General features: G+C 43.0%; 56 protein-coding genes, 1 pseudogene and 1 riboswitch (1 of these 58 only partly in view). Of the genes and pseudogenes, 30 read left to right on the top strand and 27 right to left on the bottom strand.

What is annotated here, in order from left to right:
- The 3 genes from VQ643_RS08790 to VQ643_RS08800 form a co-directional block, all read right to left on the bottom strand.
- Positions 1 to 529 (bottom strand): zinc-ribbon domain-containing protein (locus VQ643_RS08790; RefSeq protein WP_414199314.1); only part of this gene is annotated, 529 nt, incomplete at its 3' end.
- A gap of 34 nt (positions 530 to 563) precedes the next feature.
- Positions 564 to 1,439, bottom strand: a complete 876-nt coding sequence (gene prmA, locus VQ643_RS08795) for a 50S ribosomal protein L11 methyltransferase (RefSeq protein ID WP_414199315.1) — start codon at positions 1,437 to 1,439, stop codon at positions 564 to 566.
- A gap of 24 nt (positions 1,440 to 1,463) precedes the next feature.
- Positions 1,464 to 2,627 (bottom strand): 1-acyl-sn-glycerol-3-phosphate acyltransferase, encoded by a 1,164-nt coding sequence (locus VQ643_RS08800; protein ID WP_414199316.1) that lies wholly within the window; start codon positions 2,625 to 2,627, stop codon positions 1,464 to 1,466.
- A gap of 174 nt (positions 2,628 to 2,801) precedes the next feature.
- Here VQ643_RS08800 and VQ643_RS08805 point away from each other — a divergent pair, with 174 nt between their 5' ends.
- Positions 2,802 to 3,413 carry an SOS response-associated peptidase gene (locus VQ643_RS08805; RefSeq protein ID WP_414199318.1) on the top strand — a complete coding sequence of 204 codons (612 nt, stop codon included), beginning with the start codon at positions 2,802 to 2,804 and terminating at the stop codon, positions 3,411 to 3,413.
- Here VQ643_RS08805 and VQ643_RS08810 read toward each other — a convergent pair whose 3' ends face one another.
- The 10 genes from VQ643_RS08810 to VQ643_RS08855 all read right to left on the bottom strand — a co-directional run bounded on the left by VQ643_RS08810 (position 3,414) and on the right by VQ643_RS08855 (position 10,385).
- The gene (locus VQ643_RS08810; protein ID WP_414199319.1) at positions 3,414 to 3,686 is read right to left on the bottom strand and encodes an HPr family phosphocarrier protein; all 273 of its coding nucleotides are present in this window, start codon (positions 3,684 to 3,686) and stop codon (positions 3,414 to 3,416) included.
- 6 nt (positions 3,687 to 3,692) lie between these two features.
- Entirely contained in the window at positions 3,693 to 4,562 is an 870-nt protein-coding gene (rapZ, locus tag VQ643_RS08815) for an RNase adapter RapZ (protein ID WP_414199321.1), read from the bottom strand.
- Positions 4,563 to 4,574: 12 nt separating this feature from the next.
- Positions 4,575 to 5,057 carry a PTS IIA-like nitrogen regulatory protein PtsN gene (gene ptsN / locus VQ643_RS08820; protein ID WP_414199323.1) on the bottom strand — a complete coding sequence of 161 codons (483 nt, stop codon included), beginning with the start codon at positions 5,055 to 5,057 and terminating at the stop codon, positions 4,575 to 4,577.
- Between the two features lie 9 nt (positions 5,058 to 5,066).
- Entirely contained in the window at positions 5,067 to 5,375 is a 309-nt protein-coding gene (gene hpf / locus VQ643_RS08825; protein WP_414199324.1) for a ribosome hibernation-promoting factor, HPF/YfiA family, read from the bottom strand.
- 76 nt (positions 5,376 to 5,451) lie between these two features.
- On the bottom strand, positions 5,452 to 6,885 hold the full coding sequence (locus VQ643_RS08830; protein ID WP_414199326.1) for an RNA polymerase factor sigma-54: 1,434 nt from the start codon (positions 6,883 to 6,885) through the stop codon (positions 5,452 to 5,454).
- A gap of 142 nt (positions 6,886 to 7,027) precedes the next feature.
- Positions 7,028 to 7,753, bottom strand: coding sequence for an LPS export ABC transporter ATP-binding protein (gene lptB, locus VQ643_RS08835; protein WP_414199328.1), 726 nt, complete (start codon positions 7,751 to 7,753; stop codon positions 7,028 to 7,030).
- A gap of 5 nt (positions 7,754 to 7,758) precedes the next feature.
- Entirely contained in the window at positions 7,759 to 8,286 is a 528-nt protein-coding gene (gene lptA / locus VQ643_RS08840; protein ID WP_414199330.1) for a lipopolysaccharide transport periplasmic protein LptA, read from the bottom strand.
- Positions 8,273 to 8,860, bottom strand: a complete 588-nt coding sequence (gene lptC, locus VQ643_RS08845; protein ID WP_414199332.1) for an LPS export ABC transporter periplasmic protein LptC — start codon at positions 8,858 to 8,860, stop codon at positions 8,273 to 8,275. The genes lptA and lptC overlap by 14 nt, the downstream gene beginning before the upstream one ends.
- Before the next feature lie 14 nt (positions 8,861 to 8,874).
- The gene (locus VQ643_RS08850) at positions 8,875 to 9,411 is read right to left on the bottom strand and encodes a KdsC family phosphatase (RefSeq protein ID WP_414199333.1); all 537 of its coding nucleotides are present in this window, start codon (positions 9,409 to 9,411) and stop codon (positions 8,875 to 8,877) included.
- Positions 9,411 to 10,385 (bottom strand): KpsF/GutQ family sugar-phosphate isomerase, encoded by a 975-nt coding sequence (locus VQ643_RS08855; RefSeq protein ID WP_414199335.1) that lies wholly within the window; start codon positions 10,383 to 10,385, stop codon positions 9,411 to 9,413. The genes VQ643_RS08850 and VQ643_RS08855 overlap by 1 nt, the downstream gene beginning before the upstream one ends.
- Positions 10,386 to 10,543: 158 nt before the next feature.
- Between VQ643_RS08855 and VQ643_RS08860 the strand changes: the two genes are divergently transcribed.
- The 10 genes from VQ643_RS08860 to hisC all read left to right on the top strand — a co-directional run bounded on the left by VQ643_RS08860 (position 10,544) and on the right by hisC (position 18,251).
- Positions 10,544 to 11,353 (top strand): ATP-binding cassette domain-containing protein, encoded by an 810-nt coding sequence (locus VQ643_RS08860; RefSeq protein WP_414199337.1) that lies wholly within the window; start codon positions 10,544 to 10,546, stop codon positions 11,351 to 11,353.
- Positions 11,350 to 12,144 carry a lipid asymmetry maintenance ABC transporter permease subunit MlaE gene (gene mlaE, locus VQ643_RS08865; RefSeq protein WP_414199339.1) on the top strand — a complete coding sequence of 265 codons (795 nt, stop codon included), beginning with the start codon at positions 11,350 to 11,352 and terminating at the stop codon, positions 12,142 to 12,144. Before VQ643_RS08860 ends, mlaE begins: the two co-directional genes overlap by 4 nt.
- Positions 12,144 to 12,608 (top strand): outer membrane lipid asymmetry maintenance protein MlaD, encoded by a 465-nt coding sequence (mlaD, locus tag VQ643_RS08870; RefSeq protein ID WP_414199341.1) that lies wholly within the window; start codon positions 12,144 to 12,146, stop codon positions 12,606 to 12,608. The genes mlaE and mlaD overlap by 1 nt, the downstream gene beginning before the upstream one ends.
- Positions 12,609 to 12,610: 2 nt before the next feature.
- Positions 12,611 to 13,246: a phospholipid-binding protein MlaC gene (locus VQ643_RS08875; protein ID WP_414199342.1), complete on the top strand. Its 636-nt coding sequence runs from the start codon at positions 12,611 to 12,613 to the stop codon at positions 13,244 to 13,246.
- Positions 13,243 to 13,560 carry a lipid asymmetry maintenance protein MlaB gene (locus VQ643_RS08880; RefSeq protein WP_414199344.1) on the top strand — a complete coding sequence of 106 codons (318 nt, stop codon included), beginning with the start codon at positions 13,243 to 13,245 and terminating at the stop codon, positions 13,558 to 13,560. The genes VQ643_RS08875 and VQ643_RS08880 overlap by 4 nt, the downstream gene beginning before the upstream one ends.
- 30 nt (positions 13,561 to 13,590) lie before the next feature.
- Complete coding sequence (locus tag VQ643_RS08885; RefSeq protein ID WP_414199345.1) at positions 13,591 to 13,830, top strand: BolA family protein; 240 nt, start codon at positions 13,591 to 13,593, stop codon at positions 13,828 to 13,830.
- A gap of 16 nt (positions 13,831 to 13,846) precedes the next feature.
- Positions 13,847 to 15,112, top strand: a complete 1,266-nt coding sequence (gene murA, locus VQ643_RS08890) for a UDP-N-acetylglucosamine 1-carboxyvinyltransferase (protein WP_414199346.1) — start codon at positions 13,847 to 13,849, stop codon at positions 15,110 to 15,112.
- 4 nt (positions 15,113 to 15,116) lie between these two features.
- Positions 15,117 to 15,746: an ATP phosphoribosyltransferase gene (gene hisG / locus VQ643_RS08895; RefSeq protein ID WP_414199348.1), complete on the top strand. Its 630-nt coding sequence runs from the start codon at positions 15,117 to 15,119 to the stop codon at positions 15,744 to 15,746.
- Positions 15,747 to 15,878: 132 nt separating this feature from the next.
- Entirely contained in the window at positions 15,879 to 17,189 is a 1,311-nt protein-coding gene (hisD, locus tag VQ643_RS08900; protein ID WP_414199350.1) for a histidinol dehydrogenase, read from the top strand.
- Positions 17,190 to 17,195: 6 nt separating this feature from the next.
- Positions 17,196 to 18,251 (top strand): histidinol-phosphate transaminase, encoded by a 1,056-nt coding sequence (hisC, locus tag VQ643_RS08905; RefSeq protein WP_414199352.1) that lies wholly within the window; start codon positions 17,196 to 17,198, stop codon positions 18,249 to 18,251.
- Between the two features lie 47 nt (positions 18,252 to 18,298).
- On the opposite strand, the gene VQ643_RS08910 is transcribed toward hisC, so the two are convergent.
- The 5 genes from VQ643_RS08910 to VQ643_RS08930 form a co-directional block, all read right to left on the bottom strand.
- Positions 18,299 to 18,880, bottom strand: a complete 582-nt coding sequence (locus VQ643_RS08910) for a TMEM165/GDT1 family protein (protein WP_414199354.1) — start codon at positions 18,878 to 18,880, stop codon at positions 18,299 to 18,301.
- An 11-nt stretch (positions 18,881 to 18,891) separates the two neighbouring features.
- Positions 18,892 to 19,066, bottom strand: a riboswitch (yybP-ykoY riboswitch).
- 105 nt (positions 19,067 to 19,171) lie between these two features.
- Complete coding sequence (locus VQ643_RS08915) at positions 19,172 to 20,389, bottom strand: alkane 1-monooxygenase (protein WP_414199355.1); 1,218 nt, start codon at positions 20,387 to 20,389, stop codon at positions 19,172 to 19,174.
- Between the two features lie 178 nt (positions 20,390 to 20,567).
- The gene (gene cysN, locus VQ643_RS08920; protein ID WP_414199357.1) at positions 20,568 to 22,457 is read right to left on the bottom strand and encodes a sulfate adenylyltransferase subunit CysN; all 1,890 of its coding nucleotides are present in this window, start codon (positions 22,455 to 22,457) and stop codon (positions 20,568 to 20,570) included.
- A gap of 10 nt (positions 22,458 to 22,467) precedes the next feature.
- Positions 22,468 to 23,385: a sulfate adenylyltransferase subunit CysD gene (cysD, locus tag VQ643_RS08925; protein ID WP_414199358.1), complete on the bottom strand. Its 918-nt coding sequence runs from the start codon at positions 23,383 to 23,385 to the stop codon at positions 22,468 to 22,470.
- A 163-nt stretch (positions 23,386 to 23,548) separates the two neighbouring features.
- Complete coding sequence (locus VQ643_RS08930) at positions 23,549 to 24,307, bottom strand: Nif3-like dinuclear metal center hexameric protein (protein ID WP_414199359.1); 759 nt, start codon at positions 24,305 to 24,307, stop codon at positions 23,549 to 23,551.
- 171 nt (positions 24,308 to 24,478) lie between these two features.
- Here VQ643_RS08930 and VQ643_RS08935 point away from each other — a divergent pair, with 171 nt between their 5' ends.
- Positions 24,479 to 24,967 (top strand): hypothetical protein, encoded by a 489-nt coding sequence (locus VQ643_RS08935; protein ID WP_414199360.1) that lies wholly within the window; start codon positions 24,479 to 24,481, stop codon positions 24,965 to 24,967.
- Positions 24,968 to 25,071: 104 nt separating this feature from the next.
- Positions 25,072 to 26,214 carry a S1C family serine protease gene (locus tag VQ643_RS08940; protein WP_414199362.1) on the top strand — a complete coding sequence of 381 codons (1,143 nt, stop codon included), beginning with the start codon at positions 25,072 to 25,074 and terminating at the stop codon, positions 26,212 to 26,214.
- A gap of 34 nt (positions 26,215 to 26,248) precedes the next feature.
- On the opposite strand, the gene VQ643_RS08945 is transcribed toward VQ643_RS08940, so the two are convergent.
- On the bottom strand, positions 26,249 to 26,695 hold the full coding sequence (locus VQ643_RS08945) for a YhcB family protein (RefSeq protein WP_414199363.1): 447 nt from the start codon (positions 26,693 to 26,695) through the stop codon (positions 26,249 to 26,251).
- Between the two features lie 120 nt (positions 26,696 to 26,815).
- On the opposite strand from VQ643_RS08945, the gene VQ643_RS08950 reads away from it, so the two are divergent.
- Both VQ643_RS08950 and VQ643_RS08955 read left to right on the top strand, forming a co-directional pair.
- Positions 26,816 to 27,439 (top strand): alpha/beta hydrolase, encoded by a 624-nt coding sequence (locus VQ643_RS08950; protein WP_414199364.1) that lies wholly within the window; start codon positions 26,816 to 26,818, stop codon positions 27,437 to 27,439.
- A gap of 25 nt (positions 27,440 to 27,464) precedes the next feature.
- A complete protein-coding gene (locus VQ643_RS08955) occupies positions 27,465 to 28,805 on the top strand; it encodes a tryptophan--tRNA ligase (RefSeq protein WP_414199366.1) in 1,341 nt (446 codons plus the stop codon).
- 120 nt (positions 28,806 to 28,925) lie between these two features.
- Here VQ643_RS08955 and dksA read toward each other — a convergent pair whose 3' ends face one another.
- The 3 genes from dksA to VQ643_RS08970 form a co-directional block, all read right to left on the bottom strand.
- The gene (dksA, locus tag VQ643_RS08960) at positions 28,926 to 29,369 is read right to left on the bottom strand and encodes an RNA polymerase-binding protein DksA (RefSeq protein ID WP_414199368.1); all 444 of its coding nucleotides are present in this window, start codon (positions 29,367 to 29,369) and stop codon (positions 28,926 to 28,928) included.
- Between the two features lie 163 nt (positions 29,370 to 29,532).
- Complete coding sequence (gene miaB, locus VQ643_RS08965; protein ID WP_414199370.1) at positions 29,533 to 30,861, bottom strand: tRNA (N6-isopentenyl adenosine(37)-C2)-methylthiotransferase MiaB; 1,329 nt, start codon at positions 30,859 to 30,861, stop codon at positions 29,533 to 29,535.
- A gap of 78 nt (positions 30,862 to 30,939) precedes the next feature.
- On the bottom strand, positions 30,940 to 31,602 hold the full coding sequence (locus tag VQ643_RS08970) for a class I SAM-dependent methyltransferase (protein WP_414199371.1): 663 nt from the start codon (positions 31,600 to 31,602) through the stop codon (positions 30,940 to 30,942).
- A gap of 108 nt (positions 31,603 to 31,710) precedes the next feature.
- Here VQ643_RS08970 and nrdR point away from each other — a divergent pair, with 108 nt between their 5' ends.
- From nrdR to VQ643_RS09010, 8 genes are all read left to right on the top strand, one after another.
- Entirely contained in the window at positions 31,711 to 32,178 is a 468-nt protein-coding gene (nrdR, locus tag VQ643_RS08975) for a transcriptional regulator NrdR (RefSeq protein ID WP_414199373.1), read from the top strand.
- Complete coding sequence (gene ribD, locus VQ643_RS08980; RefSeq protein ID WP_414199375.1) at positions 32,135 to 33,262, top strand: bifunctional diaminohydroxyphosphoribosylaminopyrimidine deaminase/5-amino-6-(5-phosphoribosylamino)uracil reductase RibD; 1,128 nt, start codon at positions 32,135 to 32,137, stop codon at positions 33,260 to 33,262. The genes nrdR and ribD overlap by 44 nt, the downstream gene beginning before the upstream one ends.
- Positions 33,259 to 33,807: a bifunctional adenosylcobinamide kinase/adenosylcobinamide-phosphate guanylyltransferase gene (cobU, locus tag VQ643_RS08985; protein WP_414199377.1), complete on the top strand. Its 549-nt coding sequence runs from the start codon at positions 33,259 to 33,261 to the stop codon at positions 33,805 to 33,807. Before ribD ends, cobU begins: the two co-directional genes overlap by 4 nt.
- Positions 33,783 to 34,835, top strand: coding sequence for a nicotinate-nucleotide--dimethylbenzimidazole phosphoribosyltransferase (gene cobT / locus VQ643_RS08990; protein ID WP_414199379.1), 1,053 nt, complete (start codon positions 33,783 to 33,785; stop codon positions 34,833 to 34,835). Before cobU ends, cobT begins: the two co-directional genes overlap by 25 nt.
- Complete coding sequence (locus tag VQ643_RS08995; protein WP_414199381.1) at positions 34,826 to 35,392, top strand: histidine phosphatase family protein; 567 nt, start codon at positions 34,826 to 34,828, stop codon at positions 35,390 to 35,392. Before cobT ends, VQ643_RS08995 begins: the two co-directional genes overlap by 10 nt.
- The gene (locus VQ643_RS09000) at positions 35,385 to 36,119 is read left to right on the top strand and encodes an adenosylcobinamide-GDP ribazoletransferase (RefSeq protein WP_414199383.1); all 735 of its coding nucleotides are present in this window, start codon (positions 35,385 to 35,387) and stop codon (positions 36,117 to 36,119) included. The genes VQ643_RS08995 and VQ643_RS09000 overlap by 8 nt, the downstream gene beginning before the upstream one ends.
- Positions 36,120 to 36,125: 6 nt before the next feature.
- Complete coding sequence (locus VQ643_RS09005) at positions 36,126 to 37,127, top strand: hypothetical protein (protein WP_414199384.1); 1,002 nt, start codon at positions 36,126 to 36,128, stop codon at positions 37,125 to 37,127.
- A gap of 78 nt (positions 37,128 to 37,205) precedes the next feature.
- Positions 37,206 to 37,397 (top strand): hypothetical protein, encoded by a 192-nt coding sequence (locus VQ643_RS09010; protein ID WP_414199385.1) that lies wholly within the window; start codon positions 37,206 to 37,208, stop codon positions 37,395 to 37,397.
- Between the two features lie 62 nt (positions 37,398 to 37,459).
- On the opposite strand, the gene VQ643_RS09015 is transcribed toward VQ643_RS09010, so the two are convergent.
- Together VQ643_RS09015 and VQ643_RS09020 are read right to left on the bottom strand one after the other, a co-directional pair.
- On the bottom strand, positions 37,460 to 38,383 hold the full coding sequence (locus VQ643_RS09015) for a c-type cytochrome (RefSeq protein WP_414199386.1): 924 nt from the start codon (positions 38,381 to 38,383) through the stop codon (positions 37,460 to 37,462).
- A gap of 10 nt (positions 38,384 to 38,393) precedes the next feature.
- A complete protein-coding gene (locus VQ643_RS09020) occupies positions 38,394 to 39,029 on the bottom strand; it encodes a c-type cytochrome (RefSeq protein ID WP_414199388.1) in 636 nt (211 codons plus the stop codon).
- 343 nt (positions 39,030 to 39,372) lie between these two features.
- Here VQ643_RS09020 and VQ643_RS09025 point away from each other — a divergent pair, with 343 nt between their 5' ends.
- From VQ643_RS09025 to VQ643_RS09055, 7 genes and pseudogenes are all read left to right on the top strand, one after another.
- Complete coding sequence (locus tag VQ643_RS09025; protein ID WP_414199390.1) at positions 39,373 to 39,996, top strand: YjfI family protein; 624 nt, start codon at positions 39,373 to 39,375, stop codon at positions 39,994 to 39,996.
- 16 nt (positions 39,997 to 40,012) lie between these two features.
- Positions 40,013 to 40,711 carry a PspA/IM30 family protein gene (locus VQ643_RS09030; RefSeq protein WP_414199391.1) on the top strand — a complete coding sequence of 233 codons (699 nt, stop codon included), beginning with the start codon at positions 40,013 to 40,015 and terminating at the stop codon, positions 40,709 to 40,711.
- A gap of 66 nt (positions 40,712 to 40,777) precedes the next feature.
- Positions 40,778 to 41,434 (top strand): hypothetical protein, encoded by a 657-nt coding sequence (locus tag VQ643_RS09035; RefSeq protein WP_414199393.1) that lies wholly within the window; start codon positions 40,778 to 40,780, stop codon positions 41,432 to 41,434.
- A gap of 179 nt (positions 41,435 to 41,613) precedes the next feature.
- Positions 41,614 to 43,659: a hypothetical protein gene (locus VQ643_RS09040; RefSeq protein ID WP_414199395.1), complete on the top strand. Its 2,046-nt coding sequence runs from the start codon at positions 41,614 to 41,616 to the stop codon at positions 43,657 to 43,659.
- Positions 43,660 to 43,678: 19 nt separating this feature from the next.
- Positions 43,679 to 48,610, top strand: a pseudogene (locus tag VQ643_RS09045) (DNA repair ATPase); the annotation flags it as partial.
- Between the two features lie 447 nt (positions 48,611 to 49,057).
- Complete coding sequence (locus tag VQ643_RS09050) at positions 49,058 to 50,398, top strand: cytochrome c (protein WP_414199397.1); 1,341 nt, start codon at positions 49,058 to 49,060, stop codon at positions 50,396 to 50,398.
- Positions 50,398 to 51,294, top strand: a complete 897-nt coding sequence (locus tag VQ643_RS09055) for a c-type cytochrome (protein WP_414199398.1) — start codon at positions 50,398 to 50,400, stop codon at positions 51,292 to 51,294. The genes VQ643_RS09050 and VQ643_RS09055 overlap by 1 nt, the downstream gene beginning before the upstream one ends.
- Positions 51,295 to 51,349: 55 nt before the next feature.
- Here the strand turns inward: VQ643_RS09055 and plsB are convergent, their stop codons facing one another.
- From plsB to rapA, 3 genes are all read right to left on the bottom strand, one after another.
- The gene (gene plsB, locus VQ643_RS09060; RefSeq protein WP_414199400.1) at positions 51,350 to 53,830 is read right to left on the bottom strand and encodes a glycerol-3-phosphate 1-O-acyltransferase PlsB; all 2,481 of its coding nucleotides are present in this window, start codon (positions 53,828 to 53,830) and stop codon (positions 51,350 to 51,352) included.
- Between the two features lie 125 nt (positions 53,831 to 53,955).
- Complete coding sequence (gene tsaA, locus VQ643_RS09065; RefSeq protein WP_414199411.1) at positions 53,956 to 54,654, bottom strand: tRNA (N6-threonylcarbamoyladenosine(37)-N6)-methyltransferase TrmO; 699 nt, start codon at positions 54,652 to 54,654, stop codon at positions 53,956 to 53,958.
- Positions 54,655 to 54,670: 16 nt separating this feature from the next.
- Positions 54,671 to 56,517, bottom strand: the 3' portion of a protein-coding gene (gene rapA / locus VQ643_RS09070) for an RNA polymerase-associated protein RapA (protein ID WP_414199402.1). It continues 982 nt past the right edge of the window; only the last 1,847 of its 2,829 coding nucleotides appear in the window; the start codon falls outside the window, past its right edge; the stop codon is at positions 54,671 to 54,673.

The following is a 56,517-nucleotide window of genomic DNA, read 5'->3' on the forward strand; positions in this document are numbered from 1 at the left end:
CGGCAGGCTCGGCAGGCTCGGCAGGCTCGGCAGGCTCGGCAGGCTCGGCAGGCTCGGCAGGCTCGGCAGGCTCGGCAGGCTCGGCAGGCTCGGCAGGCTCGGCAGGCTCGGCAGGCTCGGCAGGCTCGGCAGGCTCGGCAAACTTACTAGGCTCGCCTATAGTGTTAGAGAAAAACTCTTTGAATTGCGCCTCAAGCTGGTTGAGATCTTGCGTATCTAACAGTGCGTTTACAGAGGCGCTTTCCTGTTGCTTAAGTAGCTTTTGTTTGTCGTTTGTAACACTATGATGAGTGGCGCTAATAGTATCGGTATCTCTCGGAGTGCTGGCTTGTGCGGTATGTTCAAAGGAACTCAATGCATCATGCAATACAGGAATAATAAGAGGTTCAGTTATTAAATGCTGCTTGGCATTAAATACCTGAGAACAAGAGCCACAGCGTACCTTGCCTTGAGCAACTTCTAGATGCTCAGGTTTTAAGCGGAAGCGAGTTTGGCAAAAAGGGCACTGGGTAATTAAATTATTGCTCATAGTTATTCACTGCTAATAGCACGGCGTTAGGCGTTTAGCGACGCACACCACTAATGCGCACCCAGCCTTCTTTTTCAGTGGTAAGATCAAGCGCAAAATCCTTTTCATAGGCTTGACGCACATCTTCTGCCTGTTCGGCTAATATGCCAGATAAAGCTAGACGCGTCCCTAGTTTTGTATGCGAGGTGATAACAGGTGCAAGTTCTACTAAAGGGCCTGCAAGAATATTGGCGACTACAACATCAAAGGATTGTTGGGGCATATCTTTAGGTAGATATAAATCAAACTGAGTATCTGGAATTTGATTGCGCTGTGCGTTATCACGTGAAGCTTCTAGGGCTTGTGGATCAATATCTGTGCCCACAGCATGCTGAGCACCTAGCAATAATCCTGCTATGGCTAGAATGCCTGAGCCACAGCCAAAATCAAGTAATTGGCTATGATCGAGGTTTTGCTGATCTAGCCATTCTAAGCATAGTGCTGTTGTAGGGTGTGTACCTGTGCCGAAGGCTAGGCCTGGGTCGAGTAATAGGTTGACAGCTTGAGGCTCAGGTGCTTGATGCCAGCTAGGTACTATCCAGAGACGTTTGCCAAACTGCATTGGATGGAAGTTATCCATCCAACTACGTTCCCAGTCTTGATCTTCAATAGTCTCAAACGCTGTTTCAGGTAACTGGTTATTGCGCAGTTGCAATTGAGCAAGCACTTGTTCTTGTGTAACGTCGCTTTCAAATAAAGCTAACAAATGTGTCTGTGTCCATAGCGGTGTTGTGCCTAAATCTGGTTCATAGATAGGCTGATCTTGGGCGTCCATAAAGGTAACAGAAACTGCGCCCATCTCTAGCAGTTGATCTTCCCAGTGGTTTGCCTGTTCAGGTGTAATAGCAAGTCGAACTTGTAGCCAAGCCATGTTTAAACCTTTATTCATCGTAAGTTAGCAGGGCTGTGGCACTGCTTGTTGTAATAAGTAGTAGTTTTGTACCGGATTGGCGTATTGCTCAATTAAGTACGGCAAATGCTCAGCTGGGCATTGTGCGCTACGTTTAGCTAGATAGGCGGTAGCTTGAGCTAGCTCTTCTGCAGAAAAGGCAGGAGGTGTTACCTTTAGTTGTTGATCACGCTTACCCCATTGCTGCCATGCAAGGTAATGAATAGGGCGTAATTGGTAATTACCAATAATTTGAATATCAATTGCTTTAGCTAGTGCTTTAGGGTTGTCACTAGCCTCTTTAATTATTGGGCAAAAGTGGATGTGCACACGACCTTTGTAACCAGTAATACCTTTGGCAATACTGGCGTCATCTTCACCGCTGGCTTTATTGTAGGCGCCTGTGCTGTCTAGCATATAAAGCTCACGCGCTTTGGCTAGATCGCAAGGATCATATTCATAACTAATAGATACTGGCATCAAGTTGAGAGACTGGATAACTGACGCAAAATCTTCATCTTTGCGGCTCATATGAAACATTTTCAAAATAGCGCTATCTGTCTCATCATTGCCATCTTTAGCCCGGCCTTCTGCTTGGGCAATCCAAATAGAGGCGTTGTCTTGAGTGATAGACTGATTAATGTAGTCAGATAGCTGTAAAAAAGCAGCGAGTTTTTCGCGGCGCCCTTCAACGGAGCGTTTGACAATAAAGCTTTTATTCAAGCGCATGAGATCGCTAACAAAGGGGCGCTGTAATAGATTATCGCCAATCGCAATGCGTGGAGTAGCTTGTTTTGCCCTATACATAGCATAGGTTACCAAGGCAGGATCCATCACAATATCACGATGGTTAGCCATTAGTAAGTGTGCTTGTTGGTCTTGTAAATGCTCTAAGCCACTGATAGTAAAACTATCACAGGTTGAATCAATACTCTTGGCTACATAGCTTTCAACCAGTAGCTGTACATCGTCAACGGTTTTTAAGTTGCGTGTTTTAGCTTTTAAGCGCCAAGCGACGAGGCGGCGTAATAAGGGGCCTAAATAACGATGAAGGCGTGGAAAGCTAAAGCTAGAAATAGTATTTAGAAAGGCTTGATCCGATTGCAAGCGCTGAAGAATGCTTGAAACTTCATTGTCATTAAAAGGGCGAATATCGCTGAATGGATCCATTTTCTACTCATTAACTGATGATGGAGCGTTGGGCATCATAGATGTAAAGTGGGCTACTATACACTATTAGTAAAATGGGTTTAATTATTACATGCTCTATCAGCGTTAAACTAGGCGATAAGCACGTATTTAGTTGAATGAATAGGTCAAATTTTTCGGTAAGGTTGTTAATTTATGGCGGGACGCATTGCTTTATTTGAGTGGCCGCAAACATTAAGTGTTATTTCAGGTTTTCCACAAAACATGCAGGCACATTGGAATTTAGTGCCTAATAAGTCTGTTCTAATGTTACGTCAAGAAAGCGATCTTCAAGCTGATTTAGCCTTATGGGGGCTAACACCACAATGGATGACTGACTTTTCAAGAGCAGCGCCCCATGCGCGCCTTGAAACAATAGAACAGCAACCTATGTTTAAACAAGCGTATGCCCAACGGCGTTGCGCCATTGTTGCCAATGGTTTTTTTGAATGGCGTGGCAAAGAGCGTAAGCAGGCGTATTGGTTATTCCAAGCTCAGCAGCCGCTTATTTTTTTGGCTGGTATTTGGGAATCCTTTGACATTGCAGGCAAGCAGTATTTGAGCGTGGCAATGCTGACTTATCAAGCGGCTCAATTACGTCGTCCCCTTTTATTGAATAAGAAGATGATGCGTCGTTGGCTAAATAAAGATGAATCTTTGGTAGGGCTGGCTGATGATCTGGTAGTGCAGCCTCAGCTTTTTGAGCGCAAGGTGAGTCGTTGGGTGAGTGATCCAGACTTTGATGGGCCGGAGTGTTTGATGCCTTAACTATTGTTCTTCATCAAAATAACGATTCACTAAATCGATCAGAGCTGCTTGTGCTTGTTCTTCTTGTTCGCCATCGGTAATCAGCACTAGGCTTGTACCTTTACTAGCAGCAAGCATCATGACAGACATAATATTTTTCCCATCAGATAGCTGTTCTGCGCTGCGTCCTACTTTTATACTGCAAGGAAAGGCAGAGGCAGTGCTAACAAATTTAGCGGCCGCACGTGCATGTAAACCTAGTTTATTAATGATATGAAGTTCGCAGCGTTGCATAGGCAGTTATTGACCTTCTAGTTTTAAATCGCGGTGACGTACTTGAACGTTATTAAGTTCAGCACTGAGCGCTTCACTTAAACGCTGAGCCAGATAAACTGAGCGATGACGTCCGCCTGTGCAGCCAATGGCTATGGTGACATAAGCACGATTGCTAGCGGCAATACGTGGCAGCCATTTGCTTAGGTAAGTGTAGATATCTTGATACATTTCTTCGGCATCGTGCTGGCCACTTAAATAGTCTTTGATGGCTTGATCTAATCCAGAAAGTGGACGCAGATCTGGCTTCCAATAAGGATTAGGTAGGCAGCGTACATCAAAAACTAAATCTGCATCAATAGGAATTCCGCGCTTAAAACCAAAGGACTCAACTAGAAATGCGGTAGTGGGTTCGGGGCGCTCTAATAGCTGGAGTTTAATAGTATCTCTTAGCTGGTAGAGGTTTAACTCACTGGTATCAATGCTGACATCAGCTAAGGATGCAATGGGCTCTAAAACTGTATTTTCATCTTCAATGGCCTCTGCTAGAGAACGTGTATCGTTCGTTAGCGGATGCCGTCGGCGGGTCTCTGAAAAACGCTTGAGTAAGGTTTTGTCATCAGCATCAAGATAGAGAATTTGACAATCAATATTGCGCTCGCGGACTGTTTGCAGCAAAGCTGGAAATTGTGCTAGCTGATTAGGCATATTACGAGCATCAATAGATACCGCAACCAGCGGATGCAACAGCTCTGCTGAGAGCAAGGTGCGCTCAGCAAGCTGGGGCAGCAATAAAGCGGGAAGATTATCTATACAATAAAAATCGTTATCTTCAAGTACATCAAGCGCTGTGCTCTTGCCTGAACCAGAACGTCCACTAACGATAATTAATCGCATGTGATCCTCAAGTTAGTCTGCATTGTGTAGCTGTGGTGCAGGTTGTGCATTAATAACAGCTTTATAGAGGGCTTCGCTGTTAGTGGCTTGGCGTAATTGCTCTAAAGTAGTTGGTTTTTCTAAAATAGTAGCAATTTGCCTTAACAGCTCTAAATGCTCGTCTGTAGCTTCTTCTGGTACTAAAAGTACAAAAAGTAAGTCTACGGGCTCTCCATCAATTGAATCGAAGTCAATGGGTGTTTCTAGATGAAGTACTGCACTAATAGGTGAAGTACAGCCTGGCATGCGGCAATGAGGAATAGCTATTCCGTTACCAAAGCCAGTAGAGCCTAAGCGTTCGCGGGCAATTAAGTTTTCAAACAAGGCATCCTCATCGATATCGCTTTGATCGTTAGCGACAAGGTGTGCAATTTGTTCTAAAACGCGTTTTTTACTGCCACCCAGCGCGTTGACTAGGCAACGGCTGGGGGTCAGGATTTGTTCTATTGAAATCATTGTTTAGTATCAGCGGTCGAGAACGCCTTTTTGTCGATCTAACAATTTCTCTTTATGTTTAATCAACTGGCGATCGAGTTTATCAACTAATAAGTCTATTGCAGCATACATATCTTCATGTTCAGCATTGCCTACAATATCTCCACCAGCAATAAGCAAGGTTGCATCTACTTTTTGCTTAAGCTTTTCTACACTGAGAATCACATTAGCACTGGTGATCTTATCGTAATGCCGCTCTAGTTTAGCAAATTTCTCGCTAACATAGTCACGTAAGGCATCAGTAACTTCTAATTGGTGTCCGGTAATGTTGACTTGCATACTGCTCTCCTTAATCAACCCAATCAAAATACAAGCGATTTGCTGTATTTCTAGGCTAGTTTACCCATAGTTACACTTATAAACGTTGCTTACGCTCACTAGACGATAAGATTCCTAAGGATTCTCTATACTTAGCAATGGTGCGTCTAGCCACTTGAATACCTTGTTCCTCTAGTAAATCAACAATTTTGCTATCACTCAAGGGTTTTTTGGGATCTTCTTTTTCAACCAGCTTACGAATTAGAGCACGAATAGCAGTTGATGAAAATTCACCACCTTCGGCTGTATTAACGTGACTAGAAAAGAAATACTTTAGTTCAAAAATCCCTCGAGGAGTATGCATATACTTTTGGGTAGTAGCGCGTGAAATGGTAGATTCGTGCATGCCAAGTTGTTCGGCAACTTCTGCTAACACAAGAGGTTTCATCGCCTCTGGGCCTTCTTCAAAGAAGCCTTTTTGCACGTTTAAAATAGTTGTGGCTACTTTGAGTAGTGTTTCACTTCGACTTTGTAAGCTCTTAATAAACCATTTTGCCTCTTGCAGCTGATTGCGCATATAGAGGTTGTCATCGCTTTGATCTGCTCTTTGGATAAAGCTTTGGTAATAACTATTTATGTTGAGTTTAGGCATTACTTCAGGGTTAAGTTCTACCAGCCAGCGGCTCTTTTCTTTACGCACAATAATATCTGGAATGATATAGGTTGCTTCTTCTCCACCGATAGAGGCACCAGGTTTTGGATCAAGCGTTTTAATTAATCGCGTAATAGCACTTAACTCATCCATATTAATTTTTAGACGGCGTAAAACTAAACTAAAGTCTTTTCCGCCTAGTTGATCTAAAAACTGTGTGCAGAGTTTTTTAGCCTGTGCTAGATAAGCAGTGTCTTCAGGTAATTGGTTTAATTGTAGTAATAGGCATTCACTGAGATTGCGGGCTGCTACGCCAGTTGGCTCAAAGTGTTGTATGCGATGTAATACAACCTGCACTTCATCTAGCTCAATACCTAGCTCAGGCGCAAAGCTGGCGCAAATATCTTCTAAAGGTTCGCGTAAGTAGCCGTCCGCGTCTAATGCGTCTATTAAGGTGGTAGCAATAAGGCGGTCGATATCGGTCATGGGCGCTAAATTAAGCTGCCAAAGTAGATGATCGTAAAGATCAGGAATGGCGGCTGTAGTTGCACCATAATCCCAGTCTTCGCTAGCTACAGGTAAATTGCTGGCGCTGGTTTGGTAGATATCTTCCCAAGCAGTGTCTATCGGTAGATTTTCAGGAATTTGCTCAGACCATGGGTTTTCATCTTGACGGTCAAGCTCTGCTTTATTGGTGTTATCTTTTATTTCAATACTATTGCTGGCATCTTCTAGCTCTAGCATTGGGTTTGACTCTAATGCTTGCTGAATTTCAGTTTGTAAGTCCAAGCTTGAAAGTTGAAGCAAACGAATAGCCTGCTGCAACTGAGGCGTCATGCTCAGTTGTTGGCCCAATTTGAGGACAAGCGAGGCTTTCATAGATAAATCAAAACTCCAAATAAAATAGCTGTGAACACTGTAGCAAATTTTATGCCTGAATTTTTGATCTTTGGCTAGTGTTGAGCGCTAAACTTTAGCACAAGAAGAAAAGTAGGCAGCTAAAGCCGCCTACAGAATATGACTAGAGACGGAATTCGTGCCCTAAGTAGACTTCTTTAACGGTTTCGTTGTTTAAAACAGTTTCAGAATCACCTTCTGCAATAATCTTACCGCTGTTAACAATATAGGCTTTTTCACAGATATCTAGTGTTTCGCGCACATTGTGATCAGTAATTAAAACGCCAATATTTTTACTTTTTAGATGATAAATAATCTGTTTAATATCACTAACAGAAATAGGATCGACACCGGCAAAAGGTTCATCAAGCAAGATAAATTTAGGGTTGGTAGCTAAGGCGCGTGCAATTTCAACACGACGGCGTTCACCACCGGATAGACTCATACCTAGGCTGTCGCGGATATGGGTAATGTTAAACTCTTTGAGTAAGCTTTCCATTTCTGCCATACGCTGCTCTTTTGAAAGTTCAGGGCGTATTTCTAGAATACTTAAAATATTTTCGCTAACCGTCATTTTGCGAAAAATAGAAGCTTCTTGAGGAAGATAGCCAACTCCAGACTTGGCTCGGCCATGCATAGGCAAAAACGTGATGTCTTGATCATCAATGCTGACGGTGCCATTATCTGAGCGTACTAAGCCTACTATCATATAAAAGCAGGTGGTTTTCCCAGCGCCATTTGGCCCAAGTAAACCTACAATCTGGCCACTTTCAATACGTATGCTGACATCATGAACTACAGTGCGCTTTTTATAGCTTTTGGCAAGGTGCTTGGCTGAAAGTACGCTCATAAGTATTAGTTACCTGATTCTTTCTTAGGCTGAATAATCATATCAATGCGTTTATTACCAGTGCCGGTATTGCCACCTAAGCTGCCTGCGTTAATGATTTGGCGTTTGGTGTCATAAACAATTTTCTCACCTTCAAAGGTATTACCTTGTTGGATGATTTTCCCATTACCAGTAATAACGACTCGGTCTTGGCTAACTAGATATTGAATTTGTTGCCCATAAGACTTAACCACTTCTTTGTCGACATCAGGTTTTTGCTCAAAGTAGGCAGGGCCACCATTAGAAGTAAAGGTGCGAATGCTGCCATCTGGGTTTTGTGTAATAGTGACAGTATTACCTTTTACAATCATGGTGCCTTGAGTCATGATTACATTGCCCTTGTAGACAGCAACGCGTTCTTTTTCATCAAGTTGACCTGTATCGGCCTGGATACGAATAGGTTGTTCACGGTCACTAGGCAGAGCTGTAGCTGTTAAGCTGCTCAATGTTAGGCTTAGTGCTAACAGCGTTTTATAATAATTAGCGAACTTCATGCTCACCTCGAACATTTGACAACAAGTTAACTTTGCCGTCATTAATAAATGCTTCCATTCCGATTGCAGTGGTTGTATCTAGGTTGGTTTCCATGCGCACGGATTCTTTAGTTTTTGCGATATTTTCATCAGGTATATAGGTGAGGCGCTGAGTTGTTAGTACGCTGTTCCGTTGTAGCTCGTCCATACGGCTAATTCGTACATTGTCAATTAACTCTACCTCTTTACCCGCTGGGCTTACTTCGCCCTTGTCACTAATAATATGCCAAGGTATATCACTCGTTTTGCGATACAAGGACATATTGGGTCTATCGACGTAAGAAATATCAGTTTCAAGTATATGATCTAGTTTTTTGGCTAGTAGTACATAACGTAAATGACCTTCTTCATTAAACTGAATGCTTTCTGAGTTTGTTACAAAAAAATCAATAGTTTGTGTAGCCATATTTTGATCAGAATTAGTTTTGCTATCACTTGACCAGTCAATGTAACCCAGTGCCGCTAATAACAGGGCAAACGGCAAAAAGAAAATAGTGTAGCGAATATAGTTGGGTAATGTGGAAAAATTGAGCATCTGTCCCATCGCTATTACAAATAAGAATTAAGTACGTTTTCCAATGATCCTTGAGCCGCCATAATAATTTGGCAAAACTCGCGTGCAGCACCTTCACCGCCTTTAGCTTGAGTGACATAGTCAGCATGGGCTTTAATGAAAGGCTCTGCATTAGCTACAGCAGCACCAAAGGCTACACGACGAATAACGGCCAAATCGGGTAAATCATCGCCTAGATAGGCAACATTTTCGTAAGAAAGTTTAAGTGTGCTTAACAATTCATCTAAGGCTGTAAGCTTATCTTCACGGCCTTGATAAAGATGTGAAATGCCTAGATTTTTTGCCCGTAACTCAACTACTGCAGAGCGTCTGCCTGTAATAATAGCAGTATCTACTCCAGAGCGTTGTAGCATCTTAATGCCTTGGCCGTCTAAAGTGTTAAAAGATTTAAATTCACTGCCATCGGCTAGAAAATACAGACGACCATCTGTTAATACGCCATCTACATCAAACACCGCTAAGCGTATGTTCTGTATCCGTTGTTTTAGTTCGGCTGCAAGTATTGGCGACATTAGATTACCCCTGCTCGTAAAAGGTCATGCATAGTGATGGCACCAATAGTTTGTTGCTTAGCATCCAATACAGGTAGCTGGCTAATTTTAAAATCTTCCATAATTTTTAGCGCCTGGGCGGCAAGCATATCAGGTTGAACAAATTTTCCACCTTTGGTCATTAGCTCATCTATTGTGGCTTGGCGAACATCAATTCCTTTGTCTAGCGCACGGCGTAAGTCGCCATCTGTAAAAATTCCAGCAAGTTGGTTTTGTTCGTCCACGATAAGTGTCATGCCTAAGCCTTTTTTAGTCATTTCGAGCAAGGCAGCTTTTAACTCCATACCTGGTTGTACACAAGGCAACTCATCGCCTTGATGCATAATATCTTTTACACGCAGTAAAAGACGGCGTCCAAGCGCACCACCTGGGTGAGAAAATGCAAAGTCTTCAGCTGTAAAGCCACGGGCTTCCAATAGTGCAATAGCTAAAGCATCGCCTAAAACCAAGGTTACAGTGGTTGATGAGGTGGGTGCCAAGTTGAGAGGGCAGGCCTCTTTTTCAACGCTGGTGTCTAAATTAACCTGAGCGCTTTGTGCCATGACAGATTGTGCATTGCCAGTCATGGTAATGAAGGGGATCCCCATGCGTTGGATAAGCGGAATTAAAGTAACCACTTCATTGGTTGTGCCTGAATTTGAAATGGCAAGTACGACATCATTTTGAGTGATCATGCCCATATCGCCATGGCTTGCTTCAGCAGGGTGAACAAAAAAGGCAGGGCTGCCTGTGCTGGCGAGTGTAGCCGCAATTTTGCGCCCAATATGTCCAGATTTGCCCATGCCTACAACAACAATGCGACCTTTGCAGGCAAGCAGTAGTTGGCAGGCCTTTTCAAAGTCTGCATTAATGCGTTGCTTGAGGTGTTCAATAGCTTGCATCTCTAGAGAAATGGTGCGTTTAGCAGAATCTATTAAACTGATTGAATGGGTCATGGGTCTACACTGCGGAAAAAAAATCAATTATACGCAATTTATTTCAAACGCTCACCTATCATCTAGAGCAAAGCTTGGGAAGGTGACATAAACAGTGTATATTTGGCAGTTTGCAGGCGCTTTAAATCAGTAAAAATACTGGCGAAGGAGTGATTTAGATGGCTAAAGGCGAGTTTGCCGTCGAGTTAAAGGGCGTCACCTTTAGTCGAGGCTCGCGTAAAATTTATGACAATGTCGATTTGCAAATACCGCGTGGTAGTGTTGTAGGCATTATGGGGCCATCAGGCTGTGGTAAAACCACGCTGCTGCGCCTAATCGCAGCCCAATTAATGCCTGAAAAAGGTCAAGTTATAGTTAATGATAAAAATCTTCCTAGCCTTTCTCGCAGCGCTTTATTTGAAATGCGTAAACAGTTTGGTGTGCTATTTCAAAGTGGTGCTTTATTTACCGACTTAAATGTCTTTGAAAATGTTGCATTTCCTCTACGAGTTCACACAAAACTGCCCGATGAAATTATTTGTGACATTGTTTTAATGAAGTTACAGGCAGTAGGGTTAAGAGGGGCTATAGAGTTAATGCCAGATGAACTGTCTGGTGGAATGAAACGACGTGTAGCTTTGGCACGTGCCATTGCATTAGACCCAGAAATTCTTCTTTATGACGAACCTTTTGTAGGTCAGGACCCTATTGCCAAAGGCGTGCTAGTACGCTTGATTCGTTTGTTGAATGATGCTTTAGGTATTACAAGTATTGTGGTTTCACATGATATCGCAGAGACAGCTAGTATTGCGGACTACATTTATGTTGTTGGAGATGCTCAAGTACTAGGTTATGGCACACCTGATGAGTTAATGAATTCAACAGACCCAAGGGTGTTACAGTTTATGCAAGGCTCACCAGATGGACCTGTTCCTTTTCATTTTAAAGCGCCTAACTACCAAGAACAGCTGTTAGGAAAAAGAAAATGATTAGCCTAATTGTTGAAAAACTAAGTTTGTTAGGGCGCTCTGGGTTAGCTGTTATTCGAGCAATGGGGCGCTCAGTGATTTTTTTAATGCACGCTATTTTAGGGCGTGCAAGTGCGGGTAAAGGCTTGCACTTATTGGTTAAGCAGCTTTACTCGGTAGGTGTATTATCTCTGCCAATTATTGTGGTGTCTGGCTTGTTTATTGGCATGGTTCTAGCTTTGCAAGGTTACAGTATTTTGGTGGGCTTTGGCTCAGAGCAAGCTGTAGGGCAGATGGTCTCTTTAACCTTGCTTCGTGAGTTAGGCCCTGTAGTGACAGCACTATTGTTTGCAGGGCGTGCTGGTTCGGCGCTGACGGCAGAAATTGGCAATATGAAATCAACAGAGCAACTATCTAGTTTAGAAATGATAGGAGTTGACCCTTTAAAGTATATTGTTGCGCCTAGGTTATGGGCAGGCTTCATTTCTATGCCATTGTTGGCAGCTATCTTTACTGTAGTTGGCATCTGGGGCGGGGCTATGGTGGCTGTAGATTGGCTCGGTGTATATGACGGCTCATATTGGGGCAATATGCAAAATAGCGTTAGCTTTGATAAAGATGTAGTTAATGGCGTTATTAAAAGTATTGTTTTTGCTTTAGTTGTTACTTGGATTGCGGTATTTCAAGGCTATGATTGTGAGCCTACTTCTGAAGGTATTAGCCGCGCTACTACCCGTACAGTGGTGTATGCATCTTTAGCTGTATTAGGTTTGGATTTTATTTTGACGGCTTTAATGTTTGGAGATTTCTAATGCGTGAGCGCACGTTAGAGTTAGTAGTCGGTTTGTTTTTGTTAGCCGGTATCTTCGCTTTAGTTTTATTAGCATTACGTGTAAGCGGGCTAAGCGTTGGCGGCGGGCAAGAAACCTATCGAGTTTATGCCTACTTTGATAATGTGGCGGGTTTAACTACCCGAGCCAAGGTGAGTATGGCGGGAGTTAATGTGGGTAAGGTTACCGCTATTGAGTTGGATGAGTTTGTAAGCAAGGTGACTATTGAGCTAGATAAAAAAGTCAATTACATCCCCGCAGACAGTACTGCCTCTATTATGACTGCCGGTTTATTAGGTGAGAAATACATCAGCATTAGTCAAGGTGGTGATGCAGAAGTATTAGAAAATGAAAGCATAGTGTATGACACCCAATCCTCTTTAATACTAGAAGAGTTGATTGGGAAATTTTTATTAAATACTGTAAATAGTGATAAAAAGGATTAATTATGTTGCGTTTTATACGTAATTTAGGTTTAGCTGTAATGATGGTGTTACCTGTATGGGCACAGGCTAACACAGTAGAAACACCTTACACTGTAGTTAAAAATACAACAGATGCTTTACTGGCAGACTTAAAAGTCAATAAAGAAAACTACAAACAAAATCCGCAATTGTTTTATCAGGCAATGAATAATATTTTAGCGCCTGTAGTAGATGTTGAAGGTATTTCGCGTAGTGTGATGACTGTGCGCTTTGCTAACCAGGCAAGCCCAGAACAAATGGCACGCTTTCAAGAAAATTTTAAACAAGGATTAATGCAGTTCTATGGCAATGCACTGTTAGAATATAACAACCAGTCTATTCGTATTTTACCAGAAGCACGTCAGCGTAATCCTAAACGTGCCGAAGTGCAGATGGAAGTAACTGATACTAATGGCACAGTTTACCCTATGTCCTATACCATGGAGCTTAAAAATGGCCATTGGCAAGTACGCAATGTGATCATTAATGGTATTAATATTGGTAAGCTGTTTCGTGATCAGTTCGCAGAAGCTATGCAGAAAAACCGTAATAATTTAGACCTAGTTATTAATGACTGGGCAAATATTGTTGGCAAAGCTAAAGAAGGTAATAGCAAGTGAGCCAAGCACAGGTTGCTTTAGAGCAAACGGGTATTCTGCACCTGAGTGGGGTATTGGATTACAGTACGGGTAACGCCTTGTGTGAACAAGGCAAAAAACTGATTGCTAGCTGCAGCCATAGCAACATTGTTATAGACTGCGCACAAGTAAGTAAGTCAAGTAGTGTTGGTGTTGCTTTGGTCTTGGCTTTCATACGTGCTACTTTAGCCAGCAGTAAAAACTATCAAGTGCGAAATTTACCTAATGATATGCAGCAAATTGCACAGGTATGTGGTTTAGAATCCGTATTAATCAGTCAGCACCAGGCTGAATGATAGACACCTTTTGATGTTGAGAGTTTTGGCATGTATTTTGAAGAATTAAAGCAAGCTATTGAATCGGCTTTTACAGATGCTCATGTGGAACGTGATGGCGACTCCTGTAGTTTTACTTTATTAATCTGTAGTGATGAACTGGCAGCGCAAAGCCCAGTCAAACGTCAACAGGCTATTTATCGTGAAATTAATCCATGGATTGCCGATGGACGTGTGCACGCGGTAAGTATGAAATTCTTTAATAAAGCAGCTTGGGCTGCTCGCGCGTAAGAGTAATGAGATCTAGATGGATAAACTGATTATTACAGGTGGTAATCGCCTTGATGGCGAAATCCGTATTTCGGGCGCCAAAAACGCAGCACTACCTATTCTAGCGGCAACTTTATTAGCAGATAGCCCAATTACAATTTGTAATTTACCGCATCTTCATGACATTACAACCATGATTGAGTTGTTTGGTCGTATGGGGGTTCAGCCTGTAATTGATGAAAAACTCAGTGTTGAAATTGACTCCAGTACTATTTCTAGCTTAGTTGCGCCTTACGAGCTGGTAAAAACTATGCGTGCGTCAATTTTAGTGTTAGGCCCTATGGTCGCGCGCTTTGGCGAAGCAGAAGTTGCTCTACCCGGTGGTTGTGCTATTGGTTCTCGCCCTGTGGATTTACATATTCGTGGTTTAGAAGCATTAGGTGCACATATTGAAGTAGAAAATGGCTACATAAAAGCCAAAGCACCAGAGGGTGGTTTGCGTGGCGGTCAGTTCTTCTTTGATATTGTTAGTGTTACAGGCACTGAAAATATTATGATGGCTGCTGCCTTAGCCAAAGGCCGTTCAGTATTGAAAAATGCTGCACGCGAGCCAGAAATTGTGGATTTAGCGAACTGCTTAATTCAAATGGGAGCCAAAATTGAAGGTGCTGGTACAGATACCATTATTATTGATGGTGTTGATCGTTTGCAAGGTACAACCTATACCGTGATGCCAGACCGTATTGAAACCGGCACCTATTTAGTTGCAGCAGCAGCCACTGGCGGTCGTGTTAAACTAAAAGATACCGACCCTACCATTTTAGAAGCCGTATTATCTAAATTACAGGAAGCCGGTGCTGATATACAAACAGGTGATGACTGGATTGAACTGAATATGCATGGTAAACGCCCTAAAGCGGTCAACCTGCGTACAGCGCCTTACCCAGCTTTTCCTACGGATATGCAAGCACAGTTTATTGCTATGAATGCTGTAGCAGAAGGGCAAGGTACTGTGATTGAAACAATTTTTGAAAACCGTTTTATGCATGTGTTAGAGATGCAGAGAATGGGCGCTAAAATTCAAATTGAAGGCAATACAGCTATTAGTTCTGGTGTAGCGCTTTTAAAAGCAGCACCTGTAATGGCAACTGATTTACGTGCTTCTGCAAGTTTAGTAATTGCCGCTTTAATGGCCGAAGGTGATACACTGATTGATCGTATTTACCATATCGACCGTGGTTATGAATGCATCGAGGAAAAAATGCAGTTACTTGGTGCAAAAATCCGTCGTATACCAGGTTAGTTGAATGTTAACAATTGCCTTATCAAAAGGGCGTATTTTGGATGATACCCTGCCGCTATTGGAGCAGGCAGGGATTATTCCGACTGAAAACCCAGAAAAAAGCCGTAAACTCATTATCCCTACTACGCGCGATGATGTACGTTTGCTTATTGTGCGTGCCACTGATGTGCCTACTTACGTAGAGCATGGTGCGGCTGACTTAGGCGTGGCTGGCAAAGATGTATTGCTTGAGCATGGCAGTCAAGAGTTATACGAGCCATTAGACTTGCAAATTGCCAAATGTAAATTAATGACAGCAGGTGTCGCTGGGCAAGCTGAGCCAGTAGGGCGCTTGCGTGTGGCTACTAAGTTCGTCAATGTAGCTAAACGTTACTACGCAGAGCAAGGTCGTCAAGTGGAAATTATTAAGCTTTATGGCTCTATGGAGCTGGCGCCCTTAGTAGGCTTAGCGGATAAAATTATTGACGTTGTTGATACGGGAAATACCTTACGTGCGAATGGATTAGAGCCGCAAGACTTTATTTGCGAAGTAAGTTCTCGACTAGTGGTAAATCGTGCTTCAATGAAAATGAAGCATGGGAAAATTCAAGCACTCATTCAAACGCTAAGCCAAGCGGTTGATGCACGACATTGATAGACACAAACTCCAGCGCTGTAAACTAGCGCTGCCTGTTTGCGTTTATACCTTCCATACTCGGGTGCCCACGTTTACAGGATAAAGTTATAACAGCGGCGCCTGAGTGTTTAGCCAAACTTGAGGCCTGCTATGACTGATACATCTGTAATTCGTCGCCTTGATGCTAACGCGAGTGACTTCTCTCGTCAGCTTGATCAATTGCTAAGTTGGGAAAGTGTTTCTGATACCAGCGTTAACCAACGTGTGCTGGATATCATTAGTAACGTGCGCCAACGAGGTGATGCTGCACTAATTGACTACACTCGACAGTTTGATCAGCTAGACGTGCAAAGCATGCAAGATTTGATCTTTCCCCGTGAGCGTTTAGAGCAAGCACTAACAGAAATCACTGATGAGCAGCGTCATGCCTTAGAAATAGCAGCTAAGCGTGTGCGTGCTTATCATGAGCACCAGCAGCAAGATTCTTGGCGTTACACTGAGGCGGACGGTACTATTTTAGGGCAGAAAATTACACCACTAGATAAAGCTGGCCTGTATGTTCCAGGCGGGAAAGCTTCTTACCCATCATCGGTATTAATGAATGCGATTCCAGCAAAGGTAGCAGGTGTTAACGAAGTAGTGATGGTAGTGCCAACACCGCGGGGCGAGGTGAACGAGCTGGTATTGGCAGCAGCAGCTATTGCAGGTGTTGATCGGGTGTTTACTATTGGTGGTGCGCAGGCTATTGCCGCATTGGCCTATGGTACTGAAAGTGTGCCAGCGGTTGATAAAATTGTTGGCCCAGGCAATATCTATGTTGCCACTGCTAAACGTCATGTGTTTGGCAAAGTGGGAATTGATATGATTGCTGGACCCTCAGAGATTTTAGTTATTTGTGATGGACAAACAGATCCTGACTGGATTGCTATGGATTTGTTTAGCCAAGCTGAGCATGATGAACAAGCCCAATCTATTTTACTTAGTCCAGATGCGGCTTTCTTAGATAAAGTAGCAGCCAGTATTGAAAAATTACTACCTAGTTTAGAACGTGAAACTATAGCACGCACCTCTTTGCGTGAGCGTGGTGCTTTGATTTGGGTTAAGGATTTAGCGCAAGCCGCTGAAGTAGCTAACCGAATTGCACCTGAACACCTTGAATTATCTATTGCTGATCCAGAAGCTATGCTGCCTACTATTCGTCATGCAGGCGCTATTTTTATGGGACGCTACACAGCAGAAGCATTGGGTGATTATTGTGCTGGACCTAACCACGTATTGCCTACTTCGGGTACTGCCCGTTATTCATCGCCATTAGGCGTATATGATTTTCAAAAACGTTCATCAATTATTAATTGTTCTCGTGATGGCGCTTCAGAACTTGGAAAAGTAGCTTCTGTGTTAGCCCGTGGTGAATCATTAACAGCGCACGCGCGTAGTGCTGAATATCGGATCAAGGAGTAATTTAAAATGAGTAAATTCTGGAGTCCGTTTGTACAAGATCTAGTGCCTTACGTACCAGGCGAACAGCCAAAAATCACTAATCTAGTGAAGCTAAATACCAATGAAAACCCTTATCCGCCATCGCCAAAAGTTATTGAGGCAATGCGAGCACAGGTCAGTGCTGATTTGCGCTTATACCCAGACCCTAATTGCGATTCATTAAAAAAAGCGGTTGCAGATTTTTATCAATTAGAAAGTGCACAGGTATTTGTAGGCAATGGTTCTGATGAAGTTTTAGCACATGCATTTTATGCGCTATTTCAACACAATAAACCTTTGTTATTTCCTGATATCAGCTACAGTTTTTACCCTGTTTATTGCAACCTATACGGCATTGAAGCCAAACAAATTGCCCTAGATGAGGATTTTCAAATTAACCCAGCCGATTATCAGCAAGATAATGGTGGTGTTATTTTTCCAAATCCCAATGCACCAACAGGGTGTTTACTTGCTTTAACAGCTGTTGAACAGATATTACAGAGCAATCCTAATTCAGTTGTTTTAGTCGATGAAGCCTATATTGATTTTGGGGGACAAACAGCTGTTGGTTTAGTGAATCAATATCCTAACTTATTAGTTTGTCAAACATTGTCTAAATCGCGCTCTTTAGCGGGGGCAAGAGTAGGCTTGGCCATAGGCCATGTAGATCTAATTGAAGCTTTAGAGCGGGTTAAAAATAGCTTTAACTCTTTTCCTATTGATCGTGTTGCTATGGCCGGTGCTGTGGCTGCTTTTGAAGATAAAACCTATTTTGAGCAAAGCTGTGCCAAGGTTGTGGCGGGCCGTGAACAGCTAACTCAGGCATTGCTCGCCTTAGGTTTTGAAGTATTGCCTTCGGCCGCTAACTTTGTGTTTGCAAGTCATGTGGAAAAAGAGGCTGCAGAGATTGCTGCTAAATTACGTGAAAACGCGATTTTAGTACGTCACTTTAAGCAAGAGCGGATTGAGCAGTTCTTACGTATTACGGTAGGTACAGAACAAGAGAATCAGCGATTGATAGATGTATTGCAGCAGATACTCTAAATAGAAGGGCAGCTTAGGCTGCCCTTTTCATAAGTGCTAAGCTGCTGTTATAGAGTTAGGGCTTGGTAAGCAGCAAATAAGCCTAAGATGGCAAAAGCACTGGCGGCTAAGATACGAATGAATTTCAAAGGAAGCTTTTCTGCGCTAAAGTTTCCTGCTAAGACAACAGGCACGTTGGCAATCATAATTCCGAGTGTTGTTCCAGTAATCACCATCCAAAAATGCGAGTACTGGGCAGCCAGCATAACTGTAGCAACCTGTGTTTTATCGCCCATTTCAGCAATGAAGAAAGCAATCAGCGTGGCTACGAAAGGGCCAAATTTTTTAATTTGACTAGCTTCATCATCATCTATTTTATCTGGGATTAATGTCCAAGCAGCAACAGCAAAGAAACTGATGGCTAGAATCCAAGCTAATGTTGATTCTGAGAAAAAACTGGCGACTTGATAGCCAATAACAGCGGCTAATAAATGGTTAGCCACGGTAGCAACTAGAATACCTAAAATAATTGGAATAGGTTTACGAAAACGTGCCGCGAGCAGAAGTGCCAGTAGTTGTGTTTTATCGCCAATCTCAGCCAGTGCAACTATGCCCGTTGGTACAAAGAGTGCTTCTAGATATTCAAACATAAAAGATTCCTTGAGGGGCGGGTTTACAATTTCCATGACACGCACTACCTTCCCGCCCCGGGTGAGGTGTGTGTGCCATGGGTCTTGTCAAACCAATTGGTTGTTTAGGCCATGATCTGCGGATCAAGTATGTTGACCTAAACGCTAAGTAGGGTACTTAGCAGACTACTCCCCCAAGACAGGCTTGCGACTTTACTGAATATTCTAAAGAACTGCAAGTATGAATCCTGAACTGATGCTTTATAAAAAAAGAACCCAGCCGAAACTGGGTAAGGGGGTGTTGTTCTTTTGTTAAAGTATTGATGGAACAGAGTTGTTACCTTGGCTCTGGTTTGCGCGATGCAAGGGTGAGTTGAGATAGTAAGCTCTTTTCCTTTCATGTATATGAGCGCGAGTTAAGTCATAGTTATAGTGAGCCGCTACACGTTTATCCATCACTTTAAACCATAGCCAAGGAATATAGGCGACTAATATCATGGTTGCGTATCCTGATGGTAATTGTGGACTTTCATCAAAGTGGCGCAATGCTTGGTATGACCGATGCGGATTGGCATGGTGGTCAGAGTGGCGTTGTAATTGGTAAATAAATAGGTTAGTTAAAATATTATTGCTGTTCCAAGAGTGCTGCGGGTTACAGGGTACATAGCGGCCTGTACGAGGATTTTTTTCGCGCAATAAACCGTAGTGTTCTAAATAGTTTACTACCTCTAATAAAGAGAAACCAAAAATAGCCTGCGCAATAAGTAAAGCAAGAGCAAACCAACCGAGCCATATGGTTATTGCAGCAAAGAGAATGGCTGAAATAATCCACGTTTGTAAATTGTGGTTAGATAGGCTCCATTTACTTTTTCCTAGACGTTTTAGACGTTTAGTTTCGATATGCTGTGCTGATTTTAGGCTACCTAATACTGTACGTGGTAAAAACTCCCAGAAAGATTCACCTAAACGTGAGCTTGCTGGGTCTTCTGGTGTTGCAACATTCACATGATGCCCCCAGTTATGCTCTACAAAAAAGTGGCCATATACACAGGTAGATAAGCCTATTTTAGCCATCCATTGGTCAAAAAGCCGTGTTTTATGTCCTAATTCATGTCCTACCACAATACCTATACCGTTAATACCGCCTGCCGTTAGCGTTAATAATATAATCTGCGCGACAGTAGTGCTTGGTTGTATAGCAAGGTAAATGCAAAATACAGTAGTAAGCAGCTGTAGTGGTACATAAGAATAGACAATGAGCCTGTAGTAAAGATCGTTTTCAAGCTGTGGTACAGCAGATTCAGGGGGGTTGTTGGTATCTTGTCCCAGAATAATATCTAGCACTGGGACTATGACATATAGCATAAAGGCGCCATATGAGAGTATCCAAGTATTATTTGGATAGAGGCTAAATAAATAGCACATTATTAAAATAGAAATTGGAAGCATTGGGCCAAAAAGCCACAGATAACGATTTTTATCTTTCCATTTCTCTTGCTGTTGGTTTTCCATCGTATTTATTTTTGTCATGGTAATCCCTCAATGAGCATACACTAGTAACAGTGCTGCCTGCATTGTTGGATAAAACAAGACATTATTGTAGTTGTGAAACGCTATGTTTTTTTAGTAAAACGCCAGCAAGGCTATCAGTATAAAAAAAGGCATGCTTCACTATGGAATGCATGCCTTAAAAATGGGGGAGAAGCCTTTAGATAATATCTTTGTTACGTAACAAATTTATGACTAACTGGACGCTTTGTTCAATAGTATGAGTTTGGGTATTAATAACTAAGTCTGGGGTTTCAGGCTCGTCATAGGGAAAGGATTGGCCAGGAATATTATTTTGATTGGCAGCATACAAACCCTGCGGATCACGAGCTTTACAGGTTTCAACTGAGGCTTGTAAGTGAATTGTTAGTAAGCGCTCTTTTCCTATAATGTCTTGTGCTTGCTCTCGAGCAATAGCATCGGGTGCAACAAAGGCGGCTAAGGTAATTAGCCCTGCGCGGTTAAATTGACGAGCAATTAAAGCCGCTTTTTTCCAGTTTTCAGCGCGTCCTTGGCGATCTTGCGTTACGCCTTTAGTCACATCATGGCGTAAGGTTTGGCCATCTAATACAAAAACAGCATGCCCTGTATCAAATAGCTTACGTTCAACAGCGTAAGCCAATGTGCTTTTCCCAGCGCCAGATAAGCCTGTAAATAACAAGGTTACAGGTTCTTGGCCAAAACGTACTGCGCGTTCTAATTGACGGACACGGGGTTTTAGTAGTGCATTTGGTGTTTGTTTTTGGCTATCAATAATCATGCCCGCACCAACCGTAATATTGGTGAGTCGGTCAATGATGATAAAGGCGCCTGTTGTTTTATTTGTTTGGTAGTCATCTAATGCAATAGGTGCATCTAAGCTTAGATGAACTTTGCCTATTTGATTAAGCCCAAGTTGCGTGGCAGGGCTATGTAACTGGGTATTTACATCTACTTGGTAGTGAATTTGCGTAATATTGCCAGGAACATAGCTTGTTGCCCGCTTGATATCATAGCGTTTCCCGGGCTGTAGTGGATGTTCGGCCATCCATACTAGCATGGCATCAAAGTTATCAGTCACTGTGGATGACTCTACTTTTTGCACAATAATATCACCGCGAGAAATATCAATTTCATCTTCTAAGGTTAAGGTGATAGCTTGGCCAGCAATGGCTTTATCGAGTTCACCATCAAAAGTCACAATTGATTTGATTTGGCTGCTCACCCCAGAAGGTAAAACGCAAATAGGATCACCTTTACGGACGACGCCAGAGGCTAAGGTGCCTGCAAAGCCTCGAAAGCTATGATTGGGACGATTAACGTATTGCACAGGAAAACGCATTTGATCTTGGTGGTGATCTTGATGGACGTTCACTGTTTCTAAAATTTGCATCAAGGTTTGCCTTTGATACCAAGGCATATTAGCACTTGGGTTGACCACGTTATCGCCCTTGAGCGCGCTAATGGGTGTGAAAAATAGATTCTTGCTGGAAATATTTAAGCGCTCAGTAAAGGCTAGATATTCATTCTGGATGTTTAAAAAAACCTGTTCATCATAGTTTTTTAGATCCATTTTGTTGATAGCGACAATGATGTGGCCAATACCTAATAATGATGCAATATAGGTGTGTCTACGAGTTTGCTCTTGCACCCCATGGCGTGCATCAACCAATATAATAGCTAGATCGCAGGTGGAGGCTCCTGTTGCCATATTGCGTGTGTACTGTGCATGACCAGGGGTATCAGCAATAATAAATTTGCGTTTGGCAGTACTAAAATAGCGATAAGCCACATCAATAGTAATACCTTGCTCACGCTCAGCCTGCAAGCCATCGACAAGCAAGGCAAGATCAATGTCGTCGCCTTGGGTGCCCACTTTCTTGGAATCACGCGTAATAGCTTCTAAATGATCCTCATAAATCATTTTACTGTCGTGTAGTAGGCGGCCAATTAAGGTGCTTTTGCCGTCATCTACATTACCGCATGTTAAGAAACGTAGTAATTCTTTGCGTTCATGCTGTGCCAAATAAGCCAGAATGTCTTGGCTGATTAATTCACTTTGGTGACTCATAACTTAATCCTTAGAAGTAACCTTGACGTTTCTTTTCTTCCATTGAGCCTGCTCCATCGTGGTCAATCACGCGACCTTGGCGCTCAGAAGTTCGAGTCAATAGCATTTCTTGAATAATCTCAGGCAGTGTTGCAGCAGTCGATTCCACTGCTCCTGTTAGTGGGTAACAGCCTAGTGTTCTAAAACGTACCATTTTGGTTGTAATTTGGGCTTTTTCTTCGTCAGATAGGTGCTCAAGAATACGTTCATCATCAATCATGATAAGGCTGCCATCGCGCTCTATTACTGGGCGAGGTGCGGCAAAATACAAGGGAACTATTGGGATGCTTTCAAGGTAGATATATTGCCATATATCCAGCTCGGTCCAGTTGGAGAGAGGGAATACACGGATAGACTCCCCTTTGTTAATTTTACCATTGTAGATATTCCATAGCTCTGGGCGTTGGTTTTTTGGATCCCAGCGATGCTTGCTGTCGCGAAATGAATAAACACGCTCTTTGGCTCGCGATTTTTCTTCATCGCGGCGAGCACCACCAAAAGCTGCATCAAAACCATAATGATCTAGGGCTTGCTTTAACCCTTCGGTTTTCATGATATCTGTGTGTTTGGCGCTGCCATGGGTGAATGGGTTGATATTTTGTGTAATACCATCAGGATTGATGTGGGTGAGTAAATTTAAATCAAGATCTTTAACCATTTGCTCGCGAAACTGATACATTTCTTGGAATTTCCAGCGTGTATCTACGTGCAGTACAGGAAAGGGTAGCTTTCCTGGAAAGAATGCTTTGCGTGCAAGGTGAAGCATAACGGCAGAGTCTTTACCAATAGAGTAAAGCATTACTGGGTTGGCAAACTCAGCAGCGACTTCACGTATGATATGAATACTTTCTGCTTCAAGCTGTTTTAGATGCGTCAAAGAGTCGGTCATGGTAAGTCACATATAGCTAGAAAAAGCCGCTAGCGAAAAAGCATGGCGGCAAAATGTAGGAGTTCCTACGAGGAAATTAAACTCTAGCATGGCAATTAAGTTCTAATAAAATAAATTGTTAGAACTTAAAGGAATGAGTATATATGTGAATTTTTGTTAGTGGCTAAGCGGGGTTGTCACAATCAATAAAGTGATGGGTCAAGTTAAAGCGTTTTGCAAGCCATTCTCCTAATGCTTGAACGCCATAACGTTCAGTCGCATGATGACCAGCTGCAAAAAAGTTAATATTATTTTCGCGGGCGAACAGCACAGTGCGCTCTGATACTTCACCTGTAATATAAGCATCCGCATTTAGAGCAGCAGCTTTGGCAATATAGTCTTGAGCACCGCCAGTGCACCACGCTACTGTTTTGATTGGGCGTTGAACATCAATGGTTAAAGGTGGACGTTGTAGTGCAAGGTTAATGCGCTCAGCCAATTCAGTTGCAGTTACACTTTGTGTTAGCTCGCCAAGCAAACCAATACTATAGGGATTGTTGGGGTCAAGCCCGCCCGTGATATTAATGCCTAACCGCTGGGCTAACTGGACATTATTCCCTACTTCCGGGTGTATATCTAATGGCAAGTGGTAGCCGATTAGGTTGATATCATGGGCTAGTAATGCCTTAATACGGCGTTGTTTCATGCCTATAATACGCTGATCTTCACCCTTCCAAAAATAGCCGTGATGCACTAGTAATGCATCTGCTTTGAGCTCAATAGCTCGCTCTATGAGTGCTTGGCTAGCACTTACACCAGACACAATGCATTGGATATGTTCGCTACCTTCAACTTGCAAGCCATTAGGGCAGTAGTCAGCAATCGCTTGAGTACTCAAAAAGGTATCACAAGCCTGCAGTAGCTCATTACGTGAAATACTCATAGATCAAGTCCTTAGATTATGTTGTGCAGAAGAAGACTGCAATTTTGCTGGAAGTATAGCTAAGATCAGCTAAAAAATATGCTTGATATGGGTCATTCGAATAACTATACAAGGTTTACACTAAATACTTTGAAATATACTATTTTGTCCGTAAATTAATGGGTAGTATAAATGAACGGATACCTACAAGGAGCAATGCTCGTAGGACTTATTCTTATAATGGGATTGGTTTTTTACGGTATTACAGCCTCTTTATTAGAACAAAAAAAAGTGACTGTTAGTAGCATAAGGGGGCGGTTGATTGGTGTTAGTTTGTTGCTTTCAATAGTATTTTTTTCAGGTGGTTTCATTGGGCAGTCAGGGATTTTTTGCCATAAACACTTAACGCTTGAGCAGGCGAGTTTTTTGACTGAAAACAAAGCGTTTAAAGACTTTAATGCAAGAGACTACCAAAAATATAAAGCTTTGTTGGAAGCCTATGCCAGTGTCGATTACGACGCCTATCAAGCTTTTTACCCTAAGGTTTTGGCATGGCGGACCAATGAATATCGGGGAGAGGCAGGCCAGCAAATGAGCTATTCTCAGGCTAAACAGATAGCGGCTAAGCTATTACAGCAGCAACGAGAAAAAGTACTTTCCAGCTGTTTAATTGCCTGCTAATTGTAACTTTTGCTACAGCGCTATAAATCCAAAGTAAAGTTAATTTGTTTTTGCTATGCTAAGCCTCTCTTTTTTAGTGAAATTTTTATCATTTAGGTAGGCTTATGCGTCAAACATTGCGCTATTTAGGCTGGCCGCTTGTTGTTGGAATTCTATGCGCGTTATTAGTTATTCAACGCTTTCCAACATGGGTTGGCTTACCTAGTAATACAGTACAGATGAAGCAGGCCCCTGCTTATATCAGTAAAAAACAAGGACCTGTTTCCTATGCGGATGCTGTGGAGAATGCCTCGCCTGCTGTGGTTAACCTTTATACAGCTAAAGGTATTATGAATCCACTGACAGAAGCTAAACGCAATGATCCCGAATATAAGCTGTATGCAGATAACTTACCACGCCAACAACGAATGGCCGCTAGCTTAGGGTCTGGGGTTATTATGGACCCTAATGGTTATTTGCTCACTAATTACCATGTTATTAAAGAAGCTGAGCAAATTGTTGTGGCGCTAAAAGATGGGCGTGAAACCTTTGCGCAGGTCATAGGTAGTGATCCTGAAACGGACTTAGCTGTTTTGAAAATTGATTTACCTAACCTACCCTCTATTACTTTGGCTCAGTTTGATCAAATGCGCATTGGTGATGTCGTTATGGCCATTGGTAATCCCTATGGTGTGGGGCAAACAGTGACTATGGGTATTATTAGCGCAACAGGTCGGCATGAACTTGGCGTTAATATCTATGAAGATTTTATTCAAACAGATGCTGCAATAAATCCAGGTAACTCAGGCGGTGCACTAATAGATGCTCATGGCAGTTTAGTGGGTATCAATAGCGCTATTTTTCTACGCAATGTAGGTTCTCAGGGGATTGGTTTTGCAATACCTGCTAAGTTAGCTATTGATGTTATGGAATCTATTATTGAGCATGGTCATGTTATTCGAGGCTGGTTAGGACTAGAAGTACAAGCCTTAACGCCAGCTTTAGCAGAGTCTTTTGGTGTTTCTGAGCGTGCTGGAGTATTAGTTGCTGGTGTTTTTCGAGGAGGTCCGGCGGAGAAAGCTGGTCTGCAAGCCGGTGATATTATTGTCAGAATTGATGGAATTGCTTCAACCCAAGGGCGTTCAGCCATGAATCAAGTAGCAAGAATGCGTCCAGGTAGCATTATTACAATGGATATTTTGCGTAATGGTAAGCAGGAAATCTTAAAAGCAGAAATCGGGGTAAGGCCGCCAGCAAACGCTAAATGAAAAAAAGCCCAAACTGTATTTGGGCTTTTTATATTTATTTCTTCAGACCAAAGCTTTCATCTAAGGTACCAACTTCACCTTCATGCTTTGGCGCATAATCTTTAGGTGTAAAGTCAGGTTCAGTAATTTCTGCTGCAGTTAAGCGTTCAGCTTCATGGGGTACATCTACAACAGCCTCCGCCTCTGATTCAATACGTGAGCGTAAAGAGTTATCCAGTGCTAAACGCTGAGTGCTCTTTTCTAATTGTTGCTGAACCACTTGGTAGCTTTGTGCTAGTTTGCCTACCATGTTGGACGCATTATGAAATTGCTCTACAACTTCTTCCTGATAGTTATCAAAGCGTTCTTGTAGCTCATCCAGCTGGCGTTGGGTTTGGTTGGCAGAACCACCGCGCAAGCGTGCTACAATATAGCCTACGATAATGCCTACGATAAAAGTGATAACAGGTACTAACCAAACTGGAAGTGTTGAGTTATCCACGAGCATTCCTCTCTCTAAACGGTTGTTCTTGTGTTTTTTGGGGCTGCTCAACAAGGCAGACAACCCCATGTAAACTACGTGATTAATATAATACCTCAAATGAGGATCGGAGTTTTGACCATGCGTGAGCAAGCCTTATTTATTGCTGGCCCAGTTGGCAATTTAGAAGCACTCTATTTACCACAGGAAGATGCCAAAGGCATTGCCTTAATATGTCACCCTAACCCTGTTAAGGGCGGGACTATGCAGAATAAAGTTGTTTCTACTTTGCAGCGTACTGCACGTGATGCCGGCCTGACAACCCTACGATTTAATTATCGTGGCGTAGAGCAAAGTGCGGGGAATCATGATATGGAGCAAGGCGAAGTAGATGATGCTCAAGCCGTATTTAATTGGTTTCGCCAACAGCACCCTGATATGCCAATTTATTTGTTAGGTTTTTCATTTGGTGGCTTTGTAGCAGGGGCATTGTCTGCACGTTTAGAGCAACAAGGAATTGCCACTAAAACCTTAATGATGATTGCACCTGCGTTTTATCGTCTAGATATGAATCATCCTTTTTGTCGTACAGCACAAACTACAGTGATTCAGCCTGAACAAGATGAAGTGATTGAGCCTAAAAGCGTGTATGCTTGGTCAGATCAACTTAAGTTACCCCACGAGTTGATTAAAGTGGCCGATTGCAGCCACTTTTTCCATGGCTACCTAGCCGATTTAAAAAGCTTAGTGGCTGCGCGTCTTTGAATTAACTGTATTAAGCGATAGATAGATGACTACTCGAATTCTGACAGGTATTACCACAACTGGTATCCCACACTTAGGTAACTATGCTGGCGCTATCCGTCCTGCGATTGAAGCAAGCCGCGGACAGGGTGCAGAGTCGTTTTATTTCTTAGCTGATTACCATGCTTTGATTAAATGTGGTGATCCTCTGCGTGTGCAAGAATCACGCTTAGCGATAGCTGCAACTTGGCTGGCAGGGGGGCTTGATGCAGAGCGTGCCACTTTCTATCGCCAATCGGATATTCCAGAAATTCCGCAGCTAATGTGGCTTTTGACCTGTGTTTCAGCAAAAGGGCTGCTTAATCGTGCTCATGCTTATAAAGCTTCAGTGGATGTGAACACGGAAGAAGGGAATGACCCTGATGCAGGTGTGACTATGGGGTTATACAGCTATCCTGTGTTAATGGCGGCAGATATCCTTATGTTTAATGCCAATAAAGTACCTGTAGGGCGTGATCAAATCCAGCATGTTGAAATGGCCCGCGACATTGCTCAACGCTTTAATCATTTATATGGTGCTGGAAAAGAGTTTTTTGCATTACCAGAAGCGCAAATTGAAGAAGCTGTAGCTACTTTGCCTGGGCTTGATGGGCGTAAAATGTCAAAAAGCTATGATAATACTATTCCTTTATTTTGCTCAGAAAAGCAGCTTCGCGATTTAGTAATGCGCATAGTGACAGACTCTAAGTTACCAGGTGAAGCAAAAGACCCTGATAATTCCCATTTGTTTACTATTTATAAAGCCTTCGCCAGTGCTGAACAAGAGCAGCAAATGCGTAGTGATTTAATGGCAGGTTTAGCATGGGGAGAAGCTAAACAGGCTTTATTTGAATTGCTTAATGCAAGCTTAGAACAGCCTCGCGCTAAGTATCATGAGTTGATGGCTCGTCCAGATGACCTTGAAGATATCATGCTCATGGGAGCAAAAAAGGCAAGAGCTATTGCGCTGCCTTTCCTTGAAGAGTTACGTGCTGCTGTTGGTTTGCGCTCATTTAATGCTCAGGTTCAAGTAAAGAGTACGGCTAAGAAAAAAGCCAAAAAGTCGTCTCGTTTAGTGAGTTTTCGTGATGAGCTAGGCTTTCGTTTTCGCTTGTTAAATGCCGAAGGGGAAACATTATTTTTATCCAAAGGATTTGCCGATGGCAAAGCTGCGGGTATGGCAAGTAAAGCTTTACAAGAGCAGGAGGTTGCCATTGAACAAAAAGGCTTAGCTTTTAGTTTGATGCTTAATGGTGAGCAGATTGCCGAAAGCGAAGTCTTTGCTGATCAAGCCGCTTTAGAGTTGGCCTTGGAGCAAGTGACTCAAGCCTTAGCTGCAGAAGATTAAAGCGAGACAGCGAAATTACAGATGTTATTGAATAATGGCTGTGGTTTCATGTAACAAGAAAGCATAAAAAAGCCCTGATTAGATAAGCTAATGAGGGCTTTTTTAGCGAGCAAATAAGTATTATGAACCCATTTGTTTTTCTTTGATTTCTGCCAGTGTTTTACAGTCAATGCAGAGTGTCGCGGTTGGGCGAGCTTCTAAACGACGAACGCCAATTTCTACGCCACAGGCGTCACACCAGCCATATTCATCGTCAGCAATAAGCTGTAGTGTGCTGTCGATCTTCTTGATTAGTTTACGCTCACGGTCACGTGTGCGTAGCTCTAAACTAAATTCTTCTTCCTGACTAGCACGATCCGCTGGATCAGGAAAGTTGGCCGCTTCATCTTTCATGTAGTTAACAGTACGGTCAACTTCATTAAGAAGCTCTAACTTCCAGTTATTAAGAATGTCAACAAAGTGAGCGCGCATTTTCTCGCTCATATATTCTTCGTTTTTAGTTTCCTTGTAAGGAACGAAGCCGCGGGTTAGTTGATCACCTTGAGGTTTTGCTTTGTTGGGCATAATGACCGCCTCTCAAACACTATAAATCCCGAGTGTTGATGCCTTAGTTACCTAAGGCACCTAAACTAAGCGGGCGAAATTACCAGAACTCTTATGTAAGTTCTACTGTATTTCAATTAATTAACTAATTATCCGACTAAGGTCAGATTTTAGAGGATTGCCACTACTCAATTAGGCTACCTAGCAATGAGTGCGGTTTTGCTTCCTCAATATAGACGTTAACAAATTGCCCAATGAGTAATGGATTGCTGCTACGGAAATTCACAATACGGTTGGTTTCCGTACGTCCTTGTAACATACCTGGATCTTTTTTCGAATAGTCCGTTACGAGGATACGCTGTGTTGTACCAGCCATTTTTCGGCTGTACTCAAAGCCTTGCTGGTTAATACGATGCTGCAATAAAGCTAAGCGGCGCTTTTTTTCTGCTTCGGGAGTATCGTCGTTTAAGTCGGCCGCAGGTGTACCAGGGCGAGGACTATAGACAAATGAATAGGAGTAATCAAAGCCTACATCTTCGATGAGCTTCATTGTTTGTTCAAAGTCTTTTTCAGTTTCGCCAGGGAAGCCTACGATAAAGTCAGAGCTAATTAAAATATCAGGCACAGCGGCTTTTAATTTACGAATACGCGACTTGTATTCAAGCGCTGTATGATTGCGTTTCATATTTGCAAGTACACGGTCAGAGCCAGATTGTACTGGTAAATGCAAGTATTTAACCAGCTCAGGTACTTCGGCATGGGCTTGAATCAATGCATCAGAAAACTCAAGTGGATGCGAGGTGGTATAGCGAATACGGTCAATACCATCAACAGCGGCTACAGCACGAATTAAGTCGGCAAGATCACAGATAGAGCCATCCTCCATATTGCCGCGATAGCCGTTTACATTTTGTCCCAGTAAGGTAATCTCACGCACGCCATTTTCAGCTAGATGGATGACCTCCATCATGACGTCATTAAAGGGACGGCTTACTTCTTCGCCGCGCGTATAAGGTACAACGCAGAAAGTACAGTATTTACTACAGCCTTCCATGACTGAAACGAAAGCTGTTGGGCCATCGACACGAGGCTCAGGTAAACGATCAAATTTTTCAATTTCAGGGAAAGAAACATCTACTTGAGCAGAGCCAGTAGAGCGCGCTGCATCAATCATTTCAGGTAAGCGATGCAGTGTTTGCGGGCCGAAAACCACATCAACATAAGGTGCCCGTTGACGAATAGCGTCGCCTTCTTGGCTGGCAACGCAGCCACCTACACCAATAACAAGCTCAGGATTGCTTTTTTTAAGTTCGCGCCAGCGTCCAAGTTGAGAAAATACTTTCTCTTGTGCTTTTTCACGGATTGAGCAGGTATTCAATAAAATAACATCAGCCTGTGCAGGATCATCCGTAGTTTCCATGGCTTGATGTTCGCCCAGTAGATCCATCATGCGCGAGCTATCGTACTCGTTCATTTGGCAACCATGGGTTTCGATATAAAGTTTTTTAGCCATGAGAGCGTGGCCTACCTCAAGTAAAGAAAAAAGATCTGCGCATTATAAAGATCGTACTATTAAGCGCAAATAAACTGGCTACTTTTTATCGGATTTCAAGCGGTATAAGCGAACATTTTTAAATTCTTCAGGTTCTTGTAAGTCAGGCAAGGTGCACGCAGTTAATAATTCTTGGGTTTGGTACTGGGCATGTTCAAAGTTACGTACACGAGAATCAGCGATTAAGCAGTCGTTGGCGTAGTGAGGAAATTGTTCTAGTAAACTAAAGTTAGCTGAGTCGTAAAGAATATCTGCGGCTATTAGTAAATCCGCTTTCTCTTCTATCTGCAACAAATCAGGGCAGTAGCTTAGCTCTACTTGATTAAGGTAAGCATTGGCTTGGCAGGCTTGTAGTGCTATGGGGTCTAGATCACAGGCAATAACTTTTTTCGCTCCGGCTAGTGCTGCGGCAATAGCGACCACACCGCTGCCAGCGCCAAAATCTATTATGGTTTTGTCATTTACCTGTTCAGAATGTTGCAATAACCACTTAGCTAAAGCAAAACCGCTCGCCCAGCAAAAACACCAATAAGGCGGTGCATTTAGCAGCGCTTGTGTTTCCTCGGCAGTAAAGTGGCGCTGCATATTGTTTGGATCAATCAGCCATAATTGAATTGGTGTTGTATTTAACGGTGTAATAGATAACTGCGCATCACTGATGAAATGTTGTAGATGCTTAATGAGTAAAGTAGGACTGAGCATATGAATCACTTTAAATAGGGTGCTTGTGTTATAGCGCAACGCCTGCTGTTTGTCTTGCCGATAAGATCAGTTACCATGAGAAACTATTTGTAAAAGGCGGATGAATCTATGCATTGCCCGTTTTGTAGCACTACAGACACCAAGGTCATTGACTCACGTTTGGTTGCCAATGGTGATCAAGTACGACGTCGCCGCGAATGCTTGGCTTGTGGCGAGCGCTTTACGACGTTTGAAACGGCTGAATTAGTATTACCTCGGCTGATTAAACAAGATGGTAGTCGCCAACCTTTTGACGAAGACAAGCTACGTGCTGGTATGTTGCGAGCCTTAGAAAAGCGACCTGTCAGCATGGAAAAACTTGAGGAAGCCATTGCCCGCATTAAACATCGTTTACGAGCAACAGGCGAGCGTGAAGTGAAGTCATTATTAGTTGGTGAATTGGTAATGAATGAGCTGCATAAGTTAGATGAAATTGCTTATATCCGTTTTGCTTCTGTGTATCGTTGCTTCCAAGACTTAAATGAATTTCGCGATGAAATTGATCGCCTCGCTAACCGTAACCAAAAAAATGATTGATCAAACCTATATGGCACAAGCTTTGCAACTAGCGCAGCAGGGCTTATATAGCACGCATCCTAACCCAAGAGTTGGTTGCGTCATTGTGAAGAATGGTGTCGTAGTTGGGCAAGGATGGCACCAGTGCGCTGGAGAACCTCACGCTGAAGTGCATGCCTTGCGTGAGGCAGGAACACAGGCTAAAGGCGCTACAGCTTATGTCACGCTAGAGCCTTGTAGCCATCATGGGCGAACACCACCTTGCGCCAATGCTCTAGTGAGCGCTGGAGTAGCTAGAGTGGTTACGGCTATGCAAGATCCTAATCCTCAAGTAGCAGGTACAGGTTTGGCGCGTCTACAAGCTGCTGGAGTTGAAGTAATTTCAGGTGTACTTGAAGAACAAGCACGCAGCCTTAATTGTGGATTCATTAAGCGCATGGAAACTGGATTGCCTTGGGTGCGTGTGAAGCTGGCAATGAGCCTTGATGGACGTACTGCAATGGCTAATGGCGAAAGCAAGTGGATTACGGGCCCAGCTGCTCGTAGTGATGTACAGCGTTTACGTGCAAGATCTAGCCTAGTCATTACAGGTGCAGATACAGTTTTACAAGATCAAGCCCGATTAACAGTTCGATCAGCAGAGCTTGGGCTAGATCCGTGGCAAACGGCATTAGCTGAAAAATACGTTGTTGAACGTTTGCTCATTGATAGTCAACTAAGAGTGCCTACAACAGCTGCATTTTTTCAAGCAGGAAAAGTGCTAGTAGCCACATTGCAAAGGGTTGCAAATCAGTCAGATATTGAATACCTCTGCCTCACCGAGCAGAACGGCAAAGTGAATTTAGTTGAGTTATTAAAAAAACTAGCTGTACGCGGTACTAATGAAGTCTTGGTTGAAGCAGGGCCTCGCTTAGCGGGGGCTTTTGTGGAGCAAGGGTTAGTAGATGAGCTGTATATTTATATGGCGCCTAAATTAATGGGCGCATTGGCCAACCCATTGTTGTCATTGCCATTCCAACATATGTCACAAGCTGTTGATCTACGTATTCAAGATATACGCGCAATAGGGCATGACTGGCGCATTATTGCGCAGCCAGCGCTATGAGTTATGAGCTTATTTTAGGTGGCGCGCGTTCGGGGAAAAGCCGTTTAGCTGAACAATTAGCTCAACAGGTGGAGGGTTCAGTTTGCTATATCGCAACAGCGCAAGCCTTAGATGCTGAAATGCAAGCACGTATTGCTCAGCATAAAGCTCAGCGCCCATCAACTTGGGCACTATGTGAAGAACCTATCTACTTAGCCGAGGCTATTGAGCAGAATGTGAAAGCCCATGCATGTGTATTAGTTGATTGTTTAACCTTATGGCTAACTAATTTATTACTGACAGAAAATAGGCAGTTGCTGAACGAACAGATACAGGCGTTGCAATCTGTGCTGGTGCAGCAGCGTGGACATATTATTTTGGTGAGCAATGAAACAGGTCTAGGTGTAGTGCCTATGGGCGAACTGTCACGTCAGTATGTAGATCAGGCTGGCTGGCTGCATCAAGCCTTAGCCCAAGAAGCTCAGCGTGTTATCTTTACTGTGGCAGGGCTGCCTATGGTACTTAAAGGAGCAGCATTAGCATGTGGTGGAAAAAACCAGCATTAGCATTAAATAGACAGGCGCAAGAACAAGCTGCACAACACAATGCTGATTTAACCAAGCCATTAGGCTCGTTGGGTTATTTAGAACAGTGTTTATTGCATTTAGCGGCCATGCAAGGCGTGCTTAAGCCTCATTTAGATAGGGTCTGGATTAGTGTGTTTGCAGCTGATCATGGCGTTACTGAAGAAGGAATATCAGCGTATCCAGCAAGGGTTACTCGGCAAATGCTGGGCAACTTTGTCCAAGGCGGTGCAGCTATTAGCGTACTTGCAAAGCAGCTAGATGCCTATTTGGAAGTAATTGATTGCGGTATTTTGCAGTCAGCACCTAAACTGGAGGGAGTGTTGCACCAGCCTGTGGCTAAGGGCACAGCAAATTTTACGCAACAGCCAGCCATGACAGCTGAACAATTAGAACAAGCACTCAGTATTGGCCGTCAAGCAGTTCAACGGGCTAAAGCGCAGGGGGTTCAGCTTTTTATTGCAGGCGAGATGGGTATTGGTAATACCACAACAGCGTCAGCCTTGGCATGTGCTTTATTAAATCAGTCGGCGCAGTCTATGGTTGATAAGGGGACAGGATTAAATCCTTCAGGCGTGCAGCATAAAATAAACGTCATAGATCAAGCTTTAGCGCTTCATCAACTAAAGTCGCAGTCTCCCTTCTTGGTTTTGCAAAGCTTGGGTGGTTTTGAGGTTGCAGCTATCACAGGTGCTTACATAGCCGCGGCGCAATGTGGTCTTAGTGTGTTAGTCGATGGTTTTATTTGTTCAGTAGCGGCATTATGTGCGCAAGCTTTAAATCCAGCGAGCATTAACTGGATGTTGTTTGCGCATCAAAGCGCTGAAATAGGGCACAAGGCAGTGCTCAAAGCGCTACAGGTGAGGCCTTTATTGGCTCTGGACCTGTGTTTAGGTGAAGCAAGCGGGGCAGCCTTGGCTGTGCCTTTATTGCGCAATATCTGCATGCTTAATGCCAATATGGCAACTTTTTCTCAGGCAAGGGTGGATAGGAAATCTATATGCGATTAGTGCTTTTACGTCATGGAGAAACAACTCAAGGCGGAGGATTTCGCGGTACGCTTAATGATGCTTTAACCGATATTGGCTGGCAGCATATGCTTGATGCATTGCCAAATGAGCTCATGGTTGATCAGGTAATATCCTCACCTCTCATGCGTTGTTTAAGTTTTGCTGAGCATTACGCCAAGGTTCATCAGCTACCTTTAGCTATTGATGCGGCATTTCAAGAGATTCATTTTGGTGATTGGGAAGGGCGCACTGCTGAACAATTGATGGAGCATCATGCTGATCAGTTAACTAAGTTTTGGGCTGATCCTTTTGCCTATACCCCGCCTAATGCAGAATCGACACAAAGCTTTATGGAGCGTGTTTTTGAAGGTGTGGCTAAGTTGCAACAGGAATATGCCAATAAAACCTTGCTGTTAGTCACTCATGCAGGTGTTATTCGCCTCTTGTTAGCCCGTGCACAAGGTGTTGCTTTAAAAGAATTACTGCAAATAAATGTTGCCCATGCCGATGTTTATCATCTTGATTTTTCAGTAAAGGCTAGAGGCGATATTGTTTAACTTTTTAATTGCCTTGCAGTTTTTAACACGGGTGCCGGTTACTTTGTTGCGCATGCCAGAACCAGAAGAAATGGGGCGTTCGGCCTTATATTATCCATTGGTTGGCGGATTGATAGGTGCAGTGTTATGGGGTATTGGCTATCTATTGCCTGAGCAAAATGCATGGCTGCAAGCGGTTTTATTGTTAGTATTTTGGGTGGTAGTGACAGGTGCGTTACACCTTGATGGCTTTGCTGACATGTTAGATGCATGGGCAGGTGGGCATGGTGATAAGGAGCGCACTTTAGCCTTAATGAAAGATCCGCGTAGTGGTCCAATGGCTGTGATTGGATTGTTCTTATTATTACTCTTAAAATTTGTGCTGCTGGTCAAGATACTTGAGCTGCAGTGGTTTGCACCTTTGCTACTGGCGCCCTGGTTGGCTCGGCTAGGTTTACTGTGGTTGCTGGCAAATGTACCTTATGTTCGTGAACAAGGGCTGGGTAGCTATATTTCACAGCACTTGCCACGCTCGTTATTGCCTAAATTATTTATGATTAACCTGCTATTACTGGTTTTTTGGGGCTGGTTGGCGGTCTGGTTAGTTATATTTAATGTGCTGGCGCTATTTTGGTTTCGCCATAATTTGCTCCAGAAAATTGGTGGAACTACTGGTGATACCGCAGGGGCTTGGGTAGAAATAAGTGAAGTGCTTAGTTTATTTGTAGCCGTTTGTTTTTGGAGTTAGGTTGTTATGAAGGATAGATTTACCAATCCATCAGCCGCTATTTTGACAACCCTGGCTAAGGGCTTTGAGGCTCCCGAAATTACACTCCAATTTGATGATATGGCGGCAATCAAACCTGCCGAGCTTAAAAAAATAAATAAGCTTTGTCAGACCTATCAAGACAGAATAAATGTACGATTTTATGGTATGTATGGACAGGAAGAACAGTTTGATGCTCAGGTATTAGTGCATCTTCCAGATGTTACTAACCTTACTATTAACTGTTTGAATGCTGTGCTAAATCCAGAATGTCTTTATCAGTTGTCGCACTTGCGTCATTTAGATTTTTCACCTTATTTGTGGACAGATGTTGAGTTTTTGCAGCATTTTGCTCATCCAGAACAGTTTATGTCATTAGAATTTCGTGATATTCGAAACCAAAAACTCAATATGCAAGCTTTAACACGCTTTCCTAATTTAACCTCTTTAGTGTTGTGGGGGCAGGGGAAAGGTATTGAAAGTATCAAAAGCCTCAAGCAGCTTAAAAAGTTACAGTTGAGAAAATTTCCTCACCTTGATTTATCAATACTCAATAATTTACACCAACTTGAAGAGTTATTTTTATACTCAGGCGCGCAAGATAATTTAGAAGCCATTCAAGCACTACCTATACATACGTTGAAAATTGATGGTATTCGAGGTTTGCGTAGTTTGGGTGAGCTACAGCGTTTTGGTTTGCTAAAAAACTTAATTATTGAAAACCAAGGGCAGCTTGCTGAAATAGATTTTACTAATTGCCAGCATTTGCAAATAGTTAGCTTAAGAAAACTAAAAGGCTTGCAGCGGTTAAAAAATATTCAGTATTTAACGCACCTTAAAAAGCTGTATTTACAAGCAGTTAGCTTAGAGTTCTTTACTGAAGTTGCTCCATTTTTACCAAGCAGTTTGCAGTGCTGTAGCGTTTATTCATTAGCGACTAAAGAGAATAAAGCGATTAACCAGTTTTTAAAGGAAAAGGGATTGAAATAAGCTGTGACTCTGTAGTCAGGAAATGTTTATAGCATTGTGCTATCATGTTTGATTCTTGCAAAAGATCAGGAGGACAAGATGAGTGTGAAAAATGCACAGGAGTCAGAATTGACGAGTGAAATGATTGCTCGCCAAACAGCGTTGTTCTTGAAAAAAGGTGGTAGTGTTGAGCGAGTGCCTGTAGGTCATAGCGCCCAAACAGCACAATACGTTAGTCAATTCAAACGCTCTAATACTAAGAACCGTAAGCCGCCAACACCAGTAAAATAGAATTAATAAAAAAGCCGCTCCTAATTATGATTAGGTAGCGGCTTTTTTACGCTTAAGCGTTATTACTTAGTGCCTTGCCCTAAAATAACGCCATTCACTTTTTCGCCATATAGGTTAACACCATCATTCGCATGGTATTTAACGCGGGTTTCTTCTACAGAACCATTTACTAAACGCGGATCTTGTGGGCGCTCATGGCTGTTCATGTAGGCTGCCACATCCCAAGCTTCTTGGTCGCTTAGTGTGTGCCCTTTACCTAATGGCATGTTAGCTTTAATGAAGGTTGCAGCCGTGTTGATACGGTGCATGCCTGCGCCCCAGTTAAAGGAGTCTTTGCCCCAAAGTGGTGGGAAGGCGTAGTTTTCACCTACTTTTTGACCTTCACCATTAGGGCCATGGCAATAAGCGCATTGGTCTGCATAAACCTGCTTGCCACGCTCTAGGCTATAGCCATCTTTGGGTTTTGCTACGTTAGGGTAGGCACGGCCAGGTAACTCTACACCTGTAGGTGCATTGGTGGCTAGCCAGTAAGAGTAAGTGATCAGCGCAGTCATTTCTGGGCTATCTGCAGCTGGTGGCTTGCCATTCATGCTGAATTGAAAGCAGCCTTGAATGCGCTCAGCATAAGTATTGACTTTGTTGTTTTTGCTGCGGTAAGCAGGATACATACCATATGCAGCCCATAAAGGTGCTGCATTAGCTAGGCGGCCTTGATCCATATGGCAGTTAACGCAGTTTAAGCCGTTGCCAACGTATTCAGGCGCTTCACGCTTGGTATCAACAAAGATCGCGTGGCCTTTACGTACCATTTCACCAAATGCGTTGTCAGGCAAGTCGGCTTCGAGTGGAGGCACATGGTAGCTTTCGCCGGCTGCTTTTTGCGCAGAAGGCTGTAGTTGAGACTGATCATCCATTTTAATTGGTGTGGCTGCCAAGGCTACACTAGTAACACTAAGAGCTAAGGTGCTTAATAATAGTTTTTTCATGGTCATCACCTTATTTACCTAAACCTGAGAAATACTGGGCAATGGCATCTATTTCGCTTTCAGTGAGTGCGCGTGCGATATGGCCCATTAAGTCTGCATGGTCATTTTTACGAGTGCCGTTTTTCCATGCATGTAGTTGGTTTTTAAGATAGCTAGGATGTTGTCCTGCTAAAGGTGGAAAAGATGTGCCAACACCAACGCCGCCAGGGCCGTGACATACAACACACTCTGGAATATTGCGTGTCCAGTCGCCGCGCAAGGCAAGCGTTTCACCTTCGCCTTCAGGTTTTTTGGCACGTGTCACTTCAGGTGTTTTTGGTGATTTCATGGATGCAATATATTGTGATACTGCAAGTGCTTCCTCGTCTGTTAAACCGTTAGCAATTGGTAGCATGATAGGGTTTTGACGAGTACCAGAACGGAAATCGTGAATTTGCTTGTTTAAATATTCAGCAGGATAGCCTGAAATATGAGGGAAGCCGCCTGCATCCATGCCCATGCCTTCTGGGCCATGGCAAGTGATGCACGCAATGGCGCCTGGATTGGAGCCGCCTTTTTGGTAGATAGCTTGTCCGTCAGCAGCTAAAGCAGAGCTGACAGCGGTTGCAAGCAGTCCACCGCAAATCAATTTTGTGATTGAACGCATTTATTATTCCTCGCAGGATTTAACTGTAGGTTAAGTACAGTTTGTTCACAGTCGCCGTCTTCTTATTAGTAGTGTATTAGTACTTTTTATAGGGATAGGTTTTCTAGAATCCTATACTTAAATTGTATCTAAGCTTATTCTAAAAAGTGCTTAGACCTTAGTGAAAATAACTAATATGGCGCTAGTCTATTTACTTCTATGGGTATACCCATTTTAAAGGGCCGTGATTCTATCAGTATTTTTAGGTGCCCGCGAGTTTGGTAAAACCTTGTAAATAAATGGTTAATTAAAAATATCACATGTAAGTGTTTACTTTTTACATGTAAGGATGTAGTTTGTGCTTATGGACAAGAAATCATCAGCCTATTATCAGCGTCAGTTTCGTCAGCGTTTACGTGAGCAGGGTTTAGTCAAAAAAGAAGTATGGATCTTGCCTGAAAATGCTGCGCAATTGAACTACATTGAACGCAAGTTACGTCACTCTATTACGACAGCGCTTGCCGCAACCGAAGAGGGAATAGAGGTTATGCCTAACTCAGTATGGACAATTTCACAGTTGCATCAGGCGTTAAGTGCAACTTCACTTGTGCAAAGTAATGCAGTGCAAGTAGAGGTTATTGATGGGGTTGAACCTAGTCTGCATGTGGTTATGCGAGAATATGGCGATCTACCTATTTTTATCGCCATCATGGGTGAGCAAATTATTGCCGAAGTAGTTTTGTGGCCGGCTAGTGATATTGCGGATAAACCTAAGTTTCATGAAGAAGTATTGCGCAGCCATAAATTTTTCCCATTATCCAGTATAGGTTTAGAGATACTGCCAGATGGTGAAGAGTGCTACATCATGTACGGTGCACTCAGCGCTACATCTAAAATTGAAAATGTTGTATTAGAGCTTGAAGTACTAGCCGACAATGTTATGAAAGCTACAGCAGCGTTTGAATCTTTTTTACCAGCAATCAGCTAATTGCAAGGAGTAACCTATGAACGTATGGAGCAAATTAATGACCGCTCTTCGTGGCGGCGCCAATGAGTTAGGCGAAGCTATGGTTGATAGCCAAGCAATGCGTATTTTAGATCAAGAAATTCGTGATGCTGATGAAGAGTTAAAAAAAGCCCGTGAAGCGCTAGCCGAGATCATGGCTAAACATAAGTTAGCTGTAGATCGTGCTAATAAAAGCCAAGCAAAAGTTTCTGAGTATGAAGAGTACGCAGTTAAAGCACTGGAATCGGGTAATGAAACACTGGCGCTGGAAGTTGCCGAAAAAATAGCCTTGCTAGAATCAAGCATGAAGGAAGATAAAGAGCAAAAGGAAGCTTATGCACGTAGCGTAGAACAATTGCGCCATTCTGTGCAGCAGGCGCAAAGCAATATCAAGCGCCTTAAACAGCAAGTAGATACGCTAAAAGCGACGGAAACAGTGCAAAAAGCACAAGTAGCTGTTGCTACGCGTCAAGGTGGCTCTCAAGCAAAACTGCATACTGCGTTAGAGTCATTAGAGCGAATCAAGCAAAAACAAGCTGAGCGTAGTGCAAAGTTAGAAGCCAGCCAAGAAATTGTTGAGCTTGAAGATGCGGATGCTCAGCTTCAGAAAAAACTGCGTGATGCAGGGATTTCAGCAGATACTAATAGCGCTAATGCTATTTTGGAACGTTTGAAAGCCAGAGCAGTCCAAGAATAAATTATGGGAAATAGCGGCTACTTATTAAGTTAAGTAGCCGCCCTTAACTACAGGAGTCCCTCGCTGATGGAGCTATTCTTTAATACCATCATGCAGTTTCCCGTTATCGTGCTTACCTTTTTGCTGTGTATTGCCATTGTTTATTGGTTGATTGCAGCATTAGGGATAGTTGAAGTCGATGTGCTGGACTTCGATATGGAAATTGATGGTGTCGTACAGGGTAAGCTTGAAGGAGCATTAGAAGCCTTTGCTGGTTTATTAATGCGCTTAGGCTTGGTTGGGATTCCAATTACTCTTCTTCTTACTGTTTTATTCTTTTTTGCTTGGTTGGTAGGTTATTTTGTGCAATTGCTATTGCTCAATCACTTGCCTTTAGGCTGGTTTGTTTATCCGATAGGTATAGTTGTTTTAATAGGCGCACTTTTTGTGGCTATGTTTTGCACTGTTGTAATTTGCCGCCCGTTAGGATCATTCTTTCGTAAAGCCAAATCTATGAATAGCCATCCAACTATTTTAGGGCGCACTGCAGTTTTACGTAGTGGTAAGGTTACTCCTTCTTTTGGTGAGGCGTTACTAGAAGATGGTGGTGCTGGTTTGCTGCTTAAAGTAAGAGCTAAAGAGCCTAATAGCTTTAAACGTGGTGATCGTGTTGTGCTAATTGAATATATCGCTGATCAGCATGTGTACTACATTGTTAGTGAGAGTGAGTTTTCTGGATCATGACAAAGTGTGACTTTGAGGTGGTTTGGCACTCTCTCAACTAGATATTCTCGATCAGCCCGTTAGCAGGTGTTAATGTGTGCTAGGTCATCAAGGAAAATGACAAAGGGCTTAGCCCTTATATATTTAACTCTTGCCAATATGGCAAAAATTATTAATGGGATACAAGGAGCACGCAACGCATGAGTATGGCTACCTTAATGCCTTTCCTAATTGGAATAGGTCTTTTCTTCTTAGTCATTATTGGCTTTTTTGCATTATTTAAAGCCTTCTATATCAAAGTGCCACAAGGTACGGCTTTGATTGTCAATGATATGTCTTCAATGCCTAAAGTGCACTTTACAGGTGCTTTAGTTTACCCAGTGATTTACAAAAAAGAGTTTATGAAAATCTCTTTATTAACACTGGAAGTTGATCGTCGTGGTAAAGATGGTTTGATTTGTCGTGACAACTTACGTGCTGATATTACAGTTGCTTTTTATTTGCGCGTAAATGAAACCCAAGAAGATGTGTTAAAAGTAGCTAAAGCTATTGGCGTAGATCGTGCCTCTGATCGTATTGCAGTTAATGAGCTATTTAACGCTAAGTTTTCAGAAGCGTTAAAAACAGTGGGTAAACAATTTGATTTTGTGCACTTGTTTGAAGAGCGTCAAAACTTCCGTGATCGTATTATTGAAGTTATAGGTAATGACCTTAATGGTTATGCGCTAGAAGACGTTGCGATTGACTATCTTGAACAAACGCCGAAAGCCTCATTAGATCCATTTAATATTTTGGATGCTGAGGGTATTCGTAAGATTACTGAATTAACGGCTACGCAAAACGTTATTACTAACGAACTTGAGCGTAATGAAGAGTTAGCTATCAAGAAAAAGAACGTTGAAACGCGTGAAGCTACTTTAGAGCTTGAGCGACAACAAGCAGATGCGGAAGCACGTCAGCAGCGTGAAATTGAAACTATTCGTGCTCGCGAACAAGCAGAGACCGAAAAAGTACGTGAAGAAGAACGTTTAAAATCTGAGATGGCACGTATTCAAACAGCACAAGAGTTAGAAGTGCGTGAAGAAAATCGTTTGCGTGAAGTAGAAGTAGCTGAGCAAAACCGTGAACGTGCTGTGGCAATTGAAATTGAAAAAGTCAATCGTGCCCGTGAGTTAGAAGTTGTTTCTCGTGAACGTGAAGTAGAATTACAGCGTATTGAAAAAGAAAAAGCCTTAGAAGAAGAGCGCAAAAATATTGCTAGCGTTATTCGTGAGCGTGTAGCCGTTGAGAAAACTGTTGCGCAAGAAGAAGAACGTATTAAAGAAGTGCGTGAAGTATCTGAGGCAGAGCGTTTAAAACAGGTCACTGTATTAAATGCACAAGCTCAAGCTGAACAGGAACTCGTTCGTCAGGTTAAACAAGCAGAAGCGGATGAAGCCACAGCTAAACATAAAGCAGTTGAAGTCAATACCATGGCGCAGGCTGACCTTGAAGCAGCGGCCAAACAAGCAGAAGCGAAAATTCGTTTGGCCGAAGGTATTCAAGCTGAGCGCGCAGCACCTGGGTTAGCGGATGCTCGTGTACGTGAAGTGCAAGCTGCTGCTTTAGAAAAAGAAGGTATGGCGCAAGCTAAAGTCAAAGTTGAAGTTATGACGGCTCAAGCTCGTGGAGATGAAGAGCAAGGCTTGGCACAAGCCCGTATTACTGAAGCCCATGCACAAGCGAAAGAGAAAAATGGCTTGGCAGAAGCTAAAGTGCTGGAAGAGAAATTAACGGCTCAGGCACGTGGTGAAGAACAGTTAGGTTCATCGAAAGCCAAAGCCAATCGCGATATTGGTTTGGTTGACGCCGAAGTATTACGCGAGCGTTTCAAAGCTGAAGCCGACGGCTTACAAGACAAGTTCAATGCCTTAAATGGCCTAGGTGATACGGCACGTGCGCATGAAGAGTTCCGTATGCAATTAGAAAAAGGCTTTGATCAAGCTATGGCTGAAATTGCAGCTAATAAAGAAATTGCACGTGAACAAGCTGAAGTGCTATCAGCTGCCTTATCTAAAGCGAAAATTGAAATTGTGGGGGGAGAAGGCGACTTCTTCAATTCATTTGCTAAATCCTTATCTGTAGGTAAAGCCATTGAGGGCGTTGTAGGCAAAAGCCCGGTGGTGCAGAACATTTTGCAAAGCGTTTTAGCTCGCGCTAATACTCCAGCGAAAGCAGCACCTAGCAACAATGATGAGCAAAACTAAGCAAAGATAGGGAAAGGTAATGGCTGAAGTTCAGGACGCAGCACGCGAACAACACGTATTAGATCAAGCTGTCGCACAGGGCGGAGCCTATGAAGTGCTCAAGCGCCGATTGCACGAACAGGGCAGTAGTTTGCAGGCTGCGACTGAACGTTTAAATACAGCACGCCTAAACGAGTTTGGCTCAAGCCAAATGGAGGTCATAGGGCGTGTCCGTATTCATACCGAAAATAACTGTTTAGCCCGTGATATTGTCAGTGTCGCTGGGCTACTCGTATTTGGCTATAACGTATTCTTTGGCTTACGTAAAGAAACCCAATTAGCGGATGTTTTTTCCCTATATCGTTTAGTCGAAAATGAACAAGGTTATGATGTCGAAAGCGTGCCTTTGGCAGGCAGTTTTTTAGACAGCACGTCGTTTAAAAATGATTTTGACGAGCTATATACCTATTACAAAAATACACGTCTAATTGAGCTAACAGTACGTGATGGCAAGCTACTAGCCGGCTTTCAAATTGGCGAGCGTATTACCGATAGACGGGTATTTCGCTGGGAAATTTCAGCAGATGGCAAAACCATTACCTATTTAGATAATCGAGGTGAACGCGACTTAGCATTACCAACACCTTTTGATTTTGAATGGCAAAAAACTACGCGGGAAATGGTGGTACAAGGCCGTCATCCACATATCAATATTTTGGACACAGTTTTTGTTGAAACGGTAGGCGGTGATTTAACCGTTAAAGTAGAAAATAATACGCAAAGTGGGCAGGGTATTTATAGCGAGCCTGTCATTGATAAAAGCCAATCCTTAGATGATGCACAGGTTGAATATGCACAGTTAGGCGGCTTAATTCTGTTAAGAATTTTGCCGTACCGTGAAGAGCAATGGCGTTATTTGATTTTTAATACCTTAACTGAAAAGGTTGAGCGCATTGATGAAATAGGTATTTCTTGTCGTCAGCTGCCAGAAGATCATGGTTTGATCTTTCCAGGTGGGTATTACTTACAAAATGGTGATTATAAAAAGTTTGAACAGCCAATGGAGGGTATGCGCTTTAAGCGAGTTTTACGCTCACCTAATGGCGAAGATGTGCAATATGTGTTTTATCATCCAGAAGAAGGTAGAACCGCACTTTTTACCTACAACATGATTAGCCGCCAACTACAGAATCCTATATTTGGGCATGGACAAGCACGTTTCCCTGATGGGCGTATGGTGATCTTTTTTGCCGAAGGCAGTGAAGCGACACGTGTTCACCCGATGCAGGTATGGTCTACTCCTTTTTGCAGTGAAGAATATGCGGCGAGTCAACCGGCTAAAAATAGCTTTTATGGGCGTTTAGGGAATGCTGAGTTAGTACGTGGCATATCTGATTTATATAACTTAGCGCGAGAAATTAATAATGACCAAGTTTCTATCTCTCGTTATCAACAGCTGAGCCAAGACAGTCGTCGTTTATTTGATAGCTATCATTGGCTAAATGACAGCCATTGCGCCGATATTGCACCTGTTATTCGTGAAATTGTACAAACCAGTGAACTGGTACTGGATGAATACGAAAAAGTAGAAAGTATTCGTCAACAGTCAGCTCAAGCCATGCAGGCGGCTGAGCAACAGCAAAAAGAATTATTACGTGAAATCTCTATTACCGACTGGGATCACGTGCAGAACTATGTAGATGCATTGCAAAGTATCACTAAACGCCGCGGTGCATTACTCACCATTCGTGACTACCGCTATATTGACGTGGCGCGTATTGATGAAATGGGGCAGCAGTTGCTTGAGCTGTATGAGCAAACGGCACAGCGCACCGCTGCGTTTTTAATTAGCGATCAAGCATTACGCCCATTTACAGACCAATTAGAAAAGCTTGACCAACAAGCGCAAGCGGCGACCACAGTGGCGCAACTGGCAGAACCTGTAATGGCTATGGATAGCATGGGTAGCGACTTGGATATGCTATCTAGCTTAATGGCATCATTAAAAATAGATGACGCTACTCAGCGTACCGCCATTGTAGAAGCTATCTCAGAAATCTATGTGCTGCTTAACCAAGCTAAAGCGCGAGCGCAGCAACGTCGACGTAATTTAGGTAGCGCGGAAACTGTTGCTCAGTTTGGTGCGCAATTTAAGTTATTTAGCCAAAGCATTACCAATGCGTTGGGCATGGCGCGTGACCCTGAATCCTGTGATGAGCAGCTGTCACGTTTACTCGTGCAGCTTGAAGAATTGGAAAGCCAATTTGGCGATCATGATGAGTTCTTAAATGACATTCTAAGCAAGCGTGAAGAGCTGCTAGAAAGCTTCCAAAGTCATAAACAATCGTTATTAGATGAACGTCAACGTCGTGCACAAAGCTTGCAAGATGCTGCTGTCCGTATTTTAGAAAGTGTACAGCGGCGCACGGTGCGTATTGAAAACGCTGATGAACTCAATGCGTTTTTTGCAGCAGATCCGCTGATTTTAAAATTACGTGAGCTCAGTGCGCGTTTACGTGATTTACATGACAATGTCAAAGCAGATGATATTGAAGCACGTTTAAAAGCAGCGCGTGATAAATCAGTGCGCTCATTGCGAGACAAGTCTGATTTATTTGAAGAGGGGGGCAATGTTATTAAGCTGGGCCCTCGTCACCGTTTTAGTGTTAACACACAAGAGTTAGATTTAACGCTGCTACCACGGGGTGATGAGCTGTATTTTCATCTGACAGGTACAGACTTTCTTGAGCCGCTTAAGCATCAAGAGCTAGAACAATTACGCGCGTATTGGCAGACAGGTTTAGAGTCGGAGTCGGAGCAAGTCTATCGTGCAGAGTATTTAGCGGCATTGGTACTTGAAGCAGCCGATGCAGGGCATGGCTTTACCTTAGATGAATTGAAAAATCTTCTGAGCAAACCAGATGAGCTGACTAAGTTGGTGCGGGACTTTATGACGCCACGTTATAAAGAGGGTTATCAAAAAGGTATTCATGATCATGATGCCGCTTTGATTTTAACGGCACTGATTCCATTGCGTGAAAATGCTTACTTGCTACGCTACCCACCGCAAGTACGTGGTTTTGCTACTTTCTTTTGGAATCGCTGGCGCAACGATGTGCAAGCAGAACACTGGCCAGAGCGCGCACGTACGAGTGCTAATATTCGTCAATTATTTGGCAGCGCAAAGGGTTTGCAGCAGCTTAGCGAAGAAGTGAATCAGGCTATGGCGCAGTTTTTATCTGTGCATAATATTGCAGTGAATGAAAGCAATCGCTTGTTAGCTGCGCAATATCTAGTTGAAGAGCTGTGCCAAGAACACATAGGTTTTGAGTTTAGTAAATATGCTCGAGAGCTGTTTAATAGTTTAAAACAGCGAATGAGCACAGCGCATATGTGGGATACCTTTAAACAAGCGCTTGAGCGCTTGCGTGGGCGTCCAGATGCGCGCTGGTCGTTGGTCGAAAGCTGGCTGCAAGCTATGGTTGAAAATGACCCTGCATTAGGCTCTATCCAGCGTTTTATCCCAGAAGCAGTGCCTTTATTCTTAATTGATAGCGATTTCGCTTATAAGTTTACCGAAACCTCTCTTCAAAGTACTGTAGAAAGTTTGTTAGGCGAGCATAGCAATGTGCAAAATGGCGTTTTGCAATTGGCTGTAGATCAATTTTTTAGCCAAGTACAACGTCATCGTCATGAGTTTATTCCAGGCTTACAGCGTTACTTGGAATTACGCCAAGCGTTGCTAGAGCAAGAACGCTCACAGTTGCGGGTGGATGAATTTAAGCCTCAGCCACTGACCTCCTTTGTGCGTAACCGTTTGATTAACGAAGTTTACTTGCCACTTATTGGTGATAATCTCGCCAAGCAGATGGGCACTGTGGGCGACAATAAACGCTCAGATTTAATGGGCATGTTAATGCTTATTTCGCCGCCAGGTTACGGTAAAACTACATTAATGGAATACGTGGCAGATCGCTTAGGCTTAATCTTCATGAAGATTAATGGTCCTGCATTAGGCCATGAAGTACGTTCGTTAGACCCTGTGCAAGCACCTGATGCTACTTCGCGCCAAGAGTTAGAAAAACTTAATCTTGCCTTGGAAATGGGCAGCAACGTAATGCTCTATGTTGATGATATTCAACATACACATCCTGAGTTTTTACAGAAATTTATCTCCTTATGTGACGGTACACGCCGTATAGAAGGAGTTTGGCGCGGTCGTACAAAAACCTATGACATGCGCGGTCGAAAATTTTGCGTAGTCATGGCAGGTAACCCTTATACCGAATCAGGCGAAGTCTTTAAAATTCCAGATATGTTGGCAAACCGTGCGGATATTTATAACTTGGGCGATGTGCTGGGTGGTATGCAAGATGCCTTCGCGCTTAGCTATATTGAAAACTGTTTAACATCCAATAGCGTGCTAGCACCTTTAGCAACACGTGATCTTAAAGATTTGTATTTATTAGCAGATAAAGCACAAGGAAAAGAAATTTCTACTAATGCACTCAGTTATAGCTACAGTGGTGCAGAAGTAAATGAAATTACCGCTGTCTTAAGCTGCTTAATGCAAGTGCGTGATGTTTTGTTAAAAGTAAACTTGCAATACATTGCCAGCGCAGCTCAAGCGGATGAATACCGCACGGAACCGCCATTTAAGCTGCAAGGCTCTTATCGAAACATGGCAAAAATTGCTGAGAAAATTTCTTCAGTTATGAACCAAGCAGAGCTAGAGCAGTTAATAGATGACCATTACCGTGGTGAGGCACAGCTCTTAACCACAGGTGCAGAAGAAAACCTACTAAAACTAGCAGAGCTACGTGGTGTATTAACTGAGGAACAAGCGCAACGCTGGCAACAAATCAAACAAGATTACTTACGCAACAAAGCCATGGGCGGCGCTGATAGCGATGTTGGGCAGCGCGTAGTAGGACAGTTGGTTGATTTAGCAGGCAACATGGGACGCATGGCAGACAACTTTGATAAAGCCACCTTTATCTATAAAAAGAAATAAAACACTATAAAAGCTAGCCCTGAGCTTTAAACTAGGGCTAGCTTTTATCAACTAAACTCGTCAAACACGGCTGAAAAATAACTCTAATTTTCATCTCTATTCTGATTCCTCATTTAGACGACTGCGAAAGCTTTTATGGAAATTAGTCATGTAACACGTGAGTCTTTGCGTGATTAGCAGAAAAAGCTGAAAAATACGATCAATCCTAAGGTTTTATTACAGGATGTGGAGAGACTAATAGGTCATTTCAAAGGGAGTGACACAGGTCATCACATTAGTTCACAAAGTTATAGAGTTATTTTCTATTATTCCGTTATATTTATATCTAATAACGATAAGCATATTTCTAAATCGACTAGAGCTGATTTAGGTATCCGTGTTGAAACTGAGTAAGTTGAGGTTGTAATGAAAATACTCAAGAAGTTAGTAGTGACAGGTGTAGTCGGTTTTGTTGCCGCCTTTGCACTCGCTAAATCTGTCCCCTATTGGTATGCAACCACGCATAATGAAGAGGTTGATTTAACGGATGCGGCGTTAATTAAAAAAGGTGAGCAAGCGGCGATTGCTGGGGATTGTGCGGCTTGCCACACCGTTCCTGGAGGCAAGCCTTTTGCGGGTGGTTTGGCAATGCAAACGCCAATGGGTGCAATTTATTCAACCAATATTACGCCGGCAGCAAAAACAGGTATCGGCGAATACTCTTATGCTGAATTTGAACGAGCGGTAAGACAGGGAATTCGTAAAGACAATACTTCACTTTATCCTGCGATGCCGTTTCCATCTTTCCAAATTGTTGAAGATGATGAAATTAAAGCGATGTATGCGTATTTCATGACTCAAGTTCCAGCAGTTGAACAAGAAAACCAAGACTCGACTATTCCATTTCCGTTTAACTGGCGCTGGCCATTAGCCTTGTGGCAAATCACCTTTGCTCAGCCTCGAGCGTTTGAGCCTATTGCACAAGCTTCCGCACAAGTACAACGAGGTCAATACTTGGTTGAAGGCTTGGCGCACTGCGGCGCTTGTCATACGCCACGGGGCATTGCCTTTCAAGAGAAATCACGCAGTTTAGCGGATGGCGATGCCTATCTTGCTGGAGCTGTTTTAGAAGGCTGGTATGCTAAAAGCTTAAGAGGTGAGCATTCAGGTTTAGCGACTTGGAGTAAAGATGAGCTCTTTGACTTTTTAACCACAGGTCGCACGCAACGCACAGCAGCCTTTGGTTCTATGGCAGATGTTGTTGGGCATAGCACGCAGCATATGCATAAAGAAGATGTGTGGGCAATCGTGGAGTACATCAAGCAATTGCCTGTTAAACAAGGCATGAGTGAACAGTCGCCAGTGCAGTTAGATCAAACGACTCCTGCTTTGTTAGCGGGTGATTACACAGCCAAAGGTGCTTTGGAATACATGGAAAACTGCGTTGTGTGTCATCGAGCGGATGGCCGTGGTGCACCACGTATTTTCCCAGCTTTAGCAGGTAATTCTATTGTCTTTGCAGAAGACCCTAGCTCTTTGATTCAAGTAACGCTAGAAGGCGGTGCTATGCCTAAAACACCGGCGGATAAAATGGCTTTTGTAATGCCAGGTTTTGACCATTTAAGTGATCAGGAACTCGCTAACATTCTTACCTTTATTCGCACAGGTTGGACTAATAAAGCATCCAGTATTGAAGTTAAAGACGTTGCGCATATGCGTGAGTTAGTAAGTAATAAGCCGCAGCATTATATTCCGGAGGCACAGTAATGAAACGCATGACTCAAGGCTTGGCAGTTGTTTCTTTGTTAGTGCTTTCCAGTGCAATTGCAGCGGAAACAGGTAATTCATTTTTACTTGATAAACTGACGGTTAAAGATAAGGAAGGCAATATAGTTGGTAGTTATCAAGTGCCTAAAGATAGTGACATTTTAAAGCATGAAAATGCAGAGCAAATTCTGTATGGCAAGCGTTTGTTGAATGAAACCAAGCGGCTCTTGCCAGATAATGTAGGAGCAATGATGAACTGCAATAGTTGCCATGTTGATCAAGGCAAATTGCAGTATGGCGCGCCTTATATCAATACCTATAGCTCGTTTCCGCAATTTAATCCGCGTTCTGAAAAAGTAATGACACTGGCCGAACGTATTAATGGCTGTTTTAGACGTTCCATGAATGGTAAGCCTTTACCTATAGAAGGCAAAGAAATGCAAGCCATGCTGGCCTATATGAAATGGTTAGGTGAGGGCATTCCAATGGGGGCGAAAGCTGTTGAGGTAGTCAATGCAGGGCCTATTGATATGAGCTTAACGCCCAATCCTGAACGGGGTAAAAAGATCTATGCAGCACAGTGTGCAAGCTGTCATGGCGAAAATGGCGAAGGTTTAAAAGACCAGCAAGGCGATATTATTTTTCCGCCACTATGGGGAGATGAGTCCTTTAACATTGGTGCGGGCTTAGCACGTACTTATAAAGCGGCTAGCTTTGTAAAATACAATATGCCAATGGGGATGAGTAAAACCAAGCCTTGGGGGCAAGGCGGCTGGATGAGTGATCAGGATGCAGTAGATGTTTCTGAATTCTTTACGCATATGCCTCGTCCTGACTTTGAAGGCAAAGAGAACGATTGGCCAAGCGGTAAAAAACCAAAAGATGCCCGTTACTAAAACAACAAAAGGATGCCTGATGGCATCCTTTTTTATTTTTTCCTAGAAAACCTAGCTAAGTTAATGGTGAAAACTCATCTTCATCATTGGTCACTTGGCGGATAGATAAGCGTATTTCTGCAGGTAATACACGGCGGGCAACGCTTTCAACTAATTCATTTAGCTTGCGCGTAAAGCCAATTTTATTTTCAGCATTTTTCCAAAGTACACGCTCAGTAAAGAGTGTTTGGGTAAAGTGACGGAAAAGCGTCTTATCAAAAAATTCAGGTGCATTAATACCATGCAAAATAGATAGGCGTTGAGCCATTACAGTAGAGAGTTGTTCTAGCTCTTCGGCGGTTAATTGGTATTGCCCTTTATTAAGCAGTATCGCTAAAGACATATAGAAGCGTTGTAACGTTGGACTGATAGTACGGGCCATTAGCGTTAAGAATACATAGCGTGGTGAGCTAGGGGCAGGGCGCTGATAGTAATCTCCTTCTAAAGACAGTATGCCTTGCTCCAGAAAAGCGTTGAGCCATTGATTAATAACTTCTTCAAGTTGCTCTTTTTCAAAACGAATAAAGAGTTCAGCACGTAAGAAGGGGTAGAGTGTGGCTGTAAAGCGTATGACTTGTTCACGGCTCATGCGTGAATTGCTATGAAAATAACTCATAATTAAGCCGGGTAAAGCAAACATATGCAGTACATTGTTGCGATAGTAAGTCATTAAAACAGCATTCTGTTCATCAAGGTAGCAAATCCGCCCTAGAGCATCTTCTTGTTGCGCAATTAGCTTCATCTCTAAGGCAAACTTAATCATGCTTTGCCCATCACCTGTCGGTAATGAAGAAAAGTCTGAGTAAGGTACTGAGCGTAGTAGTGCTAAATATAAGTCTAATACTTTTTCGAGCGCTATTTCATCTAACGCTAGACGGCTAGTGGATAGCAGTACCATAGCTACTAAGTTAGCTGGGTTGATAGCTGCTGCTGCATTAATATTGGTCGCAATTTTTTCAGCTAGAGCATGCGTTGTTGGGCGCAGCCACTCTGGTTGGGCGTTTTCATCATAGCTTTGTTCTTGCCACTGAGGTTGTTGGTTATTTAAAAACTCAGTGAGCTTAATAGGTTCGCCAAAGTTAACCGCCACTTTACCAAAACGCTGTTTGCGAATACTGGCTAGCACTTTAAATACATCAAAGAAAGATTCTTTTTTCTTTGATTTCCCTCGTAGCTCACCCAAGTAAGTTTTACCTTCCAGTACGCGCTCATAACCAATATAAACAGGTACGAATACTAGAGGTAAACGGTGCGAACGTAGGTAATTTTGTAGCGTGATAGCCAGCATGCCTGTACGTGGTTGGAGCGTACGACCAGTGCGAGAGCGACCGCCTTCAACGAAATACTCTACCGGAAAGCCACGCCGGCATAAGGTGTGCAGATATTCATTAAAAACAGAGGTATATAACGGATTGCCTTTAAAGGTGCGGCGCATAAAAAAGGCTCCGCCTCGACGTAAAAGTCCACCTATTACAGGCATATTTAGATTAATTCCTGCGGCAATATGTGGAGGCGTCAAACCGTTCGCAAATAACAGGTAAGACAACAGCAGATAATCTACATGACTGCGATGGCAGGGTACATAAATCACTTCGTGGCCAGGTGCAATCTCTCTGAGCCCTTCGATATTTTTAAGGTTAATGCCGTCATAAAATTTATTCCAAAACCAACTAAGTACTAACTCTAAAAAGCGAATAGCAATATAAGAGTAATCTGATGCCATTTCTTTAGCGTAGCGAAGCGCTTTTTTCTGGGCTTTTTCTAAGCTGATATTTTCTCGTTGAGCTTCTTCGGCAATGGCTTTTTGAATGGCAGGTTCATGAATAATGGCTTTAACTAATGTACGACGGTGCGATAAGTCAGGACCAATCACAGCCGTTTTAGTATTTTTAAAATGGACACGTAAAACACGGTCGATTAAGCGTTCTGTGCGTTCTTCGCCTTTTCCTTGCTCAACAAGGCTGCGAATAGAAATAGGCTGGGCAAACTGTACGCGTGTTTTTCGCCCCAGAAATAAAATGGTAAAAAAACGACGTAAGCGGCCAGTAACAGCCCAGCTGTCTGCAAAGATAAGTTTCCAAGGGCTGGTTTCTCTATCGGGCGATTGCCCCCAGAAAACATTTACAGGCACTACTTTTATATCTTCAACTTGCCCAGATTCTACTGCATGCACCCATTTTTTAAGCATAGGTGCGACCTGTGGCTTAACTTTTCGACCACTCCACTGTGGTTTTTCACGCAAATAACTATAGCGGCTTTCAACTGCAAGATTATTGCTATTAAGCGGATCCATTAAGGATTTTAGCTGTGCTTTGCGGCATTCGTTGTCTAGAACAACAAGATCACTGGTAAAGGCCTGTGGTAGAACGTAAACCACCATGGGGTCTTGCTGTAACTGCTCAAATATAGAGCTATCAATGGTTTCTGAGCGAACCCAGAGCAGCATTACACGGCGATAAATAGCAAAGCCAAAACGGCGAATTGAAGAAAAACTCATAAAGAATACTGTCGCTGAAAAAGATTGAGTTAGTGTGCAATAAATGCCGCAAAATGGGTAATTTATTTACAATCTTCCTGTAAACGATCAAGAAAAAGCTTCTTAGGGTGTTTAATTACCAAGAACTAATGGTGAGCCAGCTCTACTGAAAGAACATGAATACTATGTGCTGTGGGATAGTGCCATGTGACATTTAAATCCCAAAAAAGCGCGCCATAAATACGCTGCGGGCTAGGTTTTTGATAAGCCGGTTTGGGGTCTTGTGCTAGGCATTGTTCAATCAGTGCCACAATAGGTTGTTGTAAACGCTTGGCATGGGCTTGTGCTTGGGCTAGTGCGTTAGTTGAAAAGCTAACGGCTATTAGGCTAGGTGGCTCTGGCGCAATGAGATTTTGTGCTGTAGGTATAGCATCGGAGTAAGGTACATAAGGCTTTATGTCTAAAATGGGTGTGCCATCTAGTAGATCAATACCTGAAAAGTAAAGTCTGTGTTGATTTATACGTTCTAGTTTAACAACAGATTGACCAATATTATTAGGGCGGTGAGTTGCACGTGAAGCAAAAACACCAATAGATTGGTTGCCACCCAAACGTGGTGGGCGAACGGTCAGGTGTGGCGTGTCGGTTAAGGATTGGTGGAATAAAAAAATCAGCCAAACATGAGAAACCTGCTCTAGTCCAGCAAGGCTCTGTGCTTGGTTATAAGGTGCAATTAAGGTTAATTCAGCCGTTGCCGCTGGGGCTAACGCAGGCTGCCTTGGAATGGCAAATTTCTCTTTAAAGCAAGAACGCAAATAGCCGATAGGCTGTACTTCATAGCTAATTGCGTCCTTGTTCACGTTAGGCGGCCACTAGAATACGAATTGCATCTAGGCGTAGAACAGCACTATCTAATGCTTTTAGTGCTTGTGCTAGACGTGTTTTTAACGCATTAATCTCATCGTCACGCACGCTTGGGTTAACCAGTTGTAGCGCTTCTAAACGAGAAATTTCTTCACCCAGTTCAGCCTGTATGGCTTCTTTAGCCTGAATAATACGGGCTTGATGTTCAGGTTGCATTTTGGCTTCTGCTGTGGCAACAAGCTTGAGGATTTCAGCTTGCTGGGCGCGGACAAACTTGGTGGCGGTTGCTTTTGCAACATTTTCCACTTGCGCGTGGAGGGTTTCAAATGCAACGTGCTTAGCAATATCATTGCCTTTATTATCAAGCAGCGCACGTAATGCATTGCAAGGCAGATAACGGCCTAGTTGTAAATGTTTAGGCGCTAAAGCTTCACTTAAGAAGATTAATTCTAGTAATACAGTACCTTGCTTAATAGCTTTGTTTTTTAGTAATACAACCGAGGTATTTCCCATGCTGCCAGAGAGCACTAAGTCCATACCGCCTTGGACCATTGGGTGCTCCCATGATAAGAACTGCATGTCTTCGCGGCTAAGGGCTAGCTCTCTATCATAAGTAATGGTAGTGGCTTCGTCATCGCCCAACGGGAAGTCAGCATCTAGCATCTTCTCGCCAGGACGTAAGATAAAGGCATTCTCTGAATGGTCTTCGCTATCAATTCCATAAATATTAAATAGCTGTTCCATATAGATAGGCAAAGCAAAGTCTTGGTCTTGAGCATTAATAGCATCTATTAATGCTTGGCCTTCGCCTGTGCCGCTAGAGTTCAATTCTAATAAACGATCACGGCCTTTTTGTAGCTGCGCTTCTAGCTCTAAACGTGCTTGCTGCGCCTTTTCAACTAACGCCATATCTAATGATGAGTTGAGCATGACGGCTAGTTCATCAACAAAGCTGGCTTGCAAGGCATTACCTGTTGGGCAGGTGTTAGTAAAGGCATTTAACGCTTGATCATACCAAGTAAATAGGCGTTCTTGTGCTGTGTCCAAAAAGTAAGGTACATGAATTTGGATACGATGTTTCTGCCCTATACGGTCAAGACGGCCAATACGTTGCTCAAGTAAATCAGGGTTAGCAGGTAGGTCGAACAAAACAAGATTATGGCTAAACTGGAAGTTGCGTCCTTCGCTACCAATTTCGGAACAGATAAGCACATGTGCGCCATCTTCTTCTTGAGCAAACCAAGCAGCTGAGCGATCTCGCTCAATAATACTCATACCTTCATGGAACACTGTAGCTGGGATACCTTCGCGTGTACGCAAAGCTTCTTCCAGCGCTAAAGCAATTTGTGCATGGGCGCAAATAACCAGAGTTTTTTCTCTTTTTAACTCTTTGAGCTTCTCAATCAGCCAGTCAACGCGTGGATCAAACTCCCACCATTCAATACGGCTGTACTCTTCCGCATAAGCCACTTCAGGGTATAAAGAGGCTGGGTAGTCTAAATTAAATTCGTGGTAGGCCTGCGGCATCTCTAGAGGCACAGGATGTAGATCGCGCTCAGGGAAGCCTTGTACTGCTGCGCGTGTATTACGGAACAGTAAGCGTCCAGTGCCATGACGATCAATTAACTCGCGAATTAAACGTTTGCGAGCGGCTTCGTCGCCTTCGCTTGCTGTTTTTACGAGTTCAGCAGAATCTTTACCTAAGAATGACAAAATATTCTTTTGTGCTTTTTGTGTTAGCTTGCCTTTTTCCAGCAGTTCACGAACAGCATCAGCAACAGGTAGATAATGCTCACTTTCTTGTTTAAAGGCTTCAAGATCATGGAAACGATGTGGATCAAGTA

This window comes from Pseudomonas sp. F1_0610 (assembly GCF_047470865.1).
Taxonomy (GTDB): Bacteria; Pseudomonadota; Gammaproteobacteria; order Pseudomonadales; family Pseudomonadaceae; genus JAZDRH01.

What these genes read in the sequence shown, in the direction of transcription:
- VQ643_RS09035 (WP_414199393.1), top strand. Translation starts at nt 40,778, where the DNA reads ATGGAGCTATTCTTTAATACCATCATGCAGTTTCCCGTTATCGTGCTT.
- VQ643_RS09040 (WP_414199395.1), top strand. Translation starts at nt 41,614, where the DNA reads ATGAGTATGGCTACCTTAATGCCTTTCCTAATTGGAATAGGTCTTTTC.
- VQ643_RS08970 (WP_414199371.1), bottom strand. Translation starts at nt 31,602, where the DNA reads ATGCTCAGTCCTACTTTACTCATTAAGCATCTACAACATTTCATCAGT.
- cysD (WP_414199358.1), bottom strand. Translation starts at nt 23,385, where the DNA reads ATGACCGACTCTTTGACGCATCTAAAACAGCTTGAAGCAGAAAGTATT.
- cysN (WP_414199357.1), bottom strand. Translation starts at nt 22,457, where the DNA reads ATGAGTCACCAAAGTGAATTAATCAGCCAAGACATTCTGGCTTATTTG.
- lptA (WP_414199330.1), bottom strand. Translation starts at nt 8,286, where the DNA reads ATGAAGTTCGCTAATTATTATAAAACGCTGTTAGCACTAAGCCTAACA.
- VQ643_RS09005 (WP_414199384.1), top strand. Translation starts at nt 36,126, where the DNA reads ATGAAGGATAGATTTACCAATCCATCAGCCGCTATTTTGACAACCCTG.
- miaB (WP_414199370.1), bottom strand. Translation starts at nt 30,861, where the DNA reads ATGGCTAAAAAACTTTATATCGAAACCCATGGTTGCCAAATGAACGAG.
- VQ643_RS09025 (WP_414199390.1), top strand. Translation starts at nt 39,373, where the DNA reads ATGGACAAGAAATCATCAGCCTATTATCAGCGTCAGTTTCGTCAGCGT.
- VQ643_RS08860 (WP_414199337.1), top strand. Translation starts at nt 10,544, where the DNA reads ATGGCTAAAGGCGAGTTTGCCGTCGAGTTAAAGGGCGTCACCTTTAGT.
- mlaD (WP_414199341.1), top strand. Translation starts at nt 12,144, where the DNA reads ATGCGTGAGCGCACGTTAGAGTTAGTAGTCGGTTTGTTTTTGTTAGCC.
- hisD (WP_414199350.1), top strand. Translation starts at nt 15,879, where the DNA reads ATGACTGATACATCTGTAATTCGTCGCCTTGATGCTAACGCGAGTGAC.
- hpf (WP_414199324.1), bottom strand. Translation starts at nt 5,375, where the DNA reads ATGCAAGTCAACATTACCGGACACCAATTAGAAGTTACTGATGCCTTA.
- prmA (WP_414199315.1), bottom strand. Translation starts at nt 1,439, where the DNA reads ATGGCTTGGCTACAAGTTCGACTTGCTATTACACCTGAACAGGCAAAC.
- VQ643_RS08910 (WP_414199354.1), bottom strand. Translation starts at nt 18,880, where the DNA reads ATGTTTGAATATCTAGAAGCACTCTTTGTACCAACGGGCATAGTTGCA.
- rapZ (WP_414199321.1), bottom strand. Translation starts at nt 4,562, where the DNA reads ATGCGATTAATTATCGTTAGTGGACGTTCTGGTTCAGGCAAGAGCACA.
- dksA (WP_414199368.1), bottom strand. Translation starts at nt 29,369, where the DNA reads ATGCCCAACAAAGCAAAACCTCAAGGTGATCAACTAACCCGCGGCTTC.
- ribD (WP_414199375.1), top strand. Translation starts at nt 32,135, where the DNA reads ATGAAATTGATCGCCTCGCTAACCGTAACCAAAAAAATGATTGATCAA.
- cobU (WP_414199377.1), top strand. Translation starts at nt 33,259, where the DNA reads ATGAGTTATGAGCTTATTTTAGGTGGCGCGCGTTCGGGGAAAAGCCGT.
- plsB (WP_414199400.1), bottom strand. Translation starts at nt 53,830, where the DNA reads ATGAGTTTTTCTTCAATTCGCCGTTTTGGCTTTGCTATTTATCGCCGT.
- hisG (WP_414199348.1), top strand. Translation starts at nt 15,117, where the DNA reads ATGTTAACAATTGCCTTATCAAAAGGGCGTATTTTGGATGATACCCTG.
- hisC (WP_414199352.1), top strand. Translation starts at nt 17,196, where the DNA reads ATGAGTAAATTCTGGAGTCCGTTTGTACAAGATCTAGTGCCTTACGTA.
- VQ643_RS09050 (WP_414199397.1), top strand. Translation starts at nt 49,058, where the DNA reads ATGAAAATACTCAAGAAGTTAGTAGTGACAGGTGTAGTCGGTTTTGTT.
- VQ643_RS09020 (WP_414199388.1), bottom strand. Translation starts at nt 39,029, where the DNA reads ATGCGTTCAATCACAAAATTGATTTGCGGTGGACTGCTTGCAACCGCT.
- VQ643_RS08935 (WP_414199360.1), top strand. Translation starts at nt 24,479, where the DNA reads ATGAACGGATACCTACAAGGAGCAATGCTCGTAGGACTTATTCTTATA.
- VQ643_RS08810 (WP_414199319.1), bottom strand. Translation starts at nt 3,686, where the DNA reads ATGCAACGCTGCGAACTTCATATCATTAATAAACTAGGTTTACATGCA.
- VQ643_RS08850 (WP_414199333.1), bottom strand. Translation starts at nt 9,411, where the DNA reads ATGTCGCCAATACTTGCAGCCGAACTAAAACAACGGATACAGAACATA.
- VQ643_RS08955 (WP_414199366.1), top strand. Translation starts at nt 27,465, where the DNA reads ATGACTACTCGAATTCTGACAGGTATTACCACAACTGGTATCCCACAC.
- VQ643_RS09010 (WP_414199385.1), top strand. Translation starts at nt 37,206, where the DNA reads ATGAGTGTGAAAAATGCACAGGAGTCAGAATTGACGAGTGAAATGATT.
- nrdR (WP_414199373.1), top strand. Translation starts at nt 31,711, where the DNA reads ATGCATTGCCCGTTTTGTAGCACTACAGACACCAAGGTCATTGACTCA.
- cobT (WP_414199379.1), top strand. Translation starts at nt 33,783, where the DNA reads ATGTGGTGGAAAAAACCAGCATTAGCATTAAATAGACAGGCGCAAGAA.
- mlaE (WP_414199339.1), top strand. Translation starts at nt 11,350, where the DNA reads ATGATTAGCCTAATTGTTGAAAAACTAAGTTTGTTAGGGCGCTCTGGG.
- VQ643_RS08915 (WP_414199355.1), bottom strand. Translation starts at nt 20,389, where the DNA reads ATGACAAAAATAAATACGATGGAAAACCAACAGCAAGAGAAATGGAAA.
- VQ643_RS08995 (WP_414199381.1), top strand. Translation starts at nt 34,826, where the DNA reads ATGCGATTAGTGCTTTTACGTCATGGAGAAACAACTCAAGGCGGAGGA.
- VQ643_RS08950 (WP_414199364.1), top strand. Translation starts at nt 26,816, where the DNA reads ATGCGTGAGCAAGCCTTATTTATTGCTGGCCCAGTTGGCAATTTAGAA.
- lptB (WP_414199328.1), bottom strand. Translation starts at nt 7,753, where the DNA reads ATGAGCGTACTTTCAGCCAAGCACCTTGCCAAAAGCTATAAAAAGCGC.
- VQ643_RS08930 (WP_414199359.1), bottom strand. Translation starts at nt 24,307, where the DNA reads ATGAGTATTTCACGTAATGAGCTACTGCAGGCTTGTGATACCTTTTTG.
- VQ643_RS08830 (WP_414199326.1), bottom strand. Translation starts at nt 6,885, where the DNA reads ATGAAAGCCTCGCTTGTCCTCAAATTGGGCCAACAACTGAGCATGACG.
- ptsN (WP_414199323.1), bottom strand. Translation starts at nt 5,057, where the DNA reads ATGATTTCAATAGAACAAATCCTGACCCCCAGCCGTTGCCTAGTCAAC.
- VQ643_RS08885 (WP_414199345.1), top strand. Translation starts at nt 13,591, where the DNA reads ATGTATTTTGAAGAATTAAAGCAAGCTATTGAATCGGCTTTTACAGAT.
- murA (WP_414199346.1), top strand. Translation starts at nt 13,847, where the DNA reads ATGGATAAACTGATTATTACAGGTGGTAATCGCCTTGATGGCGAAATC.
- VQ643_RS08875 (WP_414199342.1), top strand. Translation starts at nt 12,611, where the DNA reads ATGTTGCGTTTTATACGTAATTTAGGTTTAGCTGTAATGATGGTGTTA.
- VQ643_RS08940 (WP_414199362.1), top strand. Translation starts at nt 25,072, where the DNA reads ATGCGTCAAACATTGCGCTATTTAGGCTGGCCGCTTGTTGTTGGAATT.
- VQ643_RS08855 (WP_414199335.1), bottom strand. Translation starts at nt 10,385, where the DNA reads ATGACCCATTCAATCAGTTTAATAGATTCTGCTAAACGCACCATTTCT.
- VQ643_RS09055 (WP_414199398.1), top strand. Translation starts at nt 50,398, where the DNA reads ATGAAACGCATGACTCAAGGCTTGGCAGTTGTTTCTTTGTTAGTGCTT.
- VQ643_RS08800 (WP_414199316.1), bottom strand. Translation starts at nt 2,627, where the DNA reads ATGGATCCATTCAGCGATATTCGCCCTTTTAATGACAATGAAGTTTCA.
- VQ643_RS09015 (WP_414199386.1), bottom strand. Translation starts at nt 38,383, where the DNA reads ATGAAAAAACTATTATTAAGCACCTTAGCTCTTAGTGTTACTAGTGTA.
- VQ643_RS08805 (WP_414199318.1), top strand. Translation starts at nt 2,802, where the DNA reads ATGGCGGGACGCATTGCTTTATTTGAGTGGCCGCAAACATTAAGTGTT.
- lptC (WP_414199332.1), bottom strand. Translation starts at nt 8,860, where the DNA reads ATGCTCAATTTTTCCACATTACCCAACTATATTCGCTACACTATTTTC.
- VQ643_RS09030 (WP_414199391.1), top strand. Translation starts at nt 40,013, where the DNA reads ATGAACGTATGGAGCAAATTAATGACCGCTCTTCGTGGCGGCGCCAAT.